This is a genomic window from Terrimonas pollutisoli, from assembly GCF_029360765.1.
GTDB classification, from domain to species: domain Bacteria; phylum Bacteroidota; class Bacteroidia; order Chitinophagales; family Chitinophagaceae; genus Terrimonas_B; species Terrimonas_B pollutisoli.
Genome location: NZ_JARKNA010000020.1, coordinates 57672 through 101177, shown reverse-complemented (window position 1 = coordinate 101177; position 43506 = coordinate 57672). Strand labels below are relative to the sequence as shown.

Genomic DNA, 43506 nt, shown 5'->3' with positions numbered 1-43506 from the left:
TCTATTACCTTAGCAAAACAAAAACTGCTGAACAACTTAACTCCAGCAGCCTAAACTTTTATATCCTGACCCTATAAAACTGAAAAGAAAAAATCCTCAACTGTCGGATTAAATACTAACTATTACACTTTATAAGTTATAGTTGGTGTTAACTGTTTATTACTTCCTCATCTAAGCGACCGGCTATTATTGCTTTTTCAAGATGTTTTATTGTTAACTCCTTTTGCTTCGGATGCTTCTTGCCTGTAACCATTCTTATGAAAGCAGGTAGTATAGAGTCACCTTCAGGACTAAAATAATCTGCTGCCATAAATTTTGATACATCTACATTAAACTCTTTACCAAAGGCTATAATAAATTCTACAGCATCATCACCACTAACGCCTAAATCATTTTCAAGCCCTGCATTTTCTGTGACTTCCTTTTCTGTTACAGCAGCCTGCTTAATTGTAAATCTTTTTAACCTATCAAAAATTTCATTATTCACTTTTTCAGTTTTAAATTATAAATACATTAAGAACCAAAAAATATCTACTTCATTATCATGTATTCCTCTTTTTTAGAACCATCTGCATTATACATCCATTTTGCATCTGTACCACCAGCCCATTCCTTTACTGCCCCGCCTATATCTTTTCTATTATCATAAATATCTTTCCCTAATAATGCCCAACCGGCATATGGAACTAACCGCCCTAAAAATCTACCTACTACAGCAGTTCCAACCTTTTTTGCAGCTTGCTTGCCTGCAACCACTGCAACTACCTTACGAGTAGTTTGTTTTAATAATGGACTTTTTTGAGGAAACACTTTTGATAAGCCCCACGATGCAATAGATGAACCAGGTTTTGAACCTGCAACTCCGCTAGGTTTCAAAAAGTCTAAAGGTTGCCCTAAAAGTATTAATCCTGGTCCCCATGGATTAATAGGGCTCTTTCTCGTTCCAGTAACTGTTACAGGAGGTAATGACTTTCCTTTCGCAGTGTCTAACCCGAATGGATCAATAAAATTTATAGGATTATTGCCCACATAAGCATAAGGGCTTTCATTATAATGTATCGCAGAATTTTCGGCAGTTATTGCACTTCGTGGGCTTAGTATTGTAAGTATGCCCGCATTTTTTCTTCCTGCCTCAATATCATCTTCACTTGCTTCGTATCCTTCATTTTCTAACTCTTGTTTATACCCTTTGTCAAACTCACTCCAGTATTCATCTTCCTGCAATGGGTCTTGTGTATGCCATCTTCCAATTTGGTTATCATACATTCTTGCTCCGTAATCTGTCCACTCTAAACCACTTCCATCACTAAACTCTTGCCGTTGTTCTTCCTTGCCATTATACTTTAATCTATTTTGAGTGCCACCAGCAGCTTTGCTTGATATCCCACTCATCACTAACCCGAACGGAGGCCCGAGTCTATTCAGCATTTTTTTTATTTTTCAACTTCTCGATGCAGAACAAACTAATGACAACGAGGGATAGAATCTCCGCATAAACATTCAGCATTTTTTATTTTTATAACTTCTCGTCGCAGGACAAACTAAGTTCAACGGGGGCTTAGACTAACGTTGGTTACTTTTTGGTACCTATATATATAGCTAACCCAAAGCAACTAACTATACTTATAGCTCCGTAAAGGAAAAGAAAAAATCCTACTCGTTTTCTTGACGATTCTGTCCTTTTTAACCATTTGCTTTCTATCGCACTGACAGAATGATTCTCTCGATATACATATCTTATATAAGTATAGACTTGAAAAATTATAAACAAGACAATAACTACAAGGTTGTTAATCCTTGTTTTTTGCTTATCCATGGATTGTATCAGCATAATTATAGTAAGCACATTAATTGCTTGAAATCCCCCTATAATCCCAGCTGAAGTTGATTCAGCCCCTTTTTCTTTGTAGCCTGCATAGATTTTATAAATCAAATAGTATAAAAAGTCGAAGAATATCATTGTAGTGAAATTTATTTTACTTCTCTGTTAGTATGACCAACCTCTTCTAAGTGCAGTTTCCCAACTTGCCAAACCTGAAACAAGGTTATTCCATAGCGATGAAACAAAGTTTACCGATTTATTTGTTGCATCTCCCACATGTTCACCAATACCTTTCCCAGTAGCACTTTTAACAATTGGGTCAGCAAGGAAATAGGCAGCCCCAAGCGCCCAACCTACTCCAGGAATAAAGGCCACTCCACCCATAGTTGCATCAGTGCCATTTTTCCAGTTTAAGCCATTATTAGCAATGTCCGCCGCAGAAAGCATCACACCGACAATAGCAACCCTACGTCCTAAAGCATCAACAGTAAAACCTTTAATTAATTTATACTCACCCAAGTTGATAATTTGGTACTTTGTTCCAGTAAGTTTATTTACTAATTGTTGCAAATTATTGGCACCCTTAATGGTCAAATCAGAAGCAGTTGTCATAGCACCTAACGTGGTAGCGGTAGTTTCAATAGCAGTTTGATATTTTTCTTTATTGTCTTTTTTATCATCAGCTTTCTTGTCATCTTTCTTTTTCTTCTTATCATCTCCATCGCCACCGCCTTCACCATCTTCGTCATTTTCACTTTGCTCTTGGCTTCCAAACATAGCTTTAAATGCATTAACAGCGTCTTCCTCCGTATAAGTCGTCCCTTCGTTTGTTTCAATTACTTTCATTCCATCAGGGTCTATAAAACGTAATGGATTGTTTACTGCATAGACATAAGGACTATGACGACGGTATAACTCACAGAGAGGGTCTATATGATTCCATCTTCCAATTTGTGGGTCATACATTCTTGCCCCATAATCCGTCCATTCCAATCCTGATCCATCACTGAACTCTTTACGCTGTTCTTCCTTACCGTTGTACTTATATTTATTATCAACACCACCAAATGCCAACGCTTTACTACTTATCCCCTGTTGAACCAACCCGAACGGATAATAATGAGTCTCCTCTATCAAAGAACCTCTTGTATGCTCCACTCTTATATCATCAAAATAAACACTGCCCTGGCTCTCGTTGCTGACATAAACATAAAGATACCCGTTTTTCTTTACCTCGATATCCCCACCATTATTGGCCTGCATCACCTGTTTTCCCATAGTGCCCGTGATCTCCGGTATCTGCACCGTACCATAATTACCGGCTACTAATTTAAACTGTTCATCATCTAAGATTATCCAGTTCAGGTAAGCCTTTGGCCTTGCTCCTGCAGTTTGAGTACCCTGGTAGGTTACAAAATCACCAACCGGCACATTTAACACACCACTACCGGAGACCTGTGTACCAGTGTGACTGGCGCCTGATGGAATTCCGCCACTAAAAGCAGATACCAGGTTGCTAACGATACTGCTGGCTCCCGACGGTGTAGCAGGGTCAGCACCGGGTAAATACCAGCCTTGCGTTAACGCTTTAAATTTGTCACCCGCCATTACTTTTAATACTACACCTGGACCAACTCTTTTATCAGTAGTGCCACTATTAAACAGTTTACTTACCATCTGATTATTGCCATCACTGTCAAAGCCGGCAGGTTTTGGCGATTCGGTTTCTGGTATCTGGGTAAACAACTGCGTCTCATTAGCACGGCTGGCTGTTTCCATGGTGGCCTGGTAAACAGAGGCGGGTTTTGTTTCTTCTGTCAATACCATTCTTACGTTACCCAAATGATCTTTGATAAAATAATCAAAAACAAAACCGGTAAGCGTCGTGCCTGCTGCATCATAAACGGCTCTTATCCTACCCTCTTCCTGCGCTGTAAATTGCAGCTTGTCGTTCTCGTATATAAACCCGTTGATATACTCCGTTGTGGTTGTTTTAGCAGGCACCACCGTATTATCAACCGTTACTTTTTTGAGTTTATTACCCGCTGCATCATAGGTGTAAGTAATCGTTCCCTTTACCGTATTATCATCTTTTTTAGCATTGATGGTTTGAGGCAGGTTCAGGTAATTATAGCTAATTGCACCGCCGCTTGTCACCGTTAATGCTGCCGTGCCATTCAGTTTTTTGTTGAGGTCAGTCACCATATTGCCATTCACATCATATCCATAATCGGTAGCAGTGATGTTCTTATCGGTAAAGTCACCCAATTTATGATCGGTGGTTCCTGTACCCTGTTCCGTTACAGCCTGTAGTTTATTGGTATTAGCATAGTAGCTGTACACCATATCATCCACCTGGGCACTGCCTGTAATCTTTAGTCCCCATTGCTGCATCCGCTTAATATTACCGTTGGCATCATAGGCAATGGTGGCGCTGATGCCATCGCCCATTTTTATACTGAAGTCCACACCGGCACTTGTATTCCAGCCGCTGTTGTTTTGTGTAAAGTCGGCTTTCAGCAGCCGGTTCACATTGTCATAGTCAAAGCCATAGGCCCGCTGCTCATCATCGCCATTGCTTTTCCATTTAATACCGCTGATATTGCCGGTGAGTTGATTTTTCCCAAAACCAAAATCATAATTCAGTTCCATGCCGAACCAGCGATTGGCCTGCGCTGTTGCTTCGCTGGTATAGACGGGATTGGCATAGCCTCGATTAATGCCTGCCAGCCATCCACGGATATTGTATTTATAATCCAGGGTTTCCAATGGGCCCCCTCCGGCTCCCCCGGTGGGGGAGAGTGTTTTTGTTTTTAACTGCCCCAGTTCGTCATAGCTGTTTTGCGCCACCAGTTTCTCTGCGCCACCATTGATGACCTTTTTTATATTCATCACCCTGGCCGCATGGTCATACTCCATTTTGGTAAGTAAGGTAACAGTCAATGCACCGGCACCACTTTTCTGGTGTCGCAGCACATTGCTTAATACTTTACCACTAAAATCATATTGATTGGTGGTAATGTCCACGCCGCCGCTGGCATTATCTGCCTGCATCTGGATCACCCTTCCTTTATCATCATAAAACGTAGAAGTAATGAGGTATTGGGAAGCCGTGCCCAGCACTTTTGTTTTAGTGCCGGTAACCATTCCTCGGGTCAATTGAGATTTTGTCGTGGGATTGGTTTCTGCATAGCGGTTATTGCCCGCCTGCAACTGGCTATTATAGCTGTTATCATAGCTCTTCGCTCCTACATAGCTGTAGTCATCATAATAGGTCTCTGTTAATAATTCATACCCACTGGTCGCTGCCGGATAGCTGGTGCTACTATAAGCCAGGGGTTCATGATAAACCCTTGTATTGGCATCATTCCAAAGCTTGGTGCGCAGAGGCCGGTTTAGCTGATCATATTCTGTCACCAGCCACTGTTTGGTAGCCTGTCCCCTTAGCTTTGCATCCTGCGTCATCACCAGGCGGTCACGGGCATCATATACCATCCACACTTCTCCCGCACCCGGCACTTTTTTGATGATCATTCTTTTTCTCGCATCATATTCATAACGGAAGCAAAGTTCATTCTGAATGGTAGTGTTCGCAAGATTCCAGCTATTGGATGCCAGCCATTCCACAGCTTTGGGTGGTAGCACATAGCGCAACTGGTTCAGATCATCATACACATAATAGGTACAAAGCCAGCCGGTGTGTCCGTCCTGCAATATGTCGGACACCTGCACTTTCTTTAATATCACCTGTCCTTCTTTGTCTTTGTATTCAATCACTTTGTTTTCATGTTCGTCCGTAGTCACCGTTACATATAATTCCCCTGCTTTGTATAGACCTGCCATTTGCGGCACTGAAGCGATGGCTGAAGCGATCGTCCATATCCTAACATCTTCACAACTGCGGTTGGTTCTTTGTTCTACCCGCACACCTTGATCATTGCCCGTCCAGCTTTTACCGGGGGCCGTTTCTTTCAGTACCCGGTTGAGCGGAGAAGCTTCATACAATGTTTTGGAATAATAAAAGCCTTCCGTGTTATTTAAATAGCTATTATAAAAAACCGGTTGCTGCGTTGCCGGATCCAAACGGAAGTTGCCCGTAGCCAGGTTATCGGTATAAGGCAGGTATTTTTGGGCCACCCTGCCGTACTCATCGTACCAGGTAGTGCTGATCATGTCATTACCCGCAGGGGTAGCACTTTTTTCTACTGATTGTATTGAACGACCCAGCCCGTCAAAGTATTCGGTAGCCTGGCTTACGTCATATTTATCGGTTTGTGCATTGGCAGTAGCAATATCCGTAATAGCAGGTTTTACAAAAGTCCTTACCCGCACATAGTTCATATTATTGGCATCGGTGCCAGCAGCATAGGATGGCATGGCTACCGCTGTTTGCGAACTGCCCGCTGCGGAACCATCAGGAACGATGGTAGTAACAGCGGTCTTTACTTTTATGGAAACCGGGTTGGTATAGCCGTTTTCTGTGGCGCAGCTTATTTTCACCCGGTAGTAGGTAGTTTTTGCAGGCGAAGCTGGCGTATAAGTGCTGCCGGTAGCTCCGCTAATAACCGCCCAGCTCATCTCATCACCAGATTGTTCCCACTGGTAGGTATAGGTGGCCTGGCAGGTTCCACCGCCAAGACTACTGATCGTAAATGCCGCTACGGCTCCGCCCGGCTGTATGGATTGCGAACCGTTTAAACAACCCGCATTAAAGGCAACAATCACCTGCACCGTGCCGGTGTATTGTGTTTCACTGCTGCAGATTGTTCTGCGGCGATAATATTTTGTCTGCGTCTGGGCGGTTAATGTCAAGTTTTGGGCGGTAGCGCCTGATATATTGCTATAGGTTATATTATTGGTGGAGCTTTGCCATTGATAGGTGTAGCTGCCCGAGCAATTACCGCCCGATGCAACAGTGGCGTTAATAACTGTCGGCACGCCATTATAGGCAACCGACTGATCCGTACTTGTAATACTACCGCCATTTAATTGCGCAGCCACTGTTATAGTGATAGTCCCGGTATATTGTGTTTCACTACTGCAGGTCGTCTTTCTACGATAATATTTTGTTTGTGTTTGCGCAACAGTAAAGGCAAGGTTCTGTGCTGTGGCACCACTGATATTGGTAAAAGTTATATTATCAGTTGATGACTGCCACTGGTAAGCATAGCTGGTGCCGCAGTTGCCGTTTGTTGCCACCGATGCTATAACTGTAGCAGGTATGGAATTATAGGTAATAGTTTGATTGGCGCTGGTGATGCTGCCACCATTTAACTGGGCAGCTACAGTTACGGTTATACTGCCGGTGTATTGGGTCTCGATACCGCAGGTTGTTTTTCTGCGATAGTATTTTGTTTGGGTCTCTGCGCTGCTGAAGGAAAGATTTTGCGCCGTGGCTCCCCCGATGTCCGTAAAGTTTACATTATCTGTGGATGACTGCCATTGATAACTGTAGCTGCTACCACAGTTACCTCCTGATGCTGCCGATGCATTAATTATAGCAGGAGTGGTATTATACGTAATCGTCTGATTGCTGCTGGTGATAGCGCCCCCATTCAATGCGGCGGCAACGGTGATGGTTACAACTCCCGTGTAGGCTGTTTCACTGCTGCAGGTGGTTCTACGCCGGTAATATTTTGTTTGTGTTTGAGCGGTGCTGAAAGAAAAGTTTTGCCCTGTGGCTCCTGCTTCATCGGTAAAGGTTATGTTATCTGTTGAAGATTGCCACTGGTAAACATAACTGGTGCCGCAATTACCATTTGTGGCTACTGATGCAGTAATGGTAGCCGGAATCGTATTATAAGTAATTGTCTGGTTACCGCTGGTGATATTACCGCCGCTTAATGGAGGTATTGTTACTGTAATAGTTGCAATATTGGTATAAGCAGTGGAGCTGCTACAGGTCACTTTTCTGCGGTAATACGTGGTAGTGGTGAGGGCGGGCGGTTGATAGTTCTGACCCGTGGCCCCAGCAATATCTGTATATGGGTCATCTATTACTGCGGCTTTTTGCCATTGATAAGAATAAGCGCCGCTGCAACTGCCACCTGTGGCTACTGATGCATTAAGTTGTGCAGGTGTGGCATTATAGCTAATGCTTTGTGAACTATTACTGATTGTTCCACCACTTAGACCGGGAGGCGAGCTGATGGTAACATTCTTTGTAACTAATAACCCGGTTGCATCCGAATACGCACTTACTGATCCGCTTCCACAACCGGTACTGCACCATTGAATCGTAATCTCATCGCTGTAAACGTCAATGATCGTTCCACCTGTTACGCCCCAGTAATCGGCTATTTGTCCCTCGCTACAAATTAGAAGATAAGTATAGGTGTTACCACCTGTAACCGAAGTAAGGCCATTAAGAGTACACCCATCGGGGGGCGGCAATAACATAGCCTGAGCCTGTTGCTGCTCCTGTGTTTTAGCTGTATTTTTATTTTTCGACTTATCTACTACAACTCTTTTTTCTGTTGTGTCGCTTTGGCCTTGTACACTCATCACAAAACTAACAGCCAGAAGCAGTACAGCAATAATCCTTATCAAGGCTGGTTTTATGCAGGCAGACAGCACCAGTCTTTGATGCAGGGTTTGGTTCGTATAATTCATGGGGTGCAGCTTAATTGGTTTTGTACTTGTAATCCATGGTTTTGATGATATTGCCATACATGTCCTTAATCAGCTTTAAACGGCCAAAGCCATCATACTCATAATAAGTAATGCGATTATTGGCATCGGTTTGACTGGTCATACCGACTAACGGCTGATAAGTATAAGTGATGACCAAGGCAGAAGGATATGTGGCTCTGATCTTGTTTAATTCTGCACGCATGTTCGCATCAGTAGTGGCAGATGATTGGATAACCGTAAGATTCAACCCAGGTGTTGCAATTACATTGGCATAGTCAACTCCAATCACTTCTGCTACCGGGTAGGCACCATTATATCCCCATAGATAGGTATGCTTGACATCGTTTTCCTTTTGTTGCTCAACTAATCTACCATTAGCATCATATTTAGTAAACCTGATACGGCTTGTATACAAACTGTTCTTGTTAAATGCACCATTATTCACTGCGGAAGGTGAAAAAGTAGTCAAAGGCGCTGCTGTTTCCAGTGCGAGAATTTGTTTTATAGTTGGTAAATCAGTATTAAATATATTTATCTGGCCGCCCAAATATTTTTTTGCATTGCTTGTATTGACCCGCTCATTGTATATTTCAATGGGAGCAACAACATGCGTTTGCTGCAAAAGTCGGAGCCCCTGTGATTCTTGGTCGAGGTTTGACACTGATGTGAGATCGCCAAAGTCTTGCGGATATTTGTAATAGGTATTAAGCGTTTCTCCTTTGGAGTTTTGTGTACTTTTTTTAATGAGCTGGTAATGTCCGTTTACATTGTCATAAGTATAGTCCTCAAATTGGCTGATGCTTACATTTCCTGACGCATCATATTCACTATACTCTTTACGACGAAGCATATTGCGAAGCACAGGAATTGAAAAATGATGCGCATCGATTTTGAACTCCTGCTCTAAATTCCATGCACTCGCTGCTAGAATTTCGCTTAATCCCTGATTAAACAACATTTGCCACACCGTGGTGGAGTTGTCCCTGGTATAATAATAAGTGGTGGATGATACCGGTAGGGTTGTTCCATTTACCAGCTTATAGTGCTTCTCTAAGTTCAATTTACCCCTGCTTCCCATAGGAATATCCGGGATGGGCGTCATAATGGGATTTATAATTCTAGAATGATCAAAGACAGTATTAAACCTTGCCATCGTATTAATATTAATACTCCCGGTAGTGCTGTAATTATATTCACTTAACCCATTGGCGTTATTATTATTGTCAACGTCCCTTACTTCTACCTTCTCGTATCCGAAATAGGGGGCGTTTCTCCCGTCTGAAAATGGATAGATAGATTGCCCATAGCGGTATCGGAAATAATTCCAATTTAAATCAATTTGCCCCTCAACATAGTCAACCCATGTATCATACCCTTCCGCTGATTCATAAACTGGAAGATCATCTTCAGTGCCATTTGAATAGGTATATGTTTTCGTATTAACGTTGCCGCTCAACGGGTCAATATTCCGGATCTTACTTATTCTAAGGCCGCCTGAATATACGGTCTTAAGCACCTGCTCCGAAGTCATGCTTGCCTTAAGCACGTATACGCTTCTCCTGATTTCGCAACTGTTAAAAAAATCAGATGTGGCCGCATCATAAGAAATGTTATAATTCCCGGTTTCAAGAATAATAGATTCATCAGTATCCATACTTGTACCGATAACAGTGGAGACAGGAATTCTTTTCAGAAAAATACCATTCTTCTTAACAATAATATCCAGCGTATAGGGGTCGGGGGGATAAGACGAATTTCTTGCTACTATTGAAACTATTTTAAGCTTCTTTCCAGCCCAATCGGAAGCCACTGTAAAGTTCCCGTTTGCATCAACGAACCCCGAAGTATTTACGGTAGCGGAGCCGGTTTCCTTGTACAACTGGCTGCTCTCATCCTGGTAGGTAATTACTGTTTCGGTTCTTTTGAACTGGTTTGTTTCGTATGTAAAGTTGGTTGTTCCTCCTGTAGGATATTGCACGGCAGTGAGCGTATTCGCCTGCATATATGCAGGATCAGCATTTCTATTAGCGCCTGAAAATTCCATAGCTGGGTTGGTCGAGACGGATAAAGTAGCTGGTGGAACCAGCTCGCTGTTTATGGCACCATTATAATAACCCCAGTGATCTATTGAGTAAGACAGCTTGGAGGGAAGGTTTAGTCCATTATTATAGGTAAAAGTATATTTCTTTTCTTTAGCAGGATCGGCTACATCCACTTCCGACACTGCATTTAGCCTCAATCGCTTTGTCGTTTTATCTAAGGTAAATTCTCCAGGGAGAAGTGAGCTCGGATACTCTCCCCCCATTCCGGAAGAAGCGGTAAAATAATGGTTATTGTCCAAGATCATCTTTTTCACCAGCCGGTCATTCTTATCCCGCACTTCGATCGCCTGCAAACGTCTTGCTCCCATTAAATCGAGCCGAACCGGATCGTAAAAAAACTTCATGTTCCCCAAGCTGAACTGAATAGACTCAATATTCAATTGCTGGTACATTGTATAGTGTGCCTTTATCATATTCGTATACTGCTGCGTATGCGGTGAAGTATTACCAACCAGGTAGGTTTGGGATATATTGGGCACAGGCGAGATAAAATCCAGGTTTGAATGCAGGTATGTAAAGGTAATTTCACCATAGGTGGGGGATACTATCCTGGTCAGGTGCCATGTATTCAACTCTTTGGCAGTACCGCTGTTGGCCGGATAGCTATTGTTGGAATAGTAAAACTGTCTTTGTTCAAAATAATATGCAGTACCACTTTCATCCGTCACCTTCCAGTTAGGATAATTCCAGTCATAATCAATCAACTCGATCTTCAATGATCCATCCCCTAACACTACAGGTTTGAAATTATTGTCAAAAATGAACTTGTATGATTTGTTACCTATTGTTATTATATACAGGTCAGATGCAAAATCGGGTGCTTGGCCATCATATCCAAAGGTAAAATGATTAATGTACTGATTTATCGCCCCATTCTTGATCAGGGTAAGACCGCTTTTTACCCGTGTGTCGTTCTCGTAATATCCTACATCCTGTAAATCATTTTTCCACTGGTAATACCAGTCATTCAGACTATAGTAAGGTGATTTTGTATTCAGTTGTACAGCCGGAGGATCCGGCATGTAGATATATGAATGCGAGAACCCAGGAGCGTATGGTGCTCCTGCGAAATCAGGATGGCCCCTAATAATGCTTACAATAGATCCTGCTGCGCTAAGAGCCCATCCGAGGCCAACTTCACTTGCTTCTTCCTTTACCTTAATACCTCCGGCGTGATACTGCAGGGAGACCGGAAATTCCAGTGTTCCATCCTTTATCGTGTAAACGGGAATAGAAATGGAAGGAACTCCAGTAAAATTATCAACAGGTACTAATCCAAATTTACCTAAAGCGCTGACATCGGGTGGTGGCGGAGTTAATACCTGTAGGTTTATTCCTTGCTGTGCAACAGCAATCATACCTGTCAATAACAATAAACAAAGGGTAAAGTATTTTTTCATAAAACTTAAAATGTATATCCGATTCTGAATTTTAGCCGCTGGGTGCGTGGCATTTGTTGATAACTCAAAAAATCCCACAACAACTGCAACTTTGTTTTCTTAAAAAATTTTGTCTTCAGCGATACTACCTTGCTCAACCCCACAAGCCCTGAAGTCTGCCATGCATTTAAACTCTTTAGTTCATCTACATTCCTGAATTCACTGCGGTAATTCATCTCATACCCCCCGCTCAGCCAAAAACTTCCTTTGATTTTCCAATCCGCAAAGCTTCTCAATCCCACTCCCTGGTGCGTAATATTGATATGGCGGATATTCTGCCCCCAACCAAGCTTGTAACTTCCTCCAATGCCTATAATTGATTTATCGTTGAGCTTGTAACCCAACGATAATCCTACATCACTTGTCGTCGGAAAATAACCGTTAGCTTTTTGCGATTGAATATTTGTACCTAATTCAATGCGCTGAAAAAAGTTTTTGATTTTCTGATTGTTGGGTTTGAATCCATCGGGTAGAATATCCTCACTACTGCTACTACCCATTTTATTCAACTTATTTTTTAATTCATTCAGCTGCGACTGTGCCCCCTGCAGGTTTTGTTGCAGTTGTTGTTGTGCATTGGGACCACCCGCGGCGATTTGTTGTTGGATCATTCCACTTACCTGTGACCGTGTTTGTAATCCCGCAAAGCTGATTTGTTGTGAAACGGGGTCTGCCGGATCACCGGGCAGGCGAAACAAGGAGGCCAGCATGCTATTCTTTCGCATGAAGTTTTGAAACAGCTTTGTCTTACTAAGCAGTTCCAGGGCCTTCTTTTCCGCTCTCTTGCGATCCTTTAATAATGATTTGTACTCACTGACCTGCGCACTATAATAGTAAACTTGTTTGTTTATCTTTTTTAGCTCTTTCGCAAAGCCAAGATTAACCAACTGATCTTTGAGGTATTGTCGGCGTTCTTTTAAAAACTTTTTTACCTCCTCCGCATTTTGTAGTTGCGCTTGCAGTGCCTGCACTTTACCGGTTGCATGCTGTAATTTTTGTTGTACGTCTTTACCGGATGATAATAACTGAGGGTTCTGCTGCAAAAACTTCAACGAGGTGTTGAGTGTATCGAGGGAGGGAATGTATTGTTGCAAAGAAGTCTTAGCAGACAACTTCTGTTCCAGTTGGTCGTATTGTTGCTGTGCATTGCCGAATACTGCCGCCGCTTTAAGGGAATCCTTTCTGGCAAGTTTATTTTTTATACGGTCTTCCTGCTTTTGTAATTGCCGTAAGGCCTTGGTTGTTTTCTTATCCAGTTTTTGTTCTAAGGAAGTTGCTTTGGAGGAAATGTTGTCGAGGTATTTTGATGGGAGCTTCGGCGAATGAAGCGTATCCTCCTGCGCTTGTGAAGCAGATTGTGCGTGGATACAGATGGTTAATACTATTGCTCCTATGAGCAATAAGGTTCGTCTTAAGTTCATTAGTCCTGGCTGTGGTTCGTAGGTGGCTCTTTTCTTTTTGCCGAACAATACCACGAAGTGGTAATTCTTCAGGCTGAAGAAATCATCCGAATACAATTCTCAATAAAAGCAAAGCGAAGATGAGGGTTGGTTCTCAACAAGACAAATGTTTTTTAACGGTATTTATTGCCGTTTTTTCACGGTGATAAAATCCCTTTTTTCAACGGAGTATTTATTTTTTCAATAATCATATTAAAATCATCCACTAAGATTAAAGCAATAATTACCGGATACCATTATCTCTAAACGCTGTAAGCCTTATAAGAGAGGACAACGCTAAATAGTATTCGCAGTCGCTTTATCCCTGCCTTTGAGTGGGCTTTGAGTTCAGTTTGCTTCGCCTTTGGCTCGCAATGACGACCACTATGCTTACAATGACGGTTTATCATTGCGGCCAAAATGGCCATAATGGACATACCGGGTGAAGATGGCCCCGTTGCGATTAATCGGCCTTATTGGCCATTATGGCCGGTTGATTTTTAGCGGCCCCTGCTGCATTGTATTCTTGTTGTGCAATTGCAAACATCATGATAAGGCTTAACCGGAATGTGCCTGTCAAACATTCTGTTTTTATTGATTTCAATTTTTAAATCATGGCACAACAAAAAGGGATTATCCCATTAAAAGGAACGATTGGTAATATCACCTTTTACAAATCGGGTGATGGTTACCTGGCGAGGGAAAAGGGAGGTATTGATGCGAACCGCATTGCCAACGACCCCGCTTTTCAACGCACCCGTGAAAACGGGGCTGAATTTGGCAGGGCCGGCGCTGCCGGTAAGGTATTACGTAATGCTCTGCGATCATTGCTTCAAAACACGGCCGACAGCAGAATGGTGTCGCGACTCACCCGTGAAATGATGAAGGTGATACAGGCAGACGCAGTGAATGAAAGAGGGCTGCGAAATGTGATAGATGGAGAAGCTGAGTTGCTGGAAGGATTTGAATTTAATGTGAATGGCAAATTGGGAACTACCCTGTATGCTCCTTATACCAGCAGCATCAACCGGGTGACCGGTGAACTGAGTGTTTCCATTCCATCCTTTATTCCCAGCAATATGATAGCAGCGCCGGGTGGCAGCACACATTTCAAAATCGTTTCTGCAGGGGCTTCTATTGATTTTGAAAATGAAACCTATGAGCTGGCTACCAATGCGACTGTGCTGAACGCACAATGATCCGAACTCACCTCTTGCAGATAAGAGACTGGCGCCCGGAATACGAATGCCAGCGAAACCAGGTGGAAGGGCATCTTCCCAAATAAGCAGCCCATGAGATAAGGTTTGAATGTCGTTCATGGCGGGATAAGGCAGCTAAATTGTAAGATAAAACTAAAATGCGGGAAAAGACTGTAGTGCAGTTGATTAATGAGTAAATATTGACTTTTCTCAATCATCAGTCCAGAAACCAAAAGGAAGCATCAAAAAATGATGCCCTGAAAACAGCATGAATATGGGAGCGACCCTTCCACTTCAACAAGCACGGTGTTTGGGTAAACAGCGACACTATCGGTGATACTTCAATAAACTCAGCAAAGAACAGAACGATGAATGGAGCGCCGCAACAGGTGATGCCATAAAATACTGAAACTGGCAACAACAATATTTTTACTTAAAACAAATTCTGCATCCCCTTATTATCAAGATATTGATTTATAAACTTCGGAAAAGCATATTTCTTCAATTGATTTTTCGATACCCATAACCAATCATTGTTTACAGACTTCTTCAATTTGATCTGAATAAACTGTCCTGCTATGAGCTGGTGTGAAAGCTGCTGTTTGAAAAGTGGTGAGACAGCAACCACTTCGTACTTGCCTTTTTGTAGCCAGCCGCTTTTTTCCGCCTGTTCCAGTATTTTTTTTGTGTCAGCTTCTTTGATCGTCTCCTTCATTGGGTATTCATACAGGTGTTGCCAAATATCTTTTTGCATCCTTTGCTGAATAGCCACTTTTCCTTCATGCTCCAATACCAGGTAATAAAACCATCTCTTCTTTATGGTAATCTTTTTTTCCTTTACCGGCAGCTCGCTGATTTTATCGTGAGTAAAAGCAAAACAGGTTTTATTAAAAATACAATCTCCACAAAGCGGCAATGCCGGTTTGCAAACAATGGCGCCAAAGTCCATGATGGCCTGGTTATAAACTCCCGGCTGAACCTTATCGAGCTTTTCATTAGCCAACCGGGTAAAATATTTCTTCCCCTCCGCAGAATCGATGGGAATCCCGATGCCATATACTCTTGACAACACCCTGAAAACATTACCATCTACTACTGCATATGGCAGGTTGAAGGCAAACGATGAAATGGCAGCAGCAGTGTAGGGGCCAATTCCTTTCAATGCCTTTATTTCTTCATAGGCAGCCGGAAACTCCCCGTTCAATTCTTTGGAAATATAACGGGCCGTAGCGATCAAATTCCTGCACCGGGTATAATAACCCAGCCCTTCCCAAAGCTTAAATACCTTAGCGTCAGGGGCTTTGGCAAGTTGATGAACATCGGGAAACGCTTTAATGAAACGGTGATAGTAATTCAATCCTTGCTCTACCCTTGTCTGTTGCAGAATGATCTCACTTAGCCAAATTTTATAAGGATCCTTCTCTCCTTTCCATGGCATTTCCCGTTTGTTTGCAAGCTTATTCCAGTTTAAAAGAAGCCGGGAAAAATCAACGTTGTCGGCCTTTTTATCGATTTTTTTCACCTTTCTAATCAGATATAAATTTTAATTATTTGCCATTTTTGGAAACATGGCTTTGAATTTGTTGTAAAAAAATAAGGCTATCCCTTTGACTATCATCATTTTTTGTCTTAAATTGGCATTACAAACTACTTAAACCTCATAAAAATGAGAAAAGCCGACCTCGTAAACCAAATATCAGAAAAGACTGGAATCCCCAAAGTAGATGTGTTAGTTACACTCGAAACCATGTTTAAAGAAGTAAAAGACACTTTGTCTGCCGGAGAAAATATTTATATCCGTGGCTTCGGTAGTTTTATCACCAAAAAAAGAGCTGCAAAGATCGGCCGCAACATTAAAAAGAATATTGCAGTTCATATTCCTGAGCATTACATCCCTGCATTTAAACCTGCCAAGGAATTTGTTGCCGAAGTAAAGAAATTAAAAGAAGCCAAGCCAGATCAAGGGCCGGGTGAAGATATTTAATTCTTTATTTAAGAATATTTTACCTGCTTCAAATCAATTTTATTGGCATTGTTAATCATCCCAACGGTAACTTTGCTCTCCAAATTATAGCAAGTGAAGAAACCGCAGTGGATTACAATTGGCATCGCCATATTATTAGTTATTGGCATTTTTTTATTTGGCAGAACTACTCCCAACAAAAAAAATATTGTTGCGGCAACGCATACTGAGAATGACGGTCATGATCATGGTAATCAGGCCGCTATTTCTATTGACTCCATTCTTACTCTTGCCAAAAAACAACTTAATCCAGCACAGATCACCCATCTTAGCATGCTGGAAAATTCCATTTCGAGAGGAGATGTAAAAGACCAACAATTAAAAGTATATCACCAGCTTTCTCATTTTTGGGGCGATTCTATGCGCCTGTTTGCTCCCTACGCATGGTATGAGGCAGAAGCTGCAAGATTGGAAAATTCGGAAAAAACCCTCACCTTTGCTGCCCACTTGTTTTTAGATAATCTGCAACAGGAGCAAAATCCTGGTCTTATAAAATGGGAAGCAGAACAAGCTAAAGATTTGTTTGAGAGATCTTTGAAGATTAACCCGGATAATGATTCATCCAAAGTTGGCCTGGGAGCCTGCTATCTTTTTGGAAATATTTCCACTAACCCTATGGAGGGATTAGGCAAAATAATGGAGGTAGTCAATAAAGACAGCACAAATATTTATGCCCAGATGACTTTGGTGAAAGGCTCTATCCTTTCCGGGCAAATAGACAAAGCAATCAATCGTTTATCAACTGTACACCGGCTTCAACCCGATAATATTGAAGCGATATTGATGCTGGCTGAAGTATATGAAAGAAAGGGTGATAAGAAAATCGCAGCAGACTGGTATAAAAAAAGTCTGCTATACATCCCCCGGCCGGATGTGAGGACAGAGATAGAAAAACGAATTACTGAATTGGGTAAATAAGTTTATGGTTTAATAGTTTACAAGTTTGAAGTGTTGATGTGGGAATCCAGCTTTAGGCCTAAACTTTAAATGTATTATATAACAAGTTTTAAAAAATTATTTGAGTATGCCTTGTGGTAAGAAAAGAAAGCGTCATAAAATTGCGACGCACAAGCGTAAAAAAAGACTGAGAAAAAACCGTCATAAGAAGAGGAAATAATTCTTTCTTTTCTTAGTACAGAACTGTGCTGTCCCGTTGCTGACGGGACAGTCCAGTTTCAGTTGACTGGTTGTTTTGCCGCCCGTATTAGTTTGCATCCCCGCCAATTTGCTGCAACTTTATCCCACCGCAATCAATGTACGGATTACTGGCAACCGGGTTTACAGCACTAAGGACATTCATTTATGTAAGCTGTAATGAACAAAGAACTCATTATTAATGCTGCTCCTCAAGGCGTTGAAATTGCTTTGCTGGAGGATCGGAAGTTGGTGGAATTGCATAGCGAAAAAAGCGATGCCCGTTTTGCCGTGGGAGACCTTTATCTTGGAAAGGTAAAAAAGCTCATCCCTGGCCTAAATGCCGCATTTGTAGAAGTAGGCTTTGAAAAAGATGCGTTCCTTCACTATACTGATCTCAGCCCCTATGCCAAATCATTGCTGAAGTTCACGGCGCAGACCATGAACGATAAAAGTGAAAATGGTCTTGATTTTGGCAAGTTTGAAATAGAACCGGAGATCATCAAAACAGGAAAGATCAACGAAGTGTTGGGCGGAAAGCCGAATATCCTCGTTCAGATCCTGAAAGAACCGATAGCAGCCAAAGGGCCAAGGTTAAGTTGTGAAATATCTCTGCCGGGACGTTTTGTCGTGATCACCCCCTTCAACAATATTGTAGCCGTTTCCCGTAAGATACACTCTTCCGAAGAAAGAAAAAGACTGCAGAAAATAGTTGAAGCCATCAAACCTAAAAATTTTGGTGTTATCGTTCGCACTGCTGCTGAAGGAAAGAATACTGCCGAGCTGCATGAAGACCTTTCTGAATTGGTAGAAATGTGGAAGACTATTCAGCGAAACCTGAAAGGAGCTGCCGCACCGGCTAAAATATTAAGCGAGCAAACAAAAACAAATAGCATCCTCAGGGATCTGCTTAACGCTGATTTCAACCGCATAGTGGTAAACGACCGCACTATTTTCACCGACACAAAGAATTATATCCAGCGTATAGCTCCTGAAAAAGCCGATATCGTTTCGTATTACCAAAATGGTTCTCCCATATTTGATTCATTTGGTATAACCAAGCAGGTGAAATCATCGTTTGGTAAGACTGTGAACATGAACAGCGGTGCTTACCTCATAATCGAGCACACGGAGGCATTGCATGTTATCGATGTGAACAGCGGGTACAAAAGCGTAAGCAATAACCAGGAACAAAATGCCCTGGAAACAAACCTTGAAGCTGCTGAAGAAATTGCCCGCCAATTACGTCTTCGAGACCTGGGAGGCATCATCGTGGCAGACTTTATAGATATGAAGCTGCCGGAAAATAAACGGAAGCTGGTAGAAAAAATGGAAGAGTTCATGGAGCCTGACAGAGCGAAACATGCAGTACTTCCTATTTCCAAATTCGGCATCATGCAGATTACCCGCCAGCGGATGAAACCGGAGGTGAATATCAATACACAGGAAGTCTGCCCCAGTTGTAATGGCACCGGTAAAATATCTTCCACCTTGTTACTCGAAGATGAGATTGAAAAAAATCTGAATTATCTCATTACTCATCAGCATAAGAATCTGAAACTGGTGGTGAACCCCATCATGTACGCTTATCTCACCAAAGGATGGCCCTGGAAAACGAAGATGGCGGCATGGAAAAAGAAATTTGGACAAAAAACAAGAGTAGAAGCTGATACCAATTATCATCTTACTGAATACAAATTTTTTGACCAGCGTGATGAGGAGATAAAACTTTAAGCCCCTCTAAATCTTCCGCCGCAGGCGGAGAGACTTTCGAAGTATTCTATAGATTTGATAACGATAAGTGATGGCCTGTATCGTTATCATAAACCGCAACTTCTACTGTCCCACAAAAAACACTGCATTGCAAAACATCAGCTTTCCGTTTTCCCAGAAATTTCGAAAAAGAACATTGTCGGCTAAATAAGAAACGGCCCCTCTTCCCATGTCCTGTACGCCGAAAAGCAATCCGTCTTTCAATTTATCCTTCAGCTTGTACCCTACGAACCCAGCGACCTGGTTTGTTTTTTTAATTACACCTGTATTCCAGCCATTTTCTTTAATAAAATCATACACGTTTGTATCCATTTTCAATGTATGATAATAATTGGGGTAGCCATACATCAACGGGTGTGTATTATCAATCTCTACCTTGTAAATTGAGCCGGGTGTTGATGCCGGAAGTCCGTCTCTTTCCCGGTTTTCAAAAGTAGTGAGCAACTTATAGGGATCTTTTTTGGCGGCAGTGTCTTTATCATCATCTTTTTTTAGATGCATAACACTCCAATCTTGTTTTGATAGTTGTAATACGGCATTTTCCAATGCTACTACCCGGCCGCCGTTCCGTATCCATTGTGCAAATTGTTCTGAGGATGACTTCTCATTTAGAAAACGATAGTTGCCGTCAGGCATTATTAATACATCGATCTTGTTCCAGTCAGTGCGGTTAAAATCATTAGCATTGATTAACGTGATGGGATAATCCAGTTGCTGCTCAAAGAAAAACCAAACTTCTCCTGCCGCATTTGATCCTACACCTTCTCCTGTTAACATCGCTACTTTTGGCGCTTTAACAGGATGAACTTTTGAGCTGCCGAAATCAAATCCTTTGTCCACCATCCCGGAAGTGACGGGACTCATCTTAACTCCACTCTCATTACAAACTTTACTCACCATCGTCCACAAGCCTGCACCCCATTTATCATTTCCTTTTTTCAAAATGATGATTGAGCCGCGGCCAAATTGCTGACCGTTGATTTCAAATGGCATTTCAGCAAACCGAACCTTGATTCCCTGCTTTAATAACTGTGCAGTTGCCTTTGCCGAAGACATTCCCTGCCATCTTATTATGTATCCATAAGCATCTGCGTTGCTATTTTGTAACTCTTCTTTTTTATAAGGTCCGGCTACGTTGATTTTTTCCTTGCTGGCATAAGTCGTCAGGCCATATACATAAGGTAATGACCAGGCAGTAATATCATAGGTAACAGAGTCAACCAATTTTGATTGTGGCTCAAATAATACCTTTACCATCGTGGCTTTCGGTTGCAGGGCACTAATCACAATATCGCCGGAGGAAATACTAAAGAATTCATCTTTACCCGTGTGATAGTTATACCCCCTTCCATTTCCGCTGCCGCTGCCATATTGGATATCATTTTTATCCAATAATTCCTGCAGTGCCTTGACCCTCTCTGCGTCACCGGGATTATTTTTGATTACATAGGTTTTATAATCGCCAACCAAGCCGGCTACGCCATTATTAAAAAACTTTCTGAACTCCTTTACCAATGCCGAAGCATTTTGAGAAGCAATTTCAATTGTACTAAGCGATGTGGTATAATGGTGTATCGCCCTGTCGTATAATGTCAGGGTATCTCCTTCATCGGTATCGACGCCTAAGCCCCCGGCGCCACCGCCGCCTTGTTCATAAGTCATTCCTATGGCTCCATTATAAACAGGATACGTATCGCCGTAAGAAGGATAGAAGAGATCAAATATTTCTTTGGTAAAATAAAGCCAGCCATGCTGATCAAAATATTTTGCGTGGTTTCTGCCAATAGTTGCCTGGAAGTCCCGTTGCCATTGCGTAATAGCCTCGTGATATGGTTGTGCCGCAGGAGCAAAATAGTAAGGCTGATTGATTCCCTGCTCATGATAGTCGACATGAACCTGGGGTAACCATTGATTGTATACCGCCATCCGTTGTTTACTTTCCGTTTGTGTTTGCCATGCCCAATCCCTGTTCAGATCAAAATTGTAATGATTCGTTCTGCCACCCGGCCACGGTTCCCGGTGTTCACGGGCATCGAGTCTTGGATTGTAGCTTGTACCTACTACTGAATTAAACCAATTAACATAGCGATCCCTTCCGTCGGGGTTTACACAAGGATCAATAATGACAAGCGTATTCCTGAGCCAGTTTTTTGTTTGTGCGTTTTTAGGATCAACTAATGAAAATAACGTCAACATGGATGCTTCTGACGATGAGGTTTCATTGCCATGTACATTATAACTAAGCCATACTATGGTAGGACTGTTTTCATTTGGAGCCGCCTTATCCTTTCCAAGTCCTGCGAGGCGGAGATTGTTGATTCGAATATTTTCGAGGTTAGAAATATTTTCTTCGGTTGAAATAAATGCCAGGTATAAGGGTCTGTGTTCATTGGTTTCACCATACTGCTGCATCTTTACTAAAGAAGGCATTGATTGAGCCACATGTTGAAAATAGCTTACTAACTTCCAATGCGGAGTATACCTTGAGCCAATCTTATAACCGAGAAATTCTTCGGGAGATTTCAGTTGGGCAAAAGAACAGATCACTAACAGAAGAAGAGGGAACAAGATCATTTTTCTACTCATGCAAAAAGATTTTAGCGAAGTAATGAAAAAAAGAAAGGTGAAAAGCTTGAACTTGAATCATTCAATTGCTTTTCACCTCGTCGTATCTAAAAAACAGTACAATAGATTACATTAATCAATAGCCCTCGTTTTGAGTAAGATTAGAATTTACTTTCCGCTCCCTGTCAGGAATTGGGAACACCAATTTTGGTGAGTTCCAGGCAAGCGGACCAACACTTCCCTGTGTACGCTTTATATCACCTAAAGTAAATCCTTCAAAGGCTAGTTCCAGTTTTCTTTCCTTAAGGATAAGTGCTAACGTCAGATCGCCAGCAGCATATGGACTTAAATTCACTCTATCCCTTATTGTATTGATATCATCCACAGGAGCGTCCCCTACTGCAGTACCCAACCTAAAATTAGCCTCAGCCCTGGTTAAATACATCTCTGCCAGCCTGATTATATGAACTGCCGAATATACCATGTCAAACTTACCTGTCCTGACCGAACCATCGTCGTAATAAATTGACAGGCGATCATCATTGGGTTCAAATTCATCTATGAAAGAAGTCGATATATCAATATCTCCACGGCCGAGGGGTGAAAAATAGGTGTTAAAGCTGTTCGTTCCCTGTGAGTTGGTAACCTGCATTGCAAATATGTCCTCCTCGGTATTTCCGATTACTTCGTTAGTATTATTGGAATTAAATGGGAAAGCATCAACATAAGTCGGAGCAAGATCGAATTGGTTTGATTCAATCACCCTGCTGGCAGCGGCGGCTGCATTTGCATAATCTCCTTTTTGTAAGTACACCCTTGACAGCATAGCCGCAGCCGCATACTTGGATGCGAAAAAACCATTGGAAGCAGGTAATAGCGCTTCAGCTTCTGTAAGATCTTTAATAACCTGTGCATACACTTCAGCTACTTTTGCTCTTGGCTTTTTGTCTTCTTCACCCAAAGGTGCCCTTGTTGGTTCCAGTACAAGCGGAACGCCATCGTTATTGGCAGGATTGCCGTCATTCCATGCTTTGGCGTATAATCTCACCAGGTCAAAATATAATGAGCCCCTGATAAACTTTGCTTCAGCTTCTACACGATTCTTTTTATTGGGCAGCACTATATCTACTGCGTCCAATACATTGTTTATATCGTTTATGGTTTGGTAAGTGTCGGTCCAGGTATCAGTAACATCAGAATTATCGACCGGAATTTGCTTATTATAAATCTGGGTCATTGTTTGAAATGTACCGGACCAGTTTATTGTGGCCGATGAGTTCCCTAACAGTTCACTTCTAACAAACAAAGAACCGCCATATACATCTGCATCGCCCAAATCGGAATAAGCTCCTACGAGGGCCGCTTCTACATCCGAACTGGTCAGCAAAGCTTCATTTTCATCGATACTCTGGGTTGGATCAATATCCAATTTCTTTTCGCAAGATGTTGTCATTACAGCCACAAAACTTGCTATGATTGTAACACGGAAAATATTTTTCATAATCAGATTATTAATTTTAATTAAAGACCAATGTTGATTCCGAAAACAAGTGCTTTAACCTGTGGAGCTGAATAAAAATCAACCCCCTGGTTAATATTGCTTGCCTGGTAGTCAGCATTCACTTCAGGATCCCATCCTTTATAATTCGTGATAGTGAAGAGGTTTTGTCCTCTCACATACACACGAACTCTCTCAAGCTTGATTTTATTCAAAATAGATTTAGGTAGATTATAACCTAAAGAAACAGCTTTCACCCGCAGGTAAGAACCGTCCGAAATATAGCGGCTTGAGTTATTGGTTCCGTTAGCTAAAAATTGTCTTGCCTCGGGAACCATTGTAATATCTCCCGGCTTTTTCCAGGCATTTAATTGATCTCTTGTTTGATTATCAAAACCATTACTACCACTAGCCGACATATATTGACCACCTCCATTAAAAATTTCATTTCCTTGTACTCCCTGCAGCAATATCTCAGCATCGAGTCCCTTAAAAGTAAAAGTGTTTCTCATGCCATAGATAAAATCTGGATTGGGATTCCCAATTACGACATCAGCCGCCTGGTTATAATCATTGGTAGTACTTCTGTCCAAAGAACCATCAGCCTTAGGCGTATTCAAAATGTATAAGGCGTCTCCGTTATTGGGATCTGCACCTGCAAACTCTCTTGCTACAAATACTCCCAACGCCTCACCTTCGCGAGCCCTGTTAACCTCACCTAAGCCTAACTCCTGACCGCTCAGGTCCTCAATTTTATTTTTATTTAACCCAAAGTTTAGACTTGTGGACCACCTGAAATCTTTTGTGACAACATTATCCGAATTGATAGTAAACTCAATTCCTTTGTTTTTCAACTTGCCGACATTGTTGATTTGCGTAAGAAAACCTGTTGTGCCCGGTACTTCTACATTTAACAACAAGTCTTTGGTCTTCCTGGAATATACATCCACCTCGGCGGAGATTCTATTATTTAAAATTCCAATTTCAAAGCCGACATCCACACTGGAAGTTGTTTCCCATTTCAAATCAGGGTTGGCCAACTGTGAAGGATGTTGACCGGGTGTGCCAGCATATGCTGCATCCCCTGAAAATAATCCTAAGGAACTGAAGTTTCCGATTTCAGCATTACCAGTCAATCCATAACTTCCTTTCACCTTAAGAAAACTGATGAGATTAGACTCTTTCAGGAAATTTTCCTCAGACAATATCCATCCGGCAGAAATGGCTGGAAAAAATCCCCACCGACTGTTTTTTCCAAATCTCGAAGAAGCATCAAATCTTCCACTTACATTCAGCAGGTATTTATCCATTAGCTTATAATTAGCCCTGGCGAAGTAGGACAAAAACGAAAACTCAGTTTCTGAGGACGAAGCATCTGATTTTGTAGCGGCGCTTGCTAATTTTTTATATGCTTCGGAAGGAAAGGCCTCTGCAGTTCCGGTAGTGTTTATCAAATTTTGATTTTGATAACTCATACCTACCGTAGCTTCGATATCATGATTTTCGTTGATTAATTTATTATACCTAAAAAAGTTGTTTGTAGTGAGGTTTAACAACATATCGTTTGAAGTAAAACCACCACCTCTTGGATAACCATTATTTCTTTCAGTAACTGGTGAGTAGTAAGCTTCTTCCAGTTGGCTAAGTTGATCTACACCAAACTCCGTTCTAAAAATCAGGCCACTAAGTATTTGTGCCTGGCCATAAATGTTGCCCAAACTTCTGCTAACCGTAGTAAGATAAGAAGCACCGTCCACACTTAGCAAGGGATTATAGTATACAGGATAATTAGTGTTTGGACCGCCCGGATTGCTCGCCCTGTTAGGATCAGAAGCTCCACTTAATTTTCCGGTTCGTGGGTCGATAATTGGCGTAATTGGAGACAGTGCAACAATCTGTAAAGGAGTTGCAAAGCCGTTATCATTCGTAATCCTGTTATTTAAAGTACGGATAAGAGCCAGATTGACGCCAAGACTTAACCAATTGTTGATCTTATGGTCAAGGTTTAACCTTCCGCTATATCTTTTCAGATCATTACGAACCATAATGCCTTTTTGATCGAGGTATTGTCCGCCTACATAAAATGTTGTCTTATCATTTCCTCCACTTAAACTTAAATCGTATTGAGAGATAGGCGCTCTTTGAAAAGCCTCGTCCTGCCAATCTGTATTAACCTTGTAAGTTTTGTAATCATCATTTCCTGCAGAATATCTTCTCATCCGGCTTTCGGCGAACGCAACGTAATCATCGATTGCCTCCTGCTCGGTGCTATATCCCGAAAGCCCATTAGCAAAATCATACCGTCCTCCTCCTTCAGCTGCCTGGTATGTATATTTCACAAATTCTTCGGCATTCATAAACTCCATTTTATTGGTAGGTTTTTGAAGGCCCGTGAAAAAACCAAAGTCAATTTTTGATTTTCCTGCTTTACCTCTTTTAGTGGTAATTAACACAACTCCATTGGATGCCCTTGAACCATAAATAGCAGCTGAAGAGGCGTCTTTTAAAATTTCAATGGATTCAATATCATTTGTATTAATATCTGCAAGGGGACTTGTAGTGGCGCCATTACTTGACAAATCGGCTGTGATGACAGGAATGCCATCTATAACGTATAAGGGCTCGTTGCCCGCAGTTACAGATGAAGCTCCACGTATTCTCACCTTAATGGCCTGCCCAAGTTTACCATTTTGTTGTTCTACAAAAACGCCAGCAGCCCTACCCTGAACTGCACTTTCGAAGCTTGTTACGGGAGTATTACCTAACTCCTTAGCTCCAACTTTTGCGACAGCCCCGGTAATGTCTCGCTTTATTTTAGTTCCGTAACCAACAACAACTACCTCGTCCAAATTTTTTGTTTGGCCGGTTACCAACGCAACATCAATGAAGATTCCCGTAATGGCAACCTCTTTACTATCATAACCTAAGTAAGAAAAAGTCAATGCGGAGGCTTTTTCAGGCACTTTTAAAGAAAAGGTACCATCGACTCCTGTCATCGTTCCTGAACTGGCTCCTTTTACAATCACCGAAACTCCTGCAAGTGGAGTTCCATTAGCATCGGTTACTTTTCCTGAAATTGTCTTGGTTTGGGCCCATAAAAAATGGCAGCATAATAATAGCGCCGCCAATAGCAGTGGTTTTGGAATTCTCATTTGGTATTAATTTAAGTGAAATATAAGCTGTTATGACAAGACAATATGATTAGATGCTGCTTTTTCATGCCCCAGACCCAGAAATAAATCATCCAAGCTTGCTCATTGTCACAAAAACAAAAAAGGATGCTACCGCATCCTCTTTAATCCAAATTCCAATTTTCTTTATTCTCTATCTCTGCTCCCCAAATAAAGCATAATATATTGAACTAAGGTTACTACTGCAGCAAGAGCTGCTACCACATAAGTCATTGCCGCCCATTTTAAAGCATCTTTGGCTTTAGGATATTCATCCGCTGTCGTTGCATTGGTTTGGTTAAGCCAGGCTAAAGCTCTCCGGCTGGCATCAAATTCCACCGGCAATGTAATTAAGGAGAACAAAACTGTTATAGCCATTAGAATAATACCGACCAACAAAACGGTGGTATTACCACCCGAGGCCGCCATAATTACACCTACCAATAAAATCCAGTTTACAAGGTTAGAACTGATTTGGACTGCCGGAACCATTTTGCTCCTCATGGTGAGCCATTGATAAGCCGTAGCATGTTGCACAGCATGGCCGCATTCATGAGCAGAGACGGCTGCGGCAGCTACACTTGTGCCGTTATAAACATCGGGACTGAGGTTAACGGTTTTATTGACAGGATTATAATGGTCTGACAAAAAGCCATCTACAGAAATTACTTTTACATCATATATCCCGTTCTCTCTCAGCATTTTCTCCGCTATCTCCTTTCCTGTCAAGCCATTTCTGAGGGGCACTTTGCTGTACCTCGTAAACTTGCCCTTAAGGACCATAGAAACCAACATACTTATCCCCAAAAAGAGGAAAGAAACAATCATAATGGATGGTGTCATTTTGAAAAATTTTTAAGTTGTTTATAATCTATAACAAACTTGCAGCCATTTAGATTAGCGCCTAATTTTCAGCCTTTTTGTCACTTGAGCAAATGACTTTTCTGTAGGTGACCGCAAGATTCGCCCAAGGCGGATCGTTTAATTAAATACAAGAAAACCAAACTGTTATAAGGTATTTTTCATAGCCATCGCCATTGACATTGAAATTTAAACTATCGCCGGAAGTTATTCACAGCACAAAAATTTTATTTTGAAATGTTGGCTAGAATTGTAACTTAGCTATAGAATTTAATGGGTTAGTAAGTAAGGGGGTCAATCAAAAGATTGGCCCCTTTTACATTTAAAAAGGCTAAACAGTTTTTCTGTCTCCTGATTTCCTCTTTTGCTCTTTACGAATAATTTTTTTTTTTTCAACATCCATCTTTTCCCGCTTCTTAACTAATCTTTTATTCAACTATTGCTATCAGTTATCTTTATCGCATGAGTAAAGTTAAAACAACTTTCTTCTGTCAAAATTGCGGATATGAAAGTGTGAAATGGATAGGACAATGTCCATCATGTGGTCAATGGAATACGTTTGTAGAAGAATTGATTCAAAAAGAGACAAAGAAAACAAACGATTGGAAAAATTATCACGAAGAAAAAAGAAGCAACCGGATCTTATCACTAAGTGAAGTTAAAAGCGGTGAAGAGAAGAGATTAGTTACAGCAGACATAGAGCTTAATCGTGTATTAGGCGGAGGCATTGTTCCCGGAAGTATTATTTTGGTTGCAGGAGAACCGGGTATAGGCAAGTCAACGCTTTTTTTACAAAACGGATTGTGGTTAAAAGACAGCATAGTACTTTATATCAGCGGCGAAGAAAGTGAGCAACAGATAAAGATGAGAGCTGACCGGATGAAAATAAATCCTTCGGTCAATGCCGGATCAATAAACACGCCGGACAATTTTTACTTATTGACTGAGACATCTACGCAACAAATTTTCCAGGAGATAAAAAAGCTAAAACCGGAATTAGTTATTGTGGATTCAGTTCAAACATTGCAAACTCCGCTTATTGATTCATCACCGGGTTCAGTATCACAAATCAGGGAGTGTGCGGCGGAGTTTCAGCGCTTTGCAAAAGAAACAAACACTCCTGTCATCCTGATAGGTCATATTACAAAAGATGGCAGCATTGCGGGACCTAAGATTCTCGAGCACATGGTCGATACGGTTTTACAGTTTGAAGGCGATCGTCACTATGCCTATCGCATTCTTCGCACTTTAAAGAATCGCTTCGGCAGCACATCCGAGTTAGGAATTTATGAAATGACGGCTGAAGGAATGAGAGGGGTTATCAATCCCAGTGAAATATTGATAACTCAAAAGGAAGATCAGCTGAGCGGTATTGCCATTGCGGCAACTATTGAAGGTATGCGCCCTTTATTGATAGAGGTACAGGCTTTGGTAACACAATCGGTATATGGAACCCCGCAACGTACTGTGAGCGGTTTTGATCTCAGGCGTCTGCAACTTTTGTTAGCCGTGCTGGAAAAAAGAGGTGGCTTTCATTTTGGCTTAAAAGATGTTTTTTTGAATATTGCCGGTGGCCTTAAAGTAGAAGACCCATCGATTGACCTCGCTGTTCTCTGTGCACTACTTTCGTCTTATGAAGATGTTCCGTTAAGCCAGCACATTTGTTTTGCCGGCGAAGTTGGATTGAGCGGAGAAATAAGAGCTGTTAACAGAATTGATCAGCGGATTGCAGAAGCGGAAAAACTGGGCTTTGAAAAGATTATTGTATCAAAATATAACCAAAAGGGTTTATCCAAACAGAAGTTTAATATTGACGTGGTGACGATGGGACGTGTGGAGGAGGTATACCAGTTTCTTTTTGCCCCCAACCCCTAAAGGGGAGTTTGAGAAGGCTCTGAAAATAACAACAACTGATCAGTGTTGTTATTTTAATTTCATAGGTCTAATTATACCTGATGATTAGTATAAAAGAAATAAAGGACTCGGTTGTTCACTTGTTATTTCCACATATTTGTAGTGGATGTGGAAATGATATACTCGACCCCTCATCTGCTCTTTGCCTGCGATGTATGGACGCCATGCCCGAAACAAATTTTGAATGGCATGCGAACAACCCTGTTGAGAAAAAATTGTGGGGACGGTTAAGACTTGAAAGCGCCACCGCACAATATTATTTCACAGGTGAGTCGTTGATGAAGCGATTGATGCACCAATTTAAATACAAAGGGAATAAGGAGCTAGGGCTGCAGTTGGGTAGAATGATGGGTGAAAGCATCAGCAGATCTGGCAGATTTGGTATAGATGCATTAATACCACTACCTCTTTTTGCCGCCAAAGAAAAAAAGCGTGGCTACAACCAATCCACGGTTCTATGCGAAGGAATAGCAGAAAGTTTACAGGTGGCTGTACTAAAAGATATTATTATCCGTTCTCAACATACCGACACGCAAACCCAAAAAAGAAGGATTGAGCGGTGGCAAAATATGGAAGGCAAATTCATTCTTGTAAAACCAGGGTCCATCAGGGATAAACATTTACTGCTGGTGGATGATGTGATCACAACCGGCGCCACATTGGAAGCTTGTGGTGCGGAACTTTTGACAGCAGAAAATGTTCGGTTAAGTATAGCCACCTTGTGTACTACAGCACATTCCTGAGCGGCTATTAATACCGACGAGACATTAAAACAATATTAATGAAAGCATCGAATGTCTCTCGGCATTATACCGGAAGCTTATGACATTACATGAATGTCTAAATGGTATAAATTCAAAAGGTTCTGTTTATTTTTGACGCTACTGAATCCTATTTAAAATTAACTGATGAGAATTGCCTTACTGATTACGCTAGCCTTTGTTCTTCTTTTACATTCCTGCAGGAAAGATTCATTTATTACTTCACCTGATGCCAGCGTGGCAATTACCGTCGACACACTTCACTATGACACCGTTTTTACATCGGTGGGTTCTGTTACGCAGTCGTTTAAAATTATCAATGATAACGATCAAAGGTTAAGACTTTCTTCTGTAAAACTGATGGGTGGCGCTGCCTCAAACTATAAGATGAATGTAGACGGACTCCCGACAACAGAAGCTTTTAACATAGAAATTGAAGCCAATGACAGCATCTATGTTTTTGTCCAGGTGAATGTAGATCCCAATGCCGGCAATCTCCCGTTTATCATTCGTGATAGTATACAGGTAAGCTATAACGGGAAAAATAAATTGGTGCAATTGGAAGCCTGGGGGCAAAATGCACACTTTCTTCGAAACAAAGAAGTTATTTCCAACGAAACATGGGTCAATGACCTGCCTTATGTCATACAAGGTTATCTATATGTGGATGCAGGACAAACTTTAACGGTGGCTAAAGGTTGTCGCATTTATGTACACGCCGATGCCCCTATTATTATTGATGGCAGTTTGAAAGTAAATGGTGGAAAAGATACGATTGACCGTGTATACTTCCATGGCGACAGGTTAGATGAGCCTTATAAAGATTTTCCTGCTGCATGGCCAGGCATTTTTTTCAGAACAAGCAGCAAGGACAATGTTCTGAATTATGCCGTTATCAAAAACGCTTACCAGGCGATTGCCCTGCAGGATCTTGCCCCTAATACCAATCCAAAACTCACCTTAAATGAATGTGTAATCGATAATGCCTATGATGCAGGCATTATTGCCCTGAATTCAAGTATCAGTGCAACAAACTGCCTGGTGAGTAATTGCGGAAAGAATATCGCTATAGGAAAAGGTGGAAACTATGAATTCAATCATTGCACCATAGTAAGTTATTCCAACCTTTTTATTCAACATAAAGACCCGGTGCTGAATATCAGCAATACAGATGGTACTGCAACAGCTCCGCTAAATGCACTGTTTAGAAATTGCATTTTCTGGGGCGACGATGGCTCAGAAAATAATGCACTGGTGGAGAATGAAGTGGTGGTAACAAAAGCTGCCAGTGACATAGTAAACTTTGACTATAATCTTTGGCGTGTCAAGACCCCACCCCAAAATATTATCAGCCAAAATATTATCAGTAATAACCCACCGCTGTTTGACAGCATCAATATTTCAAAAAACTATTACGACTTCAGGTTACAACTGGCATCACCAGCCATTAATGCAGGAACCAATACTTCCGCCAACATTGACCTGGATGGTAAGCCCAGGCCATCAGGTCAACCCGACCTTGGCTGTTTTGAGAAGCAATAGTCTGAACTGGGATTTATAGGATTTTAAGGATTAAAAAGGAAATAGGCGTGAGATTTCAGCCTACCTTTATGCTTCATTTTTCTACAATTAATTTAATGATATGAAAACGTTTATTATTTCTCTATTATTGGCTGTAACATTAACCGGTACATCAATCTATGACTTTAAAGTAGCGGGATTGGATGGCAATGAAATTGATTTTGCCAAATTCAAAGGCAAAAAGATCATGATTGTAAATACCGCTTCAAAGTGTGGTTTAACTCCACAGTATGAAGGCCTGCAGCAGTTATACGATAAGTACAAAGACAAATTAGTCATCATTGGTTTTCCGGCCAATAACTTTAATGGACAGGAACCGGGTAGCAAAGAAGAGATAGCCGAATTCTGCAAAAAGAATTATGGGGTTACTTTCCCTATGGCTGATAAAATATCTGTGAAAGGTGATGATATGGCACCGATTTATAAATTCCTGGAAGAAGAAGCTGCAAAAAAAGGTCTGGCTGACCCTGTGAAGTGGAATTTTGGAAAATTCCTTGTGGATGAGAAAGGAAATCTGATTGCAACGTTTGCACCAAAAACATTACCGATGAGCGATGAAATTTTGAAGTACCTGAACTGATCTTTTTACACGTACCTATATTGCCTGCTTGTTTCTGTTTAACTTTAAGAAAATGAGAAAAATGCTTTCTAAAAAAGAAGTTTTAAAAAGCCTGAAAGATCTGCCTGATGAATTTCCGGTTGACGAAGCGATAGAAAGGTTGATCGTTTTACAAAAAATTAACCAAGGCAAAGCTGAAATACAGCAAGGCAAGGGACTAACAACAGCGCAAGCAAAGAAAAAACTAAAAAAATGGCTCAGTTAATATGGGCTCCTTCTGCGTTAAAAGATATTGACCTGATTGCAAAGAATATCTCAAAAGACTCAGTGCTGGCCGCTTAAAATATTGTTCACCTCTTTTTTGAAAAGGCTGAAATTCTGATAAAATATCCTGGTTTCGGTAAGCCTGTTCCCGAAGTAAACAACTCAAAGCTTAGGAAATACTAGTAAATCGCTACCGTATTATTTATGAGCTTTTACCGGATGAAACAGTGACTATTATTACAGTTCATCACCAATCAAGACTGTTGAAGAATAATCCTGCCATAGGAAGAAAAAAGGGCTGACTCAAAACGAGCCAGCCCTTCGAATACGCCTGAAAACTCTGCTAGTGCTTCACCAATTTTATAATCTTCCTTTCTTTACCCCCGGTTAATTCTACCAGGTATAATCCTGCTTTATACTTTTCACCAAATGTCACAACACCCCCTCCCTGCAGATTTTGCTTTTGCTCAATCACTCTGCCCAGGATATCCATTACTTTCAAACTCATTCGCTCTGACAAAACAGGGATGTTCAGTGTAAAATAACTGGTTGAAGGATTGGGTAACACCTGTAATGCTAAATTGGTGCTCGCAACTATTGGCTGGGTAATACTCCTATTTGAAATTATCTGTGTACTGTTACAGCCACCCAACATATCACCATGTGAAAGGTGCGTAGGCACTTCTGCTGTTCCTACTTCAAGTGTCATGCTGTTATTATGGCAAATGAAAACTTTTGGATTTTTCTTGGTACCTCTTGCTGTAATGTCAATTACAGAAATGGCTTTGTAGGCATTTGCAGTACATCCATTACCATCAGTAACCGTTACAGAGTAAATCGTAGCAATTGTGGGGCTAACCGTCGCTGATGCAGTTGTCGAACCACTTGACCAACTATAAGAATATCCAGGACTGCCCCCCGAGGCCTGCGCTGTCAATGTAATCGATGATGCAGGGGCATAACCAATATAAACAGTATTCGGAAGAGTGCCCGATGACAATGCATATGCATCAGGGATACTTACAGCAGGGTTTCCGTTCACAACAACCGCTGTTTCGCAGGCAACAGAATTGCCCCAACTATCAGTCGCTGTCCACTTGATAGTACTTGTGCCAATGTTAAATAGGCCACTCGCATCATTTGATAAACCGGTTCTTTCCGTCGCACCGGTAATAACAAAGCTATAGGTTACCACATCGCCGCAATCATCTGAAGCAACAAAAGCAGGAATAGTATAAGTGTTGTTATTGCTTGCACAGAACGTTGATTGGGCTGTGCATGATGTTATTGAAGGAGCTGTTGTATTACTAAACCGGTAACGGGTAAATACCGGATAGTGGTCAGAAGTGCTGGAACCGTAGTTGCTCACCAGGCTTGCTACGTCACTCAGCACATTAGCACTTGCAGACAGGTAGTCGGGTTGCACTTCATTGGAAACGACCACATGATCGATCATATCATTATAACTCACCGTTGATTTCTTACCAGCTTCACTAAGTGGCAAAGTGAGTGCGGTGAAATTGGCAGCATCCGTTGTAAATGAACTCCAGGAAGTGGTAGTAAATCCAGCCGTGATCGACTGATCCAAATCGTCATTAAAATCGCCAAGAATAACAATGTTATCATCAGCATAATTATCCTTTAGCAGCGTATACAACGCATCTGCTCCTTTTTTTCTTCTGTCATATGAAGTAGCCGTGGGTGAAGTATTGGCTTTGGCATGAACGAGGATGAATTTTACATTCTTTGTTACACAGTTCAAGGTCACATCAGCACTCATCATGAAAGGATAGCGTCCGCTTGCCCAGTAGTTATAATTGGGATTATTCAGATCCTCTGCTGTATTAACTCCGGCTGTCAGCAATGCAGTTGTCGTAACATTACTGAATACCGAGATCTTATAAATGAAGGCCAGTTTTTGTGCTTCACTCAATGGGCCAGGATCAGTTTCGAAAGGATTTGTATGCGAACCATAATTACCTATTACATACGAATAGCCCGGCATTTGACTGACAAGATTTGCCAGCTTCGATTCATCAACCACTTCTACCAGGCCATATACGTCGGCGCCGATATTCTGTAGAATTTCCTGAACGTTTGCCTGCTGCTGCGCTTCATTGGTTGGACCATTTGCTGTACTGCCAAACCATTCTATGTTCCAGTTAACTACTTCCAGCGTAGTTGCAGGATCAATACTGGTACCTTTCAGGTTTACGATTGTTGAAAGGCCGGGCTGTGTTGCAATGGTAATAGTGCCTGCAAAATCCTGGTTGTTTTGCGTTGGTGCAAACTGTACATACACTGTTTTGGAAATATTATTTGCCTCTTCTGCGGTATAGGTTAACGAGGAACTATAACTGCCACCATCTTTTGATACCGCAAATGCACCCGTAGCATTTATTGTTATATCTCCGGTAAGATCATTTCCTATAAAGGAGAATGTTTTAGCAGAACTTGAACCGCTTGTGGTGTAGGCAAACTGAATATCTGTCGTTGCTACCGTAAGGCTTGGCGGTGGCGGTGTGGGCGAATTGCCGAGTGCCATATCGTCGACGGTCCATCGTGCTCCTTCATCATCATCCGAGAAATAAACAAAGGCAAAGTGAACATTCGGCTGTTTGAATGATGACAAGTTAATGTTGGATGAGAAGGTCCAGCTATTAGAAGCCTGTGCTGGAAACTTACCATTGATGTCCGTCCACGTTGCCAAAGCAGGATCACCACTTACATAATCAGTAGAAACTTTTAGTTGCAAGGGCTGACCATTAAATGCTGTACGACTCCAGAATGAAAGTAATGGATAAGTTGTGGCAGTCAGGTCAAATGATGGTGAAATAAGCCAGTCATGATTAGGAACATTTGTACCGTTTGCAAAACCATTGATCTGTACGCCGCTGGGGAATGGTACTGTACCGGATGGAGCTGATGGATCCCTGCCAAATGTGGTGCAGGCCCAGGTGATATCACCCGTTGTGCTGAATTGGGAGAAGCCATCACTGATGCCAGCGGTGCAATTCTGAAAATTAGCTACATAAACATTAATGCCCGTTGTAAATGTCCAGTCACTGTTATTGCTGATGCCTGCAAAACCATTTCCGTCAAGGTCTGTTACTACACCATTATCCATTTGAATGTAGTAGCCTGTATTCACTTCGAGATTATTGAGTGTAAAACTGAGGCTATTGGGTGTGGCTGTTATGTCAGGTGAATTAATATCCAGCGTTTGAAAAATACTGTTGTCTGCCTGGCGCATCACCCTGATGGTACCTGATCCCTTTTGAATATCTTCATTAAACTGCGCAACTACAGCGGTATTGACAGATACATCTATCGCACCGTTAACAGGAGAAACAGCAGTGATTACAGGAGGTATTATATCAACGGGGTTAGCTTCAATAGTAAAATCATCAACCGCCAAACCATCATCGGCGCCGGAAGCATTTACATCAACCCACCGGATTAAAAATATTGCACCGGCAGGTATCGACAGATTTCTTAAAGTATAGGTCAACGATTTTCTGTATGCAGCTGTATTTCCATCTTTTGCGCCAATAGCAGCTGTATTAGGTGTAATAAAATCCAGGATTGAAACATCTGTCCATGTCCCATTCGAAAGCGTTGTTGCGTCAAGGCTGTACTGAAATGATAGTTCATCCGTTCTGGACGCTGCACCTGAACGCCATTGCTCACCGGTGTAAGTAATTTTTAGTTTGGTAATGACAGAGCCGGCATTGTTTTGAATTTGTGCACCAACAGTGGACGTTAGGCTACCCGATTGTAAAGTACCAAATGCACGGTCATCGGCAGTTGTTCCAAAACTATAAGTGTCGCCGCCTGTTCCGGAACCCGTACCTGCTATATAAAGTCCATTGGCATTGGTTCCTGATTCTGTAAATAGCCATCCTGTTGGTAAAGTAGAAGAGCTGCCCGAAGCCACTAATGAATTAAAATCTTGCGAATAGGTATTTACTAACGATATATAAGGATTGACGGGAACATCGTTGTCGGCAATATTTATAGACGCATTGGCTGATCCAATAATCAGCGGACTGGTAACGCCGGTTAATGTAATATCTATTTGCTCGGTTCTTTCAATATCATTATCATCTATAACATTTAGCTGTATCGTCCCGGTATTATCTCCGGCTGCAATGGTTATAGCTCCTGATTGCGGATCGGAATAATCATCATTGATAGTCGCAGAGCCAGACAACGTATAAGTAACCGTTGCTCCTCCATCTGGTGCAGGGCCGGAAAGATTTACGATGAATGTGCCATTAGAGGATGGCTCTGCAGCATTCACTCCCGCAGCCACTGAAACGGACACGGGACCTGAACATGGATTTAATGCACTGGCAGAATTTCTTGGATTAGCTGGCGCTGCTGTAAAATCTGTTGAATTAACATTGCCATCAGTGCAGCCATTATTTGTTCTGAAAACTGCATTTGTATTGGACGGAGCCGGAGTGGGGCCGCTGCCTTCAAAACAGTTTGAAGTAGATCCAAAACCGACTTTATCCACTACCGTAGCATCGGATGGACACGAAGTGCCGGATACAATCAAACTATTTGTATTCAATAAAACCACTTTCCCTGCTCCTGCAGCCATAGGGATCGAACCAATCGCATCTGGCGCCGGCAAATCAACTGTTCCTCCTGTACCTGCAGCTTCCTGGATCAAATAATATTGACCCGGAGCTAATGTAACATTTGTAAGATCTGTTTTCTGCCATGAAGTTCCCGTTGCCGAAGCATATTGCACTGACCATCCGTTTAAGCTAACAGAACTCGTACCTCGGTTAAAAATTTCAATAAAATCGTTCTTGTAAGTGGATCCGCTGTTTCCTCCGCCACCATATACCTGGCTGATGACAACCTGCGAAAAGGAGGCATGGCCAAGGAGCAGCAATACGAAACAGTAAGCAAAAAATTTTGAGTACATTTTTCTCATAAGTGTGTTGTTTATAAAAAATAAAAACCTGGCTGTTGGCAACAGCTGATCAATATGCAAGGCAATAAAATAGTGGATGATGTAATTGGTCTTTGCCGGATGGGATAATTGGTAGTGAGCAAGCTAAGTAAAAAAGAAATATAATAATCCAATCAACAGCTAGTAAAACTACGAGTGTAGCAGGTTTAATGCAGGATTAACAATGAGATAATATTGTTTTAATGGATCATCCTGTTTGAATGAGAAGACGGTAATATGTTTTCACTCAGAATGACATTTTTGTTTTAAAAACTGCATCTCAACGAAGCTTTTTTGTTTCAATATATTTGCGGTCCATGCCATTCAGCAATATCATAGGTCAGCAGGAAGTGAAGAATAATTTAGTGGAGCTGGTTCAGCAAAACCGCCTCAGCCATGCTTTATTGTTTATAAGCAAGGAAGGAAGTGGCGGACTGTCGTTGGCCTTATCATTTGCGCAATACGTTGTTTGTACCCCCAAACCCCCTAAAGGGGGCTTAACACCCGAACAGGAAGTATCACTTTTTGGCGAAGAACCAACACCGGCAACAGCTAACCGGCAGCCGGCTACCGACTCCTGTGGCACCTGTCCTGCCTGTGTAAAGGCGCAGCAGTTGATTCACCCGGACATTCATTTTTCTTACCCGGTTGTTACAAAAAAAGCTGGCAGCCCCCCGATCAGCACTGATTATATCACCGAGTGGCGGGAGTTTATAAAAAACTATCCTTATGGCAATGTGTATGACTGGCTCCAGTTTATTGGTGCGGAAAATAAACAGGGCAATATCACGGCGCAAGAATGCAATGATATTATCCGTAAGCTGAACCTGAAAAGCTTTGAAAGCGAGTACAAAATATTGGTGATGTGGCTGCCGGAATACCTGGGTAATGAGGGCAACAAACTGTTAAAACTGATCGAAGAACCGCCGCCCAATACCTTATTTATACTGGTCGCGGAAAATGAGTCGCTCATTCTGCCAACTATTGTCAGCCGTTGCCAGGTGGTTCGCATCCCGGCGCTTGAGACCGCTGATATTGAAAAGGCTTTAATAGAAAGAAATAAAACCGAAGCTGCAACAGCCCGGCAGGTAGCCAGTGTATGTGAAGGTAATTATCGGGAAGCTCTTCAATTGGTGCAACATTCGGACGAGGACTGGCAAAGCCTTTTGCGGGAATGGCTAAATGCCATCATGAAAACAGGGCCCATTGCGCAAACCAAGTGGGTAGAGGAGGTCAGCAAACTCGGCCGGGAAAAACAAAAACAGTTTCTCCGTTATTTCAATCATTTGCTTGAGCAGGCCATACGGTTAAGGGTTATGACATCTGATAGCGGTCAGACGGGAACCGTCAGACCGGGTTCGGAGCAGGACTTTGCCCAACGACTGAACAAAATCGCAGGTATTGAACAGCAGCAGGCGATCATTGAAGAATTGGATAAGGCCAGTTATTATATAGAAAGGAATGCTAATGGGAAGATGCTGTTTCATGCTCTCACCATTAAAGTATATCATATCATTCAGGACAAAATTGTATTTTTGACAGATTGAGGAAAAAGTGAACAGTGAATAGTGAAGGGTGAGAGACGTACCCGATTCAGAATTTTTATTATATTACTCATTTGTGTTATTCGCAACTACATATATCACATCGGATATTCAGTACAAAATGCTGAATGATGAACAGAAAGTACAAGAGTGCGACGCAACGATTGCTTAATAGACATTCTGCTGCCGGGTAAACAAATTCCCTTCTTCCTCGTTTAAATTACAAAGTAATAACTACAATGGGTTGTACAAGTTGCGGTACCGCTACAGGCGGCAAACCAAGCGGATGTAAAAGCAACGGCGGATGCAGTACCGGCGGGTGCAACCGTATGAATACATACGACTGGCTTCATAACCTGCCCATAGCAGATATGGACAGTGCCTGTAAAGTGATCGAAGTAAGCTTTAATAAAGGGACGCGGAAAGATTTTTTCAGAAACCCTTCTCTCCAGCAATATGAAAAAGGCGATATGATCGCCGTGGAAGGTGTGAGTGGTTTTGATGTGGGTGAAGTTTCACTAACCGGCGAGATCGTCAGGCTGCAAATGAAAAAACGTAGCGCCAGGGAAGATAATCCTGAAATGAAAAAAGTGCTGCGCCCCGCCAGCGACCGTGACCTGGACCTAATGGCACAGAACAAATCCCGTGAACCGGAAGCCGTAATTCGCAGCCGTGCCATTGCCAAACAGTTGAAACTGGAGATGAAGATCAGCCAGGTGGAAATGCAGGCGGATGGCAGAAAAGCAACATTCTTTTATATCGCCGATGGTCGTGTCGATTTTCGGGAACTGATCAAAGTATATGCATCGGAGTTTAAAGTAAAAGTGGAAATGCGCCAGATAGGTGCAAGACAAGAGGCAGGTAAAGTAGGTGGCATTGGTAGTTGTGGCCGTGAACTTTGTTGCAGTACCTGGCTTACTGATTTTAAATCGGTGAATACAGCAGCGGCCCGTTACCAGAATCTTTCGATCAACCAGGCAAAGCTAAGCGGGCAATGTGGACGTTTGAAATGCTGCTTGAATTATGAGCTGGATACTTACCTGGATGCCTTGCAACATTTCCCTGACAACTGCGATACACTCAGAATAGCGAGGGGTACGGCATTTTTGGCGAAGAAAGATATTTTCAAAAACCTGATGTGGTACACATTGCCGGATAGTAATAAACAATACCCGCTAAGTATTGAACGGGTGGTAAAAATAAGGTCGCTGAACCACCAGGGCGTCTTCCCCGAAGAACTGGAACCGGTAGAAGTAGTTTCTTCCAAACCAAAAGAAGTGGAGCCTGAAATGGCTGACCTGGTAGGACAGATTAGCTTGCAGACATTGGAGAAAGCGGATAGAAAACGCCGTAATCAACAGCAACAACAAAAAGGGCAGCGCCAGGGACAAAGACCGCAGCAAGGAACAGGTAACAGGAATCCTTCGGCAAGCTCAGGACCAACGGGCAACCAACCTGCTACCGGACAGGCAAGTAAGCAACAGGGTAACCAACAACCTAACAGACCTCAACGTCCGCAGGGAAACCAGGGACAGCAAGGTGGAAATAATCCAAACAGACCGCAACAACAAAGACCACAGGGGCCGAGGCCACCGAAACAACAGCGGCCGCCACAGAAGGGGAATTAGGGTTTTGCTACGAATTATACGAATGGACACGAATTCAACTAGTAAATTTTCACCTGTCTTAAAATATCGATAGCAACCAGTTGAAGTACTAATTCTTTTTCAGGACGGGTCATTGTACTTTACAAGGGAGGAGACTCGTCTGAAAAGCAAACAAATATTTCGGTATATCAAGATTAAAAACCGTCAGCGTAATAATCAATCTTTCCTTCTTTGGTACGTGCAAATCGGATATCATACTTTTTTTCATATTGATCTGCGCAATCCTGGGAACAGAACCATCCAAAATTTGGAACCGGTACATTTCCTTCTTTATGACATTCCGCTGGCGAAGGAACCATCTTGTCATCTATAAATTCCGCAATTTTCTTGTTGCAATTTTGGCAATTGCAATCTCTATTATTATCATAGCTTGTGACGACAAATTTTATATCTCTCATATTATCTCCTGACTACCTATAGAGGTTTTTCATTCGTTCGTTCTTTTGAAAATCGAATAGTCCCTGTAAAAATATATCAAGTTACTAACAGGTTAGTCATTTATAAATCACAGGGTCTTCTTTTTGCGGAATGACCAGCTCAGGACTGAGATTGGGAAAGCGAGTCTGTAGTATTTTTAAATCTTTGCCTTGTGTATCGATAAAAACCCAATTTGCACCTTTATCACCTGAAATACCAATTAAGGTTGATTTTGTAACCATTCTTCCCTCCGGTGTCTTCATCTCTAACGTTTGCGGAACAGTACACTGGAGCTCGGTTTTAAATTGGATAATTTTCAATGGTCTGCTAATAGTACAATTGACAATGGAAAAACCATCGGCTTCCATCGTCTCCATACTTTCTTTCAGCACCTCCACCATTTTTTCTTCCCCTCTTAACATTTTGACAACCTGCGGATGCGTAAATTTTACAAAGGCTTTGTAATCCTTAGCCACTAACAATTCAGCCATAATTTTTCCCTGTTTTTCAACATTGTCCAGGTAAACAGAATCTTCCTGACTGACCTGAGCCGTAGAAGAAAAAGAGAGTAGAATGGCAGTTATCAATATCCAGCACTTCATACAGTAATAATTAAAGTGATAACGTAAATATATAACACGGAGCAGCTAAACCAAAACAGAACTCCCCGCTTTCGGGTCGTTTTTTCTTTTCTGACGAGTCTCCTCCGGCGGAGGCCTTCTCCTATAAGAAAATCAGCAGAGGGACTAGTCGGAATGCCGTATCTTCCTTTCATGTCCATTCATCAGAAAATAACCCACCCGGGTATATATTGTATCAACTTTACGAATCATGAATGACTCCCGATAGAGATTACCGTGAGTTTATGAAATTTAATACTGAAGGCATTTCGTTTATAAGCGATGAGTCCCTCTTTGGAGATAATGGAAGTTAGTTAGTTTACGCAGGAGGAAACTTGTCGGGAAAGGATAATTGGACGAGAATTACAAGATATATTTAATTAAAAATTATGAAGTCAAGTTTTAATTTACTCGTAAGCAGAAATATAGATGATGGAGTAGGTGAAATTGAATTGTTAGAAAAGCAATTTAATTTTAAGCTGCCGCCTCTCTATAAATTGTTTGCGCAGAGTTTTTATCTAGGTGAGAAATACATTAAACGAGAAGTTTTTTTATCACCTACTTATCATGAATATTTTCCTTGTACGACATACAATTTTTATCATAATGGTGAGGATATAGGATTTAGTCATTTTATTGAAATACAAAAGGCGTTTTCTGTTTACGCATCTGGAGGGTTAAGCGACTTTCTATCCGACAATATGTTTTTTCCTATTGCCTCTTCTGATGGTAACGGTCTGTACCTAGGAACTCAAACTTCTAGTATTGATAAAATATTTTGGGATAGAGCTGATGCAATGGAACCAAGGATGATAGCTAACAATATATTTGAATTTGTTAGAGGAATTCAAATTAAACCAGCATCAACTTTATACGGAGACGTGCTATTTTCACAGCTTTATAAAATTTGGGATGAGGACTTTTGGAGAGTTAAAAGGTAAGACAATAAGCGTTTGGTTAGTGTCACGAACCATGCAAGGTTAAAAAAAGAAAACTAGTATTGAAACTATCCGTACTCATATCTCTCTCCTTCTCTTCGTCTCCTGCCATCGGGAAGAAATAGACATTCCCATCAATGCCGATTTCTCCTACGAAATAATGGATAACGATTATTCCATTCCCGTAAAATTGCTTTGGTCAACAAAAGCACCGGTGCACAAAACCATACATGGACATTTGAGGGCGGCTCACCCGAAACCTATAACTAAAAAGATCCGGCGATAGTAATAACACAATTTCTAATCAAGCCTCATTTAGTCATCTGTGTTCATTTTCGTTCATCTGCGGCTAATTCTTTATCACACTATACAACACCTCCTGGATCTTCGGCCTGATATTCATTTGCCCAAATCGCGGATTGTCTCTCGTTGGATTTACCCTGTTGGAAAGAAATACATACACCAGGTTTGCTTTTGGATCTACCCATACACAAGTGCCGGTAAAACCGGTATGACCGAAAGTTTCTGGTGATGCACTTAATGAAGGATAGGGCTCATTCCCTTTCGCATTATCTTTTTCAGGTTTATCAAAACCCAAGCCGCGGCGGCTTGTC

26 protein-coding genes (1 of these 26 cut by a window edge) are annotated in these 43506 nt (G+C 41.7%); 12 read left to right on the top strand and 14 right to left on the bottom strand.

Features of this window, described 5'->3' with window-relative positions; all coding sequences use genetic code 11:
• Nucleotides 1-148 precede the first annotated feature (148 nt).
• From P2W73_RS22725 to P2W73_RS22705, 5 genes are all read right to left on the bottom strand, one after another.
• Nucleotides 149-487, bottom strand: coding sequence for a DUF1493 family protein (locus P2W73_RS22725; protein WP_276504407.1), 339 nt, complete (start codon nucleotides 485-487; stop codon nucleotides 149-151).
• A 44-nt stretch (nucleotides 488-531) separates the two neighbouring features.
• Nucleotides 532-1428, bottom strand: coding sequence for an RHS repeat domain-containing protein (locus P2W73_RS22720; protein ID WP_276504405.1), 897 nt, complete (start codon nucleotides 1426-1428; stop codon nucleotides 532-534).
• 559 nt (nucleotides 1429-1987) lie between these two features.
• Entirely contained in the window at nucleotides 1988-8434 is a 6447-nt protein-coding gene (locus P2W73_RS22715) for a DUF8696 domain-containing protein (protein WP_276504404.1), read from the bottom strand.
• 10 nt (nucleotides 8435-8444) lie between these two features.
• Entirely contained in the window at nucleotides 8445-11957 is a 3513-nt protein-coding gene (locus P2W73_RS22710) for an RHS repeat domain-containing protein (RefSeq protein WP_276504403.1), read from the bottom strand.
• A gap of 5 nt (nucleotides 11958-11962) precedes the next feature.
• Complete coding sequence (locus P2W73_RS22705; RefSeq protein WP_276504402.1) at nucleotides 11963-13417, bottom strand: hypothetical protein; 1455 nt, start codon at nucleotides 13415-13417, stop codon at nucleotides 11963-11965.
• A gap of 632 nt (nucleotides 13418-14049) precedes the next feature.
• Here P2W73_RS22705 and P2W73_RS22700 point away from each other — a divergent pair.
• Complete coding sequence (locus tag P2W73_RS22700; protein WP_276504401.1) at nucleotides 14050-14634, top strand: hypothetical protein; 585 nt, start codon at nucleotides 14050-14052, stop codon at nucleotides 14632-14634.
• A gap of 433 nt (nucleotides 14635-15067) precedes the next feature.
• Here the strand turns inward: P2W73_RS22700 and mutY are convergent, their stop codons facing one another.
• Nucleotides 15068-16156, bottom strand: coding sequence for an A/G-specific adenine glycosylase (gene mutY, locus P2W73_RS22695; RefSeq protein ID WP_276504400.1), 1089 nt, complete (start codon nucleotides 16154-16156; stop codon nucleotides 15068-15070).
• Nucleotides 16157-16300: 144 nt separating this feature from the next.
• On the opposite strand from mutY, the gene P2W73_RS22690 reads away from it, so the two are divergent.
• The 3 genes from P2W73_RS22690 (at nucleotide 16301) to P2W73_RS22675 (ending at nucleotide 19525) form a co-directional block, all read left to right on the top strand.
• Nucleotides 16301-16618, top strand: a complete 318-nt coding sequence (locus tag P2W73_RS22690; protein ID WP_276504399.1) for an HU family DNA-binding protein — start codon at nucleotides 16301-16303, stop codon at nucleotides 16616-16618.
• A gap of 93 nt (nucleotides 16619-16711) precedes the next feature.
• Entirely contained in the window at nucleotides 16712-17575 is an 864-nt protein-coding gene (locus tag P2W73_RS22685) for a tetratricopeptide repeat protein (RefSeq protein WP_276504398.1), read from the top strand.
• 396 nt (nucleotides 17576-17971) lie between these two features.
• The gene (locus P2W73_RS22675) at nucleotides 17972-19525 is read left to right on the top strand and encodes an Rne/Rng family ribonuclease (protein ID WP_276504397.1); all 1554 of its coding nucleotides are present in this window, start codon (nucleotides 17972-17974) and stop codon (nucleotides 19523-19525) included.
• A gap of 102 nt (nucleotides 19526-19627) precedes the next feature.
• Here P2W73_RS22675 and P2W73_RS22670 read toward each other — a convergent pair whose 3' ends face one another.
• From P2W73_RS22670 to P2W73_RS22655, 4 genes are all read right to left on the bottom strand, one after another.
• On the bottom strand, nucleotides 19628-22150 hold the full coding sequence (locus tag P2W73_RS22670; RefSeq protein WP_276504396.1) for a M14 family metallopeptidase: 2523 nt from the start codon (nucleotides 22148-22150) through the stop codon (nucleotides 19628-19630).
• A gap of 115 nt (nucleotides 22151-22265) precedes the next feature.
• The gene (locus tag P2W73_RS22665) at nucleotides 22266-23630 is read right to left on the bottom strand and encodes a RagB/SusD family nutrient uptake outer membrane protein (RefSeq protein WP_276504395.1); all 1365 of its coding nucleotides are present in this window, start codon (nucleotides 23628-23630) and stop codon (nucleotides 22266-22268) included.
• Between the two features lie 20 nt (nucleotides 23631-23650).
• Nucleotides 23651-26779, bottom strand: coding sequence for a SusC/RagA family TonB-linked outer membrane protein (locus P2W73_RS22660; protein ID WP_276504394.1), 3129 nt, complete (start codon nucleotides 26777-26779; stop codon nucleotides 23651-23653).
• 165 nt (nucleotides 26780-26944) lie between these two features.
• Entirely contained in the window at nucleotides 26945-27640 is a 696-nt protein-coding gene (locus P2W73_RS22655; protein WP_276504393.1) for a zinc metallopeptidase, read from the bottom strand.
• A gap of 480 nt (nucleotides 27641-28120) precedes the next feature.
• Between P2W73_RS22655 and radA the strand changes: the two genes are divergently transcribed.
• From radA to P2W73_RS22630, 5 genes are all read left to right on the top strand, one after another.
• Nucleotides 28121-29533 carry a DNA repair protein RadA gene (gene radA, locus P2W73_RS22650; RefSeq protein WP_276504392.1) on the top strand — a complete coding sequence of 471 codons (1413 nt, stop codon included), beginning with the start codon at nucleotides 28121-28123 and terminating at the stop codon, nucleotides 29531-29533.
• 80 nt (nucleotides 29534-29613) lie between these two features.
• Nucleotides 29614-30315: a ComF family protein gene (locus tag P2W73_RS22645; RefSeq protein WP_276504391.1), complete on the top strand. Its 702-nt coding sequence runs from the start codon at nucleotides 29614-29616 to the stop codon at nucleotides 30313-30315.
• Between the two features lie 165 nt (nucleotides 30316-30480).
• Nucleotides 30481-31875: a choice-of-anchor Q domain-containing protein gene (locus P2W73_RS22640; RefSeq protein ID WP_276504390.1), complete on the top strand. Its 1395-nt coding sequence runs from the start codon at nucleotides 30481-30483 to the stop codon at nucleotides 31873-31875.
• A 100-nt stretch (nucleotides 31876-31975) separates the two neighbouring features.
• Nucleotides 31976-32494, top strand: coding sequence for a glutathione peroxidase (locus P2W73_RS22635; RefSeq protein ID WP_276504389.1), 519 nt, complete (start codon nucleotides 31976-31978; stop codon nucleotides 32492-32494).
• Nucleotides 32495-32546: 52 nt separating this feature from the next.
• Nucleotides 32547-32738 carry a hypothetical protein gene (locus tag P2W73_RS22630; RefSeq protein WP_276504388.1) on the top strand — a complete coding sequence of 64 codons (192 nt, stop codon included), beginning with the start codon at nucleotides 32547-32549 and terminating at the stop codon, nucleotides 32736-32738.
• Nucleotides 32739-33080: 342 nt separating this feature from the next.
• Here the strand turns inward: P2W73_RS22630 and P2W73_RS22625 are convergent, their stop codons facing one another.
• On the bottom strand, nucleotides 33081-37688 hold the full coding sequence (locus P2W73_RS22625; protein ID WP_276504387.1) for an Ig-like domain-containing protein: 4608 nt from the start codon (nucleotides 37686-37688) through the stop codon (nucleotides 33081-33083).
• A 335-nt stretch (nucleotides 37689-38023) separates the two neighbouring features.
• On the opposite strand from P2W73_RS22625, the gene P2W73_RS22620 reads away from it, so the two are divergent.
• Together P2W73_RS22620 and P2W73_RS22615 are read left to right on the top strand one after the other, a co-directional pair.
• Complete coding sequence (locus P2W73_RS22620; protein WP_276504386.1) at nucleotides 38024-39253, top strand: DNA polymerase III subunit; 1230 nt, start codon at nucleotides 38024-38026, stop codon at nucleotides 39251-39253.
• A gap of 236 nt (nucleotides 39254-39489) precedes the next feature.
• A complete protein-coding gene (locus tag P2W73_RS22615; RefSeq protein WP_276504385.1) occupies nucleotides 39490-40878 on the top strand; it encodes a PSP1 domain-containing protein in 1389 nt (462 codons plus the stop codon).
• Between the two features lie 173 nt (nucleotides 40879-41051).
• On the opposite strand, the gene P2W73_RS22610 is transcribed toward P2W73_RS22615, so the two are convergent.
• A complete protein-coding gene (locus tag P2W73_RS22610) occupies nucleotides 41052-41315 on the bottom strand; it encodes a hypothetical protein (RefSeq protein ID WP_276504384.1) in 264 nt (87 codons plus the stop codon).
• A gap of 96 nt (nucleotides 41316-41411) precedes the next feature.
• A complete protein-coding gene (locus P2W73_RS22605; protein ID WP_276504383.1) occupies nucleotides 41412-41936 on the bottom strand; it encodes an NTF2-like N-terminal transpeptidase domain-containing protein in 525 nt (174 codons plus the stop codon).
• A gap of 407 nt (nucleotides 41937-42343) precedes the next feature.
• Here P2W73_RS22605 and P2W73_RS22600 point away from each other — a divergent pair, with 407 nt between their 5' ends.
• Nucleotides 42344-42895, top strand: coding sequence for an SMI1/KNR4 family protein (locus P2W73_RS22600; protein WP_276504382.1), 552 nt, complete (start codon nucleotides 42344-42346; stop codon nucleotides 42893-42895).
• Nucleotides 42896-43241: 346 nt separating this feature from the next.
• Here the strand turns inward: P2W73_RS22600 and P2W73_RS22595 are convergent, their stop codons facing one another.
• Nucleotides 43242-43506: the final stretch of a serine hydrolase domain-containing protein gene (locus tag P2W73_RS22595; protein ID WP_276504381.1), read on the bottom strand. It continues 2618 nt past the right edge of the window; 265 of the gene's 2883 nt are visible here — the last part of the coding sequence; the start codon falls outside the window, past its right edge; its stop codon occupies nucleotides 43242-43244.

What these genes read in the sequence shown, in the direction of transcription:
- P2W73_RS22720 (WP_276504405.1), bottom strand. Translation starts at nt 1,428, where the DNA reads ATGCTGAATAGACTCGGGCCTCCGTTCGGGTTAGTGATGAGTGGGATA.
- P2W73_RS22715 (WP_276504404.1), bottom strand. Translation starts at nt 8,434, where the DNA reads ATGAATTATACGAACCAAACCCTGCATCAAAGACTGGTGCTGTCTGCC.
- P2W73_RS22710 (WP_276504403.1), bottom strand. Translation starts at nt 11,957, where the DNA reads ATGAAAAAATACTTTACCCTTTGTTTATTGTTATTGACAGGTATGATT.
- P2W73_RS22705 (WP_276504402.1), bottom strand. Translation starts at nt 13,417, where the DNA reads ATGAACTTAAGACGAACCTTATTGCTCATAGGAGCAATAGTATTAACC.
- P2W73_RS22700 (WP_276504401.1), top strand. Translation starts at nt 14,050, where the DNA reads ATGGCACAACAAAAAGGGATTATCCCATTAAAAGGAACGATTGGTAAT.
- P2W73_RS22690 (WP_276504399.1), top strand. Translation starts at nt 16,301, where the DNA reads ATGAGAAAAGCCGACCTCGTAAACCAAATATCAGAAAAGACTGGAATC.
- P2W73_RS22675 (WP_276504397.1), top strand. Translation starts at nt 17,972, where the DNA reads ATGAACAAAGAACTCATTATTAATGCTGCTCCTCAAGGCGTTGAAATT.
- P2W73_RS22670 (WP_276504396.1), bottom strand. Translation starts at nt 22,150, where the DNA reads ATGAGTAGAAAAATGATCTTGTTCCCTCTTCTTCTGTTAGTGATCTGT.
- P2W73_RS22665 (WP_276504395.1), bottom strand. Translation starts at nt 23,630, where the DNA reads ATGAAAAATATTTTCCGTGTTACAATCATAGCAAGTTTTGTGGCTGTA.
- P2W73_RS22660 (WP_276504394.1), bottom strand. Translation starts at nt 26,779, where the DNA reads ATGAGAATTCCAAAACCACTGCTATTGGCGGCGCTATTATTATGCTGC.
- P2W73_RS22655 (WP_276504393.1), bottom strand. Translation starts at nt 27,640, where the DNA reads ATGACACCATCCATTATGATTGTTTCTTTCCTCTTTTTGGGGATAAGT.
- radA (WP_276504392.1), top strand. Translation starts at nt 28,121, where the DNA reads ATGAGTAAAGTTAAAACAACTTTCTTCTGTCAAAATTGCGGATATGAA.
- P2W73_RS22645 (WP_276504391.1), top strand. Translation starts at nt 29,614, where the DNA reads ATGATTAGTATAAAAGAAATAAAGGACTCGGTTGTTCACTTGTTATTT.
- P2W73_RS22640 (WP_276504390.1), top strand. Translation starts at nt 30,481, where the DNA reads ATGAGAATTGCCTTACTGATTACGCTAGCCTTTGTTCTTCTTTTACAT.
- P2W73_RS22635 (WP_276504389.1), top strand. Translation starts at nt 31,976, where the DNA reads ATGAAAACGTTTATTATTTCTCTATTATTGGCTGTAACATTAACCGGT.
- P2W73_RS22630 (WP_276504388.1), top strand. Translation starts at nt 32,547, where the DNA reads ATGAGAAAAATGCTTTCTAAAAAAGAAGTTTTAAAAAGCCTGAAAGAT.
- P2W73_RS22625 (WP_276504387.1), bottom strand. Translation starts at nt 37,688, where the DNA reads ATGAGAAAAATGTACTCAAAATTTTTTGCTTACTGTTTCGTATTGCTG.
- P2W73_RS22620 (WP_276504386.1), top strand. Translation starts at nt 38,024, where the DNA reads ATGCCATTCAGCAATATCATAGGTCAGCAGGAAGTGAAGAATAATTTA.
- P2W73_RS22615 (WP_276504385.1), top strand. Translation starts at nt 39,490, where the DNA reads ATGGGTTGTACAAGTTGCGGTACCGCTACAGGCGGCAAACCAAGCGGA.
- P2W73_RS22610 (WP_276504384.1), bottom strand. Translation starts at nt 41,315, where the DNA reads ATGAGAGATATAAAATTTGTCGTCACAAGCTATGATAATAATAGAGAT.
- P2W73_RS22605 (WP_276504383.1), bottom strand. Translation starts at nt 41,936, where the DNA reads ATGAAGTGCTGGATATTGATAACTGCCATTCTACTCTCTTTTTCTTCT.
- P2W73_RS22600 (WP_276504382.1), top strand. Translation starts at nt 42,344, where the DNA reads ATGAAGTCAAGTTTTAATTTACTCGTAAGCAGAAATATAGATGATGGA.